Here is a 54,720-nt window from a genome sequence, read left to right as displayed (position 1 = left end):
CGCGAGACACCCGTCGAAGACGGCCTGAAACGGACGGTCACGTCGTTCAGGTGATCAGGCGCTGCGCAAGAAACCCATCACCGTGCACGGCGACACCACGCACACGGGCCCCATCAACATCGGCAGCCCCGTCGAGCACACCGTCCTGGAGCTCGCGCAGCTGATCAAGAAGGTCTCCGGCTCACCTGTCGAGCACCCCGAGACACCCGTCGAAGACGGCCTGAAACGGACGGTCACGTCGTTCAGGTGATCAGGCGCTGCGCAAGAAACCCATCACCGTGCACGGCGACACCACGCACACGGGCCCCATCAACATCGGCAGCCCAGTCGAGCACACCGTCCTGGAACTCGCCCAACTGATCAAGAATGTCTCCGGCTCACCTGTCGAGCACCCCGAGACGCCGGTCGAAGACGGCCTGAAGCGGACGGTCACGTCGTTCAGGTGATATCGTGTACACCAATGATTGGTGCACAAAGTATTGAGGACCCCCTGGCGCTGGAGCGCCAGGTCTGCTTCGCGCTGTCCGTCGCCTCCCGCAGCGTGGTGGCCGTGTACCGGCCGTTGCTGGAACCGATGGGCCTCACGCACCCGCAGTACCTGGTGATGCTGGCGCTGTGGCAGCAGTCCCCGCTGTCGATCAAGGACCTGAGCGGCCTCCTGCAGCTCGACCCCGGCACGTTGTCGCCGTTGGTCAAACGGCTGGAGACGGTCGGCTACGTCCGGCGAGAGCGCGACCGGCGCGACGAGCGCGCTCTCGCGCTCCAGCTGACGGAGACCGGCCGGGCGCTGCGCACGGAGGCGTTGAAGATCCCGTTCAAAGTCGTCGACCGGCTGGGTATGACGTTCGAGGAGCTGATGGTGCTGAACAAGGTGCTGCACCGCGTCATCGAGGCGGCCAGATGAACCCGAACCTCGCGCTGCGCGTGTGGTACTTCGCGGGCGGGCGGTTGCCCCGGAGGTACCGCGAGTGGGTTTACGACGACGTGACTCGACCTACCTGGTTGGCACGCTTCACGATCCGCTCGCTGATCCAGGTACTGCCGCTCACCGCGGCGATCGCGCTGACCTTGGTTCTCGCCCTCGACTCACCGTGGCCGTTGGCGCTAGCCTGCGGCGCGCTCGGACTGATCGTGGGACTGTACTTCGCACTGTCCTATGCGCCCGAAAGCGTGGATTACCGGCTCACCAAGTACGGGTACCCCAGGGGATCCGCCACCGACGGCCGCCGGACCCGCAACGCCGAGCGGGACAGCGCGAGAAGAGCCAGATACGAAATGGCATGGCGCAGTAAGGGGTAGTCAGCATGGCCTGGTTGGACACCGACGCCGAGTTCACCAGGCCGCAGATCATCACTCTCGCGGCCGGGCTGGTGCAGCTCGCCTTCGGCTGGTCCGACCTGTTCGGGCTCAGCCCCGAGTACCACGTGATCCAACTCGGCGTCGGCGCGCTCGGCGTGGTGATGTCCGTGCGGCACGATCTCGCGCGCATGTACGGCCTGGCGTTGCTGATCTTCTTCGGCTGGTTGTCGTTGGGGCTCAACGAGATCAACGCCGAGGGCTTCCTCGAGGTGCGCACCGCCGTGGTCGGCGCCGTGATCACCTTGGCCAGGCCGGCGAGGGACGCTCGATCGTAGGATCACCGGACACGGACAGCAGCGGCGTCAGCGTCGCGCGTCCCTCGCCCAGCAGGTCCGCGTCGGACCCCGGATCCGGATCCTCCGACGCGTAGACCGTGACGAGCTCGATCACGCCTTCGCTCACCTCGTCCACCTTGCTCTGCACAGCACCGAACGTCGCGAGTTCCGCCCACACCAAGGACTTCACCTCGGCCACCGGCCGGTTGGGCACGTTGAGGTTCAGCACCGACGCGGCGGGCAGCGACGTCAGCATCGGCAGCACGGCGGCGACGAGCTCGACCGCCGTGTCCCAGCGGAACTCCTGCGGCTCCAGGCCGACGTCCAGCGACACGGCGAGTCCGGACACGCCGTTCACCTGAGCCGTGAGGGCCGCGCCGACCGTGCCGGAGTGCAGGATCGCGCGCCCGACGTTGGCGCCGCGGTTCACGCCGGACAGCACGAAGTCGAACGTGCCGCCGAACCCGCCGCGGCACGCGACGAACGAGATCAGGCCCGGATGTGCCTCCACCGCAAGGGCTTCCACGCCGTCGAGGCCGGGCACGACCCGTCGCTGGGAGATGATCCGGCGGGTGTCCTCGGCCGCCGTGAGCCCGGCACTGGTACCGCTGGACTCCACCGCGGGCGCCGCGATCATCACGTCGAGCCCGAACTCGAGCGCCGCCTGGGCGAGCGCCGCGAGACCGGGCGAGTCGATGCCGTCGTCGTTCGTCACCAAAGCACGCATCAGCCGTCCTCGATCGGTTTGAGCACAACACGTTCCGCCATCGCGCGGACCGCCTCACCGCGACCGGACCCCAGCCCGTGCCGCGTCACGTTCACCGCACCGGCCGCGGCACCGAGCCGCACCGCCTCCTCGGCCGGGCATCCCTCCGCGAGCGCGGCCGCCATTCCCGCGGTCATCGAGTCGCCCGCGCCACGCGTGTCCACCGGTTCCAGCGACGGCAGCTCGACGAAGTGCAGTTCGCCCTCGATCAACGCCAGCGCGGGCTCCTCCGCCCGCGACACCACGACGATCCGCGCGCCGCCCGAGGCGAGTTCCCGCACGGCCTCGACCAGCTCGGGCACCTTGGACAGTCCGAGCTCCTCGTGGCTGACCTTGATCACCGCCGGACCGCCCTCCAGCGCCGCCGAGAGCCGCTCGCCCGCGAGATCGACGACGACCTGGCAGCCGTTGCTCGACAGGTCGGCGGTCAGCCGCCGGTACGTGTCCGCCGGCAAGACCCGGTCGTTCGTTGGCCCGCTGAGCACCGCGGTCCCCGCGCGCAGGCCCTCTACCAGCGTCAACTCGTGCAGGTCGTCCAGCTCGTGCCGGGACAACGCGGCCGCGGGCATCTCGACGACCGGGGTCCGGCCGTCCTCCTCCCGCAGATGGATGTAGGCGCTGTTCTGCGCGGCCACCTCACGGGCCCGCACCACGATGCCCTCTTCGAGCACGAGGGTGCGCAGCACGCGGCCGGTCTCCCCGCCGAACCCCGCGCAGAGCACCGCCTCCACGCCCAGCGCGGCGATCATGCGCGCCTGCCAGAAGCCCTGACCACCGGCGTGCAGGTGCACGTCCGGTTCCCCGTCGAGGTCCTCGACGGTGATCGTGAGCTGCGGCGATGGCGCGAACACGACAACTCTGTCCGCCATGTCACTCGGCTACCCGCGAGGCCTGCTTGACAACCTCCTCGCCCCGAACGCAGCCATAGTTGTTCCACTAAGGAGTGGTGTGGTGGCTACGATCCCGCCTGGTGGCGGCCTGACCACGGGATCTGCTTCGACCGATAGAAGTTGATCCCCATGATCTCCCAGCGCGGCCCGTGCGAGCCGAGCCGCACGCGGAACGAGTCCCAGCTGTGCGTGGCGAACGGCGACCAGCCCAGCTCGGCGATCGCGGGCAGCCGCGGGAACATCATGTACTCGATGTCGTCCGGCGTCACCACGGTCTCGGTCCACAGTGGAGCCTCGACGCCGCGGATCGACACCTCCCCCACGTTCACCAGGAAGGTGCCGGGGTTCCAGTCGTAGGAGTCCCGCACGTCGACGTACCCGCCCCAGTTGAGGCCGAGTTCGGTGCCGCGGTTGTACTTCATGTCGAGGTACGCGTGGTTGGGCGGCGACAGGATCACCTCGTGGCCGAGCACGGAGTCGTCCCCGCGGTCGGCGCTCCAGTACTGCGGGATCGCCGACGGGTCCTCGGTGGTGCGGATGAACTCGTGCCAGCCGATGGGCGTCTTGCCGTACTTGGCGAGGATCGGCAGCGCGCGGTCCATGAACGCCTGGTAGTCCGCGGGCGAGGTCGCGTTCGCCTCGTCGCCGCCGATGTGGAAGTACGGGCCGGGCGTCATCTCCGCGATCTCGCGGACCACGTCGTCGACGAACGCGTAGGTGGTCTCCGAGCCCGCGCACAGGCTGCTGAAGCCGACGTCCACACCGGTGTAGAGCTGCTTGGCCTGACCGTTGCAGTTGAGCTCCGGGTACGACGCGAGCGCCGCGTTGGTGTGGCCGGGCATGTCGATCTCGGGAACGACGGTGATGTTGCGCGCGGCGGCGTACGCGACGATCTCGCGGTACTGCGCCTTGGTGTAGTAGCCACCCCGGTCGCCGCCGACCTGCTTGCTGCCACCGACCGTCGCGAGCTTCGGCCAGCTCTCGATCTCGACGCGCCAGCCCTGGTCGTTGGTCAGGTGCCAGTGGAAGTAGTTCAGCTTGTACAACGCCATCCGGTCGATGAAGTCCTTCACCACGTTGACCGGCTGGAAGTGCCGCACCACGTCCAGCATGGCGCCGCGGTGCTCGAACCGGGGCCGGTCGGTGATCGTCACGCCCGGCACGGTCCACGACGCGTCGCGCACCTCCTTGCTCTCCACGTCCGGCGGCAGCAACTGCCGCAGCGTCTGCACGCCGTTGAACAGGCCCGCGGGCTTGTTCGCACGCACCACGATCTCGGTGTCGGACACGTCGAGCCGATACCCCTCGTCGCCCGCGTCCGCCGGTGCGCCGGACAGCAGCAGCGAGATGCCGTGCTCGCCTTCTTCGAGCGGGTAGCCGGTCGAACGGCGCAACAGCTGGGCGAGGAAATCGCCGACACCCGCGTCGTCCGAGTGGATCTGGGTCGACGGCGTCAGCATGAACGTGACACCGGACCTCACCTGCAACGACGCCGGTGCGGGCACGAGCACGGGGGTGAAGCCGCGCGTGGGCGCGGAGTTCGGAGCCTGGCTCGCGGCAGCCGTCACCGCGAGCAGTATCGCGACTACGAACAGGTAGCGCGCTCTCACGCCGTCACCTCCAACAGGATCGGCGCGGTGCGCCCCACATCGATCAGGTCGATATGGAGGACGTCCGTGTTACCGACTGGTTCATCCAGTCGGCCGCGACGTCGGCGAGCCGATGGACGAGGTATTGCTCTCCGCACGTGGGCTGCCACGGACGGTCGAGTGCGTGTTGAGCATCCCGACCAGCCGGCCGTCCGAAGTGATCAACGGAGTCGACTGCACCGACAACGCCCCGGCGTCGACCATGATCTGCTTCGCCGCGCGGTCGAACAGCGGGCTCCTGCGCACGTCGTCCACGACGACCACGTCACCGCGCCGCATCGCGGCCGCACAGGCCGAACCGTCATCGCGCACGAGCTTGAAGAAGTCGAGGAACGGGTTCTCGAACCCGGTGTGCGTGACGATCCGCAACCCGCCGAGCCACCGGTCGAACAGCTGGACGTTGCCCCGGTCCGCTCCGTTGACCTTGCACGCCACCTGGAGCACGTCGGCCAACTCGTCGAGTTGCGGTCCCATGCGTCGCCGTCCCTCCGCGATGGCCACCCGCGGCAGGGCGCAGGGTGTGAACCTTCCCAGCCTAAGCGCCTTGCGGCGGAATTACGACATCGGCGAGTAGTCCTTGAGCACCAAGGAGTTCACGGTCTCGGTGAAGGTCTCCATGGTCGGCATGTCGCCGACCTCCTCCCCCTGCGACTCCAACACCTGCGCCTCGACGCGCGCCTTGTTGTCCAGCGCCAGCTGCTGGTTGGCCCGCACGTAGTCACGGATCTCGGCCTCGTACCGGGCGAACGCGGTGACGTGGTCCCCGCGCGCCGCCGCCAGCTCGCCGGCCAGCACGTAGGCGCCGACGAGCGCCATGCTGGTGCCCTGACCGGACATCGGCGAACCGCAGTACCCGGCGTCGCCGAGCAGCACGACGCGGCCGCGCGACCAGGTGTCCAGGTGGATCTGGCTCATCGAGTCGAAGTGGAAGTCGTCGGCGTTCCACATGTGCTCGACGGCGTTGGGGAACTCCCAGCCCGACGACGCGAACGCGTCGGCGATCAGCTGCTTCTGCGCGTTGACGTCGCGGTAGTCGTACTTGATCGGCTCGGGCGACTCGAAGCCCAGGTAGAAGCGGGCCTCGGTGTTCTTGCGCGCGCTCATCACGCCGCCGCCGAGCACGCCGGCCTGGCAGAACACCTGCCAGTGGTCGAGGTCGAGGAAGTTCGGCGTGGTGAACACCGACAGGTACGTGCCGAGGTGCGAGATGAACTGCTCCTCCGGCCCGAACACCAGCCTGCGCACGTTGGAGTGCAGGCCGTCCGCGCCGACCACGATGTCGAACGTGCGGGGCGCGTTGTTCTCGAACGTGACGTGCACGCCGTCCGAACGGTCATCGAGGGTGACGATCGTGTCGCCGAACAGGTACTCGACGCATTCGGTGCGGTCGAAGAGCAGGTCGGCGAGGTCGTCACGCATGATCTCGATGTCCGGGCTGTCCAGCTCACCGCCCGTCAGCGTGCGCTCGGTGCTGCTGAACAGCTCGTTGCCCTCGGGGTCGACCACGGTCATGCCGCGCATGCCGGTGCACAGCTCGCGGACCTCGTCGAGCAGGCCCATCCTGTCGATCACGTCGAGCGCGGGGCCGCGCACGTCCACGGCCTGGCCACCGGCGCGCGGGGCGGGCGCCCGCTCCACCACGGTGACGTCGAAGCCGTACTGCCGCAGCCAGTACGCGAGTGCGGGGCCGCCGATGCTGGCGCCGGAGATCAGGATGTTCGTCATGGCCAGAACTCTGCCGACCGGTGCTGTCAGCGAGCTGACCGATCACTGACCGAAGGCCGTCAGCGGTGACGGGTGCCGCGGCTCGTACAGCCCGATGTCGCCCCCACCAGGGATTTTGAGCCTCGTGACGAGTCCCCAGCCCTGATCCGCGACGGGTTGCGTGAACTCCACGCCCTTGGCCTTCAGTTCCTCGACCGTCGCGTTGATGTCGCGGCACATCAGGTACAGCTCGTGCATCGCCTGGCCGTCCGTCGGATGAACCGCGACCTCCGCCGGTGGCAACGCGAAGATCAGCCAGCCGCCGCCCGCGTCCACGCCGCCGAGGCCGAGCGTGTCCCGGAAGAAGGCCCTGGCCGCCTCGGCGTCCGGGCCGAACACGATGGCGTGTACTCCCTCGATCACGACTTCACCCCCACACCGCACCACGGCACGGCGTTGATCTCGGCGGTCGGCGAGAAGTCCCCGCATCCCTCGGGCCGCCAGGCCGGACATCCGACCAGTCCCGGCTCGACCAGCTCGTAGCCGTCGAAGAAACGCAGCACCTCGTCCCGGTTGCGCAGGTAGGCCTGGTTCTGCGCGCTCTTCGCGTTGTACGTCTGCACGGCCTCGTCCATGCCCGCGGGCTTGGCCTCGGCCGCGACGTGCGACAGAGCGAGGAAACTGCCCCGCGGCAGCCGGTCGCGGTATTCGCCGAGAACGGAAACGGGTTTCCAGTCGTCCGGCACGAAATGCAGCAGCAGCAACATGAACAGGCCGACGGGCTGATCGAGGTCGATCAACCGGGAGACCTGCTCGGACTCGAAGATGCTGTCGACGTCACGGAGATCGGCGCGCAGCACGGTGGTTCGCTCGTTGCCCAACAGCAGCAGCTCGCTGTGCGCGACGGCGACCGGATCCTTGTCCACGTACACGACCCGGCATTCCGGGTCGGCTTCCTGGACGATCTCGTGCAGGTTTCCCACGGTCGGGATGCCGGATCCGACGTCGAGGAACTGACGCACGCCGGACTCGACCATGAACAACGCGGCGCGACGCAGGAACGACCTGTTCAGCCGGGCCGCGTCGCGGATACCGGGCATGAGCTGGATGATCTTCTCGGCCAGCGCGCGGTCGGACTGGAAGTTGTGCCCTCCGCCGAGCCAGTAGTCGTACACGCGGGCCGGGCTGGGCACGGTGGTGTCGACCTCGACCGGCACCCAGCTCTGGTCTTTGCTCACACAACCGAAGCTTAGGCCTGATGGCTGACATCGGCCATGGCACATCCGATCGAGTGGTTCTCCTCGCTTCGGAGCAGCGGTCCTCAATATGGTTGCGCGCGTGGATGTTCCTGGCCGATGGCCGTTGGTGGGACACACCGTCCGATTACTGCGAAACCCGGTCGAGTTCCTCTCGTCCCTGCCCGCGAGCGGTGACGTGGTGCGGATCTTCCTGGGCCCGCTGCCGGTGTTCCTGGTGATCACTCCCGAACTGGCCTGGCAGGTGTTGTCGACCGACGCGGCGAAGTTCGACAAGGGCGTGGTGTTCGACAAGATGCGCCCGCTCTTCGGCGACGGGCTCGCCACGTCGAACGGCGCGTTCAACCAGCGGCAGCGGCGGATGGTGCTGCCCGCGTTCAGCCGTGCCCGCATCGAGGGCTACGCCGAGCACACCATGCGCACCTACGCGGAGAACCTCGCGGACCAGTGGAAGCCGGGCGAGATCGTCCAGGTGGACAAGCGGATGCAGGACGTCGTGCTGTCCATCGCCGCGCGCACGCTGTTCTCCGCGGAGCTCGGGCCGCGGGTGCTCGACGAGATCAGGCGCTCGATCCCGATCATGCTGAAGTACGTGCTCGTCCGGGCGTTCTCGCCGCCGTTCGTGGAGAAGCTGCCGATTCCGGCGAACCGCCGGTTCGACGAGGCCGCCGCACGGCTGCGCGAGGTCATCCCGGAAGTCGTTGTCACGGCCCGCGAACAGGGCGTGGACCACGGCGACCTGCTGTCGACGTTCCTCGCCGCGCGCGACGAGGAGACCGGCGAGCCGATGAGCGACGAGCAGATCCGCGACGAGGTCGTCACGATCCTCACCACGGGCGCCGAGACCACGGCCGTCGCGCTCTCCTGGTTCTTCCACGAGATCGGCAGGCGACCGGACGTGCGGCGCCGGTTCCACGAGGAGATCGACTCCGTCGTCGGCGACCGGCCGGTGGAGTTCGCGGACCTGCCGAAGCTGGAGTACACGCACCGCATCATCAACGAGATCGTGCGCCGCACACCGCCGATCATCCTGATGCGCCGCGCCCGTGAGGACCTCGTGCTCGGCGGAGTGCGCATCAAGAAGGGCACCGAGGTCGCGGTCAGCCAGCACACGCTGCACCGCAACCCGCGCTACTTCCCGCAGCCCGACCGGTTCGACCCGGACCGCTGGGCGCCGGACCGCGCGGCCGAACTGCCCAAGGGCGCGTTCATCCCGTTCGGCGCGGGCGCCCGCTTCTGTCCCGGCCACTTCTTCGCGCAGACCGAGATCGCCATGGTCGCCGCCACGATCGCCCGTCGCTGGCAGCTCGACCCGGTGCCCGGACTGCGTGTCTACGCCCAGGTGAAAGCGACGATGCAGCCCAACCAGCTGCCCATGACCGCGGTACTCCGGAGGAACGACCCGTGAACCTGCTGATCACCGCGCTGCTGGCGGCCTCGCTCCTGGTCTCGCCGCAGACCGGTGCGATGTGCTCCGAACTGGACCTGCCGGTGACCGGGCCGACCGGCGGCGCGGCGACCGTGCACGGCCAGTTGTGCAAGCCCGCCAACGCTAATCCGACGAGCGTGCAGCTGCTGGTGCACGGCGGCACGTACAACCGCGCGTACTGGGACATCGGCATCGAGCAGTACTCGTACCAGCGGGACATGGCGCGCAACGGGTTCACGACGTTCGCCGTCGACCGGCTGGGCGCGGGACAGAGCACGCACCCGGCGTCGCTGCCGATGCTGATCAACGTCGAGGCGCGCTCGATGCACGAGGTCGTCTCGCACCTGCGGGCCGGTCACGTCGGCGGCACGGCGTTCCAGAAGGTCGTGATCGTCGGGCACTCCGTCGGTTCCGGGATCGTCGCCGCGGAAGCCGCCACGTACCACGACGTCGACGGCGTGGTGTTGTCCGGTATGACGCACATGCCCGCGGTGCCCGCGCTCGCCGTCGGAGCCGCTTTGGGCCTCACGCCCGTGTTCCTGGACAACCAGCTCGCGCATCTCGGCACCGATCCGCTGTGGTTCACCACGCGTCCCGGCGCGCGCAGGGGGTTGTTCTACTCGGCCAACGCCGACGAGGCGGTGATCGCGGCCGACGAGGCGACCAAGGACGAGGTCTCCGTGCCGGGCATGGGCACGGTCGCCGTGTTCGGCATCGTCCTGCCGACGACGTATGGCATCGACGTCCCCGTCTTCCAGGCCGTCGGGTCGCAGGACGTGCTGTTCTGCGGGCTGCTGGCACTGCGCGACTGCTCGTCCGCGGCGTCGTTGCGGGCGGGCGAGGCGCCGTACTACCGGCCGGAGGCGCAGCTGGAGACCTACGTGCTGCCCGGTGCCGGGCATTCGCTCGGGTTGCACCGCAACGCGGCCGAGTACTACGACGCCACGCGGAACTGGTTGCGGGCTAAGGGTTTGTAGGCTGCCAGACGAGCAGCAGCGGCCGTTCGGTGGTGACCCAGAAGTACTCCAGGGCGTTCAAAGCGATCAGCACGAGCGCACAGAGGACGGCGGTCACCACCTGCGGCAGCAGCGGCGCGACGAGCGCGATGACCACGCACGCCGCGGTCGCCGCACTGCGGAAGAGCGTTGGGGCGCCGAACATCCGCCACCGGCTGTAGGCGAACCCGCCGATGAAGATCGCGACTCCGGGCGCCAGCAACAGTTCCGGCATGGAGTGCGGTGCGTCGAGCGGGTGCAGCACGAGCTTCTTGAGCCCCACCGCGACGCACAGGATGCCGACGACGTACGCGAGGTGCGCGTACGCGAAGACCTGCCGCACGATCCGGCCCTGCAGCTTCGTGGTGCGCAACGAGTGGTGCATCGCCGACGCGCCGAAGTGGAAGTACGTCCACCACAACGCGCAGATGAACACGAACGCCAGCGCCATCAGGCCGAGCGCGCCGGCCGTCACATCTGTGTTCGACAGCTGACTGCCCAGTGCCACAACGGTTTCGCCGATCGCGATGATGATGAACAACCCGAACCGCTCCGGCAGGTGCGCGGTCTCGAACGTCGCCGTCGACTTGCGCAGCAACACCGGGCTCGCGATCTCGACTATCGAGGCGAGCACCCACAGGGTGATTCTCGGTATCAGCGGCAGGAAACCGCCGATGAGGAACAGTGGTGCCGCGACGAAGAGCCCGACCGTGAACGGGTCCGCCTTCGAGTCGTAGAACCTGAGCGGCCGCATCGCCAACCAGAGCACGAGCCGCAGCGCGAGATATGCGCTTGTAAACAGCACGCCATGGTTGGCGAAGGCCTGCGGAATCGCCACCGCCATGCCGAGACCGCACGCGGCGACGGCGAACAGCACCAGCCGTCCCGCGACGATGTCGAGCTGCTGCCCGGCGGCGTTGCTGTACACGGTGATGCTCACCCAGCCCCACCACACCGGGACGAGCAGCAGCAACGCCAGCGCGTTGCCGGTCGCGAGCAGGCTCGCGAGCTGGGCGATCGCGAACACCCAGATGAGGTCGATGAACAGCTCCGACCAGACGACTCTCTGCTCGGTTCCTGCGTCGGACATGGCGGTCCCCCGGTAGGTGGAGCACACTGCGAGATGCGCAACGATGCCACGGAGGCAGCCGATGAGCACACCGCACGGCGACGAGCACGTCCGCACCGACGGGGAGATCAGCGTCGACGACGCCATCGGGACGACGGACGACCCGGAATCCGACTAGAGTCCGGGGGCATGATCTTCCAGCGCACCATCGCCGCACTGGTCCTGGCCCTGGGCGCGCTGGCGGTGGCCGTCGCGCCCGCGTCGGCCCACACCGAGCTGAAGAGCAGTGATCCGGCCCCGAACACCTCGGTGTCGGCCGAGACGTTCCAGGCGATCACGCTCACGTTCAGCGAGCCGGTCACCCAGCCCGAGGTGATGGTGGCCGGCCAGGACGGCGTCTGGACGCTGGGCACGCCGTCCATCGCGGGCGCGGTCGTGACCATCCCGGTGACGACGTCCGGCCCGACCGGCGCCTACACGGTCACGTGGAAGGTCACCTCGGCCGACGGTGACCCGGTGAAGGGCACCATCCCGTTCACCTTCGTCGCTCCCGTTGCCTCGACTACTTCGGAGCCGCCTGCCACGTCCGCGTCGGGCAACGTGTCGGTGCCCGCACCCGCGCCCTCCGGCGGCATCCCGGGCTGGGTGTGGATCGCGCTCGGTGGGCTCGTGGCCGTCGCCGTCGCGGGCTTCGTGGTGTCCCGTCGTGGGCGGGCCTAGGGCTTTGCCTTCTGGCATGCCTCCGCGCGCACCTCGGTGAAGAACAGCTTCGCGGCGTCGCCGTAGTACCTCCACGGCATCCCGCTCGCGTTCGTCCCCAGCGCCCGGAACTGCTCCACCGCCTCGGCGTACCGCTTGGTGCGGACGAGCGCGAGCGCCAGCCACCCGCGGTCGGCGGCTGACATCTCGTCGAGCGTCAACAGCACGTCGATCGCGGGCCGGACGGACTTCCAGTCGGCGGCGTCGTCCAGCTCCAGCTCGAACGCCGCCCGCAACGGCAGCCCGGCCAACGTCGGCGACTTGGCAGCGGCGCGGGTTGCGAAGTCGATCATCAACTCGTGCGAGCCGCTCCACTTGCCGCACCAGTACTGCAGCGCCTGCTCGTGCCCGGCCCGGTGGTGCGGGTCGCGCTTGACCAGCTCGTCCCACAGCCGCTCGAACGCGTCGTGGTCGTATGACAGGCCGCGCGCGAGCGTGAGCAGTGTGCCCCACGGCGTCGGGTCGTCCGGCAGCACGCGGGTCGCGTGCCGGGCCGCCTCTTCGGCCTGCACCAGCACCCGGTGAAACCCGTCGAACTGCTCGGCCGTGGTCCGCGACGCGCGGGCCGACCCGCGCACCAGCCAGGCCAGCTGCACGAGCGCGTCGGCGTGCACGACGGCGAGGTCGCGGTCGTCCGGACGGGCCGCGCGCCACTTCTCCAGCCACGTGTCGTCGTGTGCCGCGATGCCCGCGAGGGCGTGCACGACGACGGCCCGGCGGTCCCAGTCCAGCCAGGTGCCCGCCACGAGCGCGGCGGCCTGCTCCCAGTCGCCCGCGCGGGCCGCGGCCTCGGCGGCACGCAGCTCGCGGTCGTCGCGGGGCGGGCTTGTGGAGACCTCCACGTCGGGCACGAGCCCGTGCCGCGCCGGGTCGGCCTTCTTCGGGCGCATCAGGGAGGCCGCGACGTAGTCCGGCAGCTGGTCGATCTCGACGCCCCGCCGGTTCGCCTCGCGCATCAGCCTGGCGACCTGGATGAGTTTCTTGGGTTGGAACAGCAGCGACAGGACCATGGGATTTCCTAGACGGGGTGGTAGTCGAGCTCGACGCCGGCGGCGGCGAGCTGGGCGGGGAGGGTGGTGGCCGGACCGGTGACGCCTTCGGGAACTGCAGCGGCGGCGAGCTGGGCGCGGGGTGCGGCGACCTCATGAAAAGCGGCGGCGCAAGCCAGCTCGCCCTTCCCAAGCCGAGCGGCGGTCAAGCCGATGCCGGCAGCACATTCGAGACCAGTTGCGGCACCAGCCATCTCACCCCTCCTGAACCGGGTGGTAGTCCAGCCCGACACCCGCGGCGGCGAGCTGGGCGCGCAGTTCGGCGGTGTCACCGTCCATAGCGAGCGTGATTGCGTCCTCAATGGACAGTTGCGTGACGAGCTGCGCGTTGCCCGTCCACGACAGGTGCCAGCTGGCCAGCCCGGCGTCCGACAACGCCAGCGCCACCAGCCCCGTCACGTCGTTGCACACGTAGGGCCGCGCGAACTCCCGCCGCGCGCGAGGCCCGGCGTCGGCGGCACCCGGTCGCGCGTCGGACGGGCCGAGCTCAGCGATCCGCCCGGCGTCGAGCGCGTCGAGCACGTGCCCGAGCGTGCCGCCCGCCTTGCGCAGCAACGAAGCCGTCTCACGGACCGCCGCGCCGCGCGCGCCGATGTGGCCGAGCGTCACCCAGTCGACGCGCGTCTTCTGGCCCGCCTCGGCGACCATGCTGTCGAGCAGCGACTGGTCCAGCACGTCGCCGTGCAGCAACGCCGTCGCGGGCCGGTCACCGCCGGGCTTGCCGGGGCTCGCCAAAGCGTGGATCGCCTCGATCCGGTCGGGCAGCGGCGGATGCGAGTCGTACGGCATCCGTCCGGTCTGGACCGGGTTGCGCCGGATCTCGTCCAGCTCGACCCGCAGTTCGGGGGCCGCCAGCAACGAAGCGAACCCGTCGAAGAACGTGTCCGGCAGGTACCCGGCGGCCCACGCCGCGGTGAGGTGCCGCTCGACGAACAGCGTCCAGGCGGCGCCGATCACCGGGACCTCACGCAGCGCCGAGGCGGCCGCGTCGGAACCGGCGATGCGCGCCGACGTGACGTCCGCGGCGAACTCCTGGCGGCGGCAGATCGCGCCGGAGACCCGGAAGTAGAGCTTCGCGTAGAGCTTGAACAGCCGGGCGAGGAGCTTCTGGAACCAGTCGTCGGCGCGGAATCCGGACACCACGCGCAGCAACGCGTTGCGGCCCGTCATGACCACGCCGGACGGTCGGCCGTAGTGGCCCAGCTCGTGCGCGAGCACGGCGGTCAGCTGTGCCTCGGTCAGGCACGCCAGCAGCGGGGCGCCGATGAACATCTCCCGCCGCACGACCCTGAGACCGAGCAGGCGCGTCCGTTCACTCACGCCCGCGTTGACGTCCGCGACGATGGTGAGCGAGTCCGGCGCCCGCGTGCCGGTCTTGTCGGCGAGCATTCGGACCAGGCCCCACAGTTCGGGCTGGTCCGAAACCGTCACGCGGACGCCCGAGACGTCCTCTTCCTCCTGCAGTTTCTCCACCGTGATGAGCGCCCGGACCAGGGCGTACCCGAGGGCAACGATCAGGAACGCGAGCTTCGCGCCGAGGGCGACCGAGTGGTTGAACGCGTACACCTCGAGCGCGACCAGTCCCCCGACAAGGCCGAGCGCCAGGACGTAGAACCCGGCGAGCATCGCGACTGCCACGGCAGCGCGCAGCGATACGAGCATGGACGTGCGACCTTCCCCCAAAGCCGCGTCGAGCAGCGGCTTTGGGGAGTGTGCCTCATCCGGGGCCTATCCACCAAGGGCGGGTGCCACGAGGCGGGCCGCCGACGTGCCCAGGCCCGTCGGCCTGCGGAAGTCGCGGTGGGCGCCGAAGTGGCGTTCGAGGTCGGCGTCGCCGTAGCGGCGGCACTTCTCGTGCCAGTTCATGATCCCGGCCATCCAGTCCTTCAGCTCGTCCGCGTACCGGATCAACGTCCGGCGCGCGTCCACCCCGAGGTCGTGGTCGTCGAACAGCTGCGGCAGTCCTTTGTCGACGGTGTGCTCGAACTGCTTCATCCGCGCGGTCATCAGCTTGTTGACGATGTCGATCGCCTCCTGGGCGCCGACGCCGAGGAAGTTCCGCACGACGAGCACGGCGTTGTGGATCTCACCCTCGTACTGGATCTCCTTGCGGTACGAGTAGATGTCGTTCATCAGCGCCGCGTAGTCGATCGCGGAGTTCTCCATGTTCTGGATCGTCCGCGTCTGATAGATCTCCGGCGGCACACCGGTGCCGTGCGAGAGGCGGCTCAACGAGATCGTCATCTCGGAGCCGAACGTCCTGCGACGCATTTCCACGTAGTCGACCGGGTCCGGGATGCGGTTCTCGTGCTGGTTCTTCAGCTCCCAGAGCCAGCTGTCGAGCATCACCGACACGGCCTTGCGGAACGCCTCCCGATTCTGCCGGGACATCGGACCGGCGGTACGGCGCCACAGGTCCGCGAGGCCGCGTTCGAGCGCGCACGACGGGACGATCGGCGACACGCCGTCGATCGCCATGAGTTCCTTCATCCGCTGGGTGACGGCCTTGGCGGCGGCCATGTTTCCGGTACGCCCGAAGACGACCGGGTAGTAGTCGTCGCCGTACGTGCCCCAGGTGAGCCAGTTCGCCGAGAGGTCGAGCTCCTGTCGCGTCGCGTCGGGGTCGAGACCCGCCGAGCAGAGGGCCAGGTCGTAGTCGTCCAGTTTGGACTCGGTCCAGATGCCCTCGGCGCACACGCCCATCGCGCGGCCCCACTCGATGTTCTGCTTGCGCGAGGCGTCGAGGTGCGGGCTGAGCGACAGCTTGAACGGCATGTACATCTGCGGCTTCTGGATCGGGCCGACGTCCTGGAACGGCGTGGTGACGTGCTGCCGCACCCGTTGCGGCATCGTCGCGACGACCGACTTGAAGATCCGCATCGCGGACGTGCCCATCTGGGCCTTGGCCCCTTTGTTCATGTAGCGGCTGGACACCATGTGCCACTCGTGGCCGCCGGCCTGCCAGTCCTGCAGTCCCTTGACGTACGCGAGGACCGCGAGCCGTCCGGCCGGGTCGATGGCGTTCTCCTCCAGCAGCGGCGGCACCTCGGTGAGCGCGGTGTGCTCGAACTGGTGCAGCCGCGAGGTGAGCAGCTCGTTGACCTTCTCCGCCGCCAGCTGCGTCGGGATGTCGAGGAACTTCTCGAACACCAGCACGCCGTTGGAGAGCTCGCCCTCGTCGAGCACCTCGCGCTCGTAGGAGAACAGGTCGTTGCGCAGGTGCACCGCGTCGGAGAACGTGTCGCGCAGCACCTCGAGCGGCCGGCTGGCGGCGATCCGCGCGGGCACCTCGATGTTGTTCGCGTGCTCGACGAGGTTCGCCGACCACGGCGCGCCGCCCACCTTCCGGCGCATCTCGATGTACTCGATCGGGTTGGACAGGCGGCCTTCGCTGATGTTGCCGAGCTCCCACATGGACTCGTCCAGCAGGTGCTTGGTGTTGTAGGCGAAGCGCTCCTTCCAGTCCCTGCTGTGGGAGCCGACCGTGCGCGTCCAGAGGTCCGCGAGGCCCTTCTCGACCGGGTTCTGCGGCCGCTCGGTGATCGGTCCGTCGACCGGCATGAACAACGGCAGCCGGTCGAGGTACTCCTTGGCGCTCTTGATGTCGCGCGTGCGCTTGTACAGCTCGACGAAGTGGTCGTCGAAGTAGAAGACCCACACGTACCAGTCCGTGATCAGGTCGAGCATCTCGCCGTCGCAGTCCGGATGCGTGTACGCGCACAGCAACGCGTAGTCGTGCGAGTCGAGGTCGTGCTCGCCCCAGATGACCGTGCCGTGCTGCGGCACGTCGATCATGTCCATCTCGTACGCCCACGCCTTGGTGTGGCTGCGGGCGCGCTCGAGGTTCGGGTTCAGCCGAGCCGGGTAGGGCTCGTAGAACTCGGGCAGCGTGAAGGGCTGCATCCCTGGCCTTCCTGGAAGTGATCACGACTGAGCGCATGCGATCAGGTAGGCGCCCGTCCGCACCAGCTATTCCACTCGACCAGACGAACCGCCCGTATCAGTACGACGCTGTGTGATGGTTGACATCGACTAGTCAGAGCTGGATAGTCAATCCTGACTAAAGGAGCTTGGATGCGTCGCAAGGTGTCGAACCCGCTGGCACTGGCCGTGCTGGCCTTCCTCGTGATGGGGCCGATGCACCCGTACGAGCTGGGCAAGCAGTTGAAAGAGACCAGCAAGGACCGCAACATCAAGTTCAACCGCGGTTCGCTCTACATGGTCGTGGAGCAGCTGCGGAAAGCCGGGTTCATCGCCGAGCACGAAACCGTCAAGGACACGCAACGCCCGGAGCGCACGGTCTACGCGCTCACCGACGCGGGCCGGGCCGAGCTGTACGACTGGATGCGCGAGCTGGTCAGCGATCCCGTGCACGAGTACCCGCAGTTCGGCGTGGCGCTGTCGCTGATCTCGGTGCTGGAACCGACCGAGGCGATCGAGCTGCTGCGCACGCGTTCGGCCGCGCTCGCCGCGGAGATCGCCTCGACCCGGTCGATCATCGAGCAGGCAGGCGACGTGGAGTGGATCTTCCTCGTCGAGGAGGAGTACCGGATCTCGTTGCTGGAGGCGGAGTCGCGGTTCGTCACCAAGCTCATCGAGTCGATGGAACAGAACGAATACCAACGGTTGTGGCATCAGCACTTCGGTTCGGTTTCGGGAGGGAACCCATGAAGGCGTTGATCATCGGGGGCGGGATCGCAGGACCGGTCACCGCACTCGCGTTACGAAAGGCCGGCATCGACTCCGTCATCTTCGAGGCCTACGACGGGACCGCCGACGGGGTGGGCGGCGTGCTCAACCTGGCGCCCAACGGCCTGGCCGCGCTGCGGATCGTCGGACTGTCCGGGGACTTCGGCGAGCCCATCCGGCGCATGGTGATGGCCGACAGCAAGGGCCGCGTCCTGGGCAGCGCCGAGGGCGAGCCGAGCCGCGTGGTGTGGCGGTCCGAGCTCTACCGCCGGTTGCAGGACCTGGCGGTGTCACAGCAGATCAAGGTCTCCCACGGCAAGCGCCTCGTGGCCGCGACGTCCTCGGCGGACGGCGTCACCGCGACGTTCGCGGACGGCAGCACCGAGACGGGCGACATCCTGGTCGGCGCGGACGGCATCCGCTCGACGGTCCGCACGATCATCGATCCGGCCGCGCCCGGCCCGTCGTACGTCGGACTGCAGGGTTTCGGCTCGTACGCCACGGGCAGCGGCGTGACCGGGGCTCCGGAGACGATGTACTTCGTGTTCGGCAACTCGTTCCTCGGCTACTGGCCGATGGACGACGACAACGTCGCCTGGTTCAACAACCTCGCGGTCGAGGAGCCGATGACCGTCGCCGAGGCGCAGGCCATCCCGACCAGCGAGTGGCTCGCGCGCCTGCGGGACGCGTACGGCGACGACGTGCCGGCCAAGCAGCTGCTGGCGCACAGCGACGACCTGTTCGTCGCCGGCCCGCTGGAGATCATGCCGAGCGTGCCGCACTGGCACCGCGACCGCATGGTCCTGGTCGGCGACTCGGCGCACGCCCCCAGCGCGAGCTCGGGTCAGGGCGCCTCGCTGGCCGCCGAGTCGGCCGTGCAGCTGGCTCGGTGCCTGCGCGACATTCCGGACATCCCAACGGCTTTCGTTACGTATGAACGACTGCGGCGGCCGCGCGTGGAGAAGATCGCGGCGCGGGCGGCACGCACGAACAGCAACAAGCGCTCGCTGGGACCGGTCACGCGGCTGCTCATGCCGCTGGTGATGAAGACGGTCGGGCGGCGGGCGTTCGCGCGGGACCAGAACTACCGCATCGACTGGGACGCGAAGGTCCGCTGACGCGGGGCACGGACGGCGAACTCGCGGGGGCTGGCTGGCTCGAAAATAAGAACTCGACCCCGGCCTCCGCGGAATGAAATCCCTGGTCACTGAACAGGTCCGCAGTCGAAGCCTCCGCCCGCTGTTCATCAACATGGCCCCAGGGGCGAGTGACGTGCGGCCATTTTCGTCCCGGCCAGGGACGGCGCACCAGCGCCAGCAGACCTGAAGGGGCAACACGCGGGGGTTGGGTGGGCGACACGCGCGTGTTGCCATCCAGCCCCGCGTGTTGCCCACTCGGCCCCGCCGAGTTGGCCGTTCGTGCCGCTAATCCCATGGAGTGTTTCGGGCCCGCCGCTCGCCGACCAGGGCACTACCCAGCGTGGAGGACCACTGACATCGGCCTCTTATGAGAGATGCTCACCTCGCCCGTGCGATGGCTTTTGGCCGGGCCCGATCACCCTCCGAACCTGATACACGACTGACCGTTACACCGACAAGCCCACCCCCTAGCCCGAAAGGATGACGCCTAGCGTGGGACTTGGCACCGGCCCCCTTCGCTGAGTCATGATTCGCCCATGACTGCGCACCAAGGTGACGGACAGTCACATCATGCGCCGGTCATGAACGGCCGTGGCAACCTACCGGCCGAAACGACGACATTCGTCGGCCGGGAAACACTGCTGGCCGAGACCGGGGCACGGCTCCGGCAGGCGCGCCTGGTGACGTTGACCGGCACCGGCGGCGTCGGTAAGACGCGCGCGGCGGTCCAGCTGGGACGGCAGGCCCGCGACAACAACACGTACCGGCACGGCGTGTGGATCGTGCAGCTCGCCGGGCTCAAGGATCCCGGGCTGCTGGCGCGCACGGTCGCCGAGTCGCTCGGCATCGTCGACAACACGCGCGAGGCCGGCGTCGCGCACCTGATCGACTCGTTGCGGGACAAGCATCTGCTGCTGATCCTGGACAACTGCGAACACCTGCTGGCCGCCGTGCAGCACCTGGTGCACGACCTGCTGAAGGCATGCGACGGGCTGACCGTCCTGACGACCAGCCGGGAGCGCGTCGGCACCTACGGCGAGCACATCGTCCGCGTGCCGCCGCTCGGGGTCACCGAGGGCGAGGCGGTCCAGCTGTTCCTGGACCGCGCGACCGCCGCCGGTTCTCACATCGAGCAGCGCCAGCTCAACGAGGTCACCGAGCTGTGCCACCTGCTGGACGGGTTGCCGCTGGCGATCGAGCTCGCCGCCGCGCGGCTGGGTGAGCTGTCGCTGACCGACATCCTCGACCAGCTGGTCGACCGGCGGTTCGCGCTGCTGGTCGGCGGGGACGACACGGGGTTGCCGCACCACCAGACGTTGCAGCGGGCGTTCGAGTGGTCGGTGGCGCACTGCAGTCCGGGCGAGAAGCTGTTGTGGGCCAGGCTTTCCGTCTTCCCGGCGAACTTCAGCCGGGCCGCCGCCGAGGCGGTGTGCGCGGGTGACGGCATCGACCGCGAGGAGATGCTCGACCTGCTGACCGGGCTGGTCCGCAAGTCGATCCTGCTCGCCGAGCCGAGCCCGGTGTCGCGCCGGACGCGGTACCGGATGCTGGAGACGGTCGCGCAGTTCGGCGCGCGGATCATGCCGGGCGACCGGCAGCAGTTCCGCCAGGCGCACGCGGACCACTACCGCGCGCTGCTCGACGAGGCCGCGCACGACTGGTTCTCGCCGCACGAGGTGCGGTGGATGGGCACGATCCGCGAGGAGTGGCCGAACATCCGGGTCGCGATCGCGTTCTATCTGTCGCAGCCGGACCAGGTCGAGCACGGCGCGCAGCTCGCGATCGACGTGGGACGCACGCGGTTCGCCACGTTCGCCGGCATGCTCGGCCAGACGCAGGACCTGCTGGAGAACGCGTACCGCGCCCGGCCGTCCGCGACCGTGCTCGCGCACCGCGCGTGGATCGCGCTGGTGCAGGGCGAGGCGAACGCCGCGCTGCCGCACCTGCGCCAGGCGCGCAAGCTCGACCCGGCGAACCCGCAGCTGCTCTACACCGAGGCCGCGCACCTGTTCCTCGCCACGGACGACCCCGTTCGCGCGCGCCCGTGCGTCGACACGTTCGACGCGATCCTGCGCCAGCTCATCGCCGACGGTGACACGCCGGGTGACGCGCACATGGTCGAGCTGTTCCACGCCATGTCCGCGTGCTTCCTCGCCGACCGCGACACCGCCGACCGCGCGACCCGCGCGCTGCTCGCCTCCGTCGAGGAGCACCACGCCGAGTGGTCCGGCTCGTGGGCGCTGTGGACGCGCGGCCTGTTCGAGCTGCTACACGGCGACGCGCACCAGGGTTATCTGCTGGCGCAGCAGGCACTGGCGACCCAGCACGACATCGGCGACACGTGGGGCCCGGCGTTCTCCCTGTGGCTGCTGGCGCTCTGCGCGGCCGAGCTCGGTGCCGCCGCGCGGGCGGCCCGGCTGTTCGGCGGTCAGCTCTCCGAGGCGCGGGCCTGCCGCATCCGGTTCGACGGGCTGCGGCCGTTCGCCCGCGTGTACGACCGGCTCGAGCGGCGCACCCAACAGGCGCTCGGCGACGACGAGTTCACCACCGCGGTCGCGGCCGGTGCGCGGCTGGGTCCGGACCAGGTGCTCGAGCTGGCACTGGAGGCGGTGCCCGCCTCGGAACGCCGGCCGTCCGGCAAGGTCGTGCTGCCCGGCGGGCTGACCAAGCAGGAGTTCACCATCGCCGGCCTGGTCGCGGACGGGTTGACCAGCAAGCAGATCGGCGAGCGGCTGTTCATTTCGCCGCGCACCGCGGACCGGCACGTGGTCAACATCCGGGCGAAGCTCGGCCTGCCCAACCGGCTGGCGCTGGCGGCGTGGCACCACGAGCAGGTCCGGCGCATCGATTCGAGGTCCGTAGATCCGGGCCCGGTCGAACGAGCCATGGACGCGGCCCTAGAAGGTGGCGACATGCTGGCGCCCGCCCTCTACGACGAGTTCGTCCGAGCCGAACGCCACCGCCGCTGAACTGCGAACTCGCGCCCGCACCGCGAGTCTTACGTTCCGACCCCCTGTGTCTTACGTTCCCGCCCCGGCTGGAGTGCGCGAACGTAAAACCCAAGGGGTCGGAGGGTAAGACTCGGGGGGCCGGACGGTAAGACTCGCGCGGCTTTACGTGATGCGGACTGATTTGCGGGCGGCGGTGATGCAGAACGGGTAGCCCGCCGGGTCGATCAGGACTCGCCACGGGTCGCCCGGTTGGAAGTCCGGCTTCGTGGCACCGAGCTTCACGCAGCGCTCCTCGGCCTCGTCGAGGTCGTCGGCCTGCAGGTTGAGGGTGAACTGCTTGGGCGAGTCCGGGTCCGGCCAGCGCGGCGGCCTGCCGTCGACCCGCCAGAACACGATGGGGACGCCGTCGCCCTTGATCGTCGCGTGGTCGTCCTCGCTGTCCATGATCCGCCAGCCGAGGACCTGGTGGTAGAAGTCAGCCAGCGCGCGCGGATCGGCACAACCGATACCGATCATCGCCAGGTTCGTCGAACCGGACACGAGCGTCACACCGCCTTAGTGACAAACAGCGACAAAGGAGCCAGGCGGGCTCACCGTGGCGGCGGACCACGGTGAACCCGCCTGTTTGCACTTCCAGCACACGGACGCCACGGTCGAGGCGGTGACTGGCATTCCGCGGCCACTCCCCCGTGACCGCGGCATCACCTCGGCCGGACACCTGGGCCATCGGCTCGGCCGGCTGACGGTCCAACCTGCCGATGACGCGAACCTCTCTCGTGGTGTCCGCTCGACACGGGTTGCGTGTCGGCCCACAGGTTCGTCCACAAGGACGCAGGGCCGCATCGGCAAATTGACCCATTCCAACACTATGTAGCGACCGCTCGGATGTTTGACCCGAAAGTGACAGCAAACCGCCGGATGAGGGGTAGTTACATCCGATGTCTGTCACTAGGCTGGCGCGCACCGTCGCCGCGGACCACCCACAGGAGGGTCTGTGCGCACTTCAATAGTGGCGGCTCTGCTTCTCATAGCGACCTTGGCACCCGCGGCACAGGCCGCGCCGGGCACGAACTACGCGACCGACGACCCGTTGACCTCCTCCCGCACCGAGTGGTGGCGGGACGCGAAGTTCGGCATGTTCATCCACTTCGGCACCTACGCGTACTGGGGCGGCGAGTACACCCGCAAGGACGGCACCGTCTGCCAGGACGCCGAGTGGATCAAGCTGCGCTGTGAGATCCCGTGGAACGAGTACGAGGCCGGGGCGAAGAAGTTCAACCCCGCGAAGTTCGACGCGAACGCCATCACGGACCTCGCCAAGGAGTCCGGTCAGCGCTACATCGTCTTCACCGCCAAGCACCACGACGGGTACGCGATGTGGCCGACCAAGACCAACAAGTGGAACCTGCGCGACCACTCGGCGTTCGACAAGAACCGTGACATCCTCGCCGAGATGAAGAAGGCGTCCGACGCCAAGGGCATCAAGTTCGGTCTCTACTACTCGATCACCGACTGGCACGATCCCGGAACGGCGGGCGACGCCGCCGCGTACAAGAAGACCATGCGGGAGCAACTGACCGAACTGGTCCGCGACTACCATCCCGCGACGCTGTGGTTCGACGGCCACGGCCGCGACTGGTGGACCCTCAAGGACAGCGAGGACCTGCAGGCGTACCTGCACCAGCTCGACCCGAAGCTGATCCTCAACGACCGCGTCGGCAAGAGCCGGATCGTCGACGGCGACCACGACACGCCCGAACGGCACCAGAACATCCCCACCAAGCCGATCGAGGGCACGCTGTGGGAGTCCTGTGTGACCACCAGCAACCGCTGGGGCTGGGCGCGCTACGACACCGCGTTCAAGCCGGCGAGCCAGATCACCCGGTTCCTGCTCGACATCGCCGGCCGCGACGGCAACCTGCTGCAGAACATCGGCCCGGACAACAACGGCGTCATCCCCGAGGGCGCGCAGAACAGCCTGCGCGGCGTCGGCAAGTGGCTCGCGGCGAACGGCCAGAGCCAGGCCGTCTACGGCACGACGCTCACCGGCCTCGTCGGTGATCCCGAGTGGGGCGCGGTGACGCGCAACGCGGGCAAGCTGTACCTCAACGTCTATGACTGGAGCCAGAAACTGCACCTCACCGCCCTGGACAAGTTCGGCATCACCGGCGCCAGGGTGCTCGGCAGCGACCAGAAGGTGACGTGGCAGGCGGCGGGCGACGGGTACGACATCTCGCCACAGGGGCAAGCGACCAACACGACCGCGACGGTCATCGAGCTGACCATCACGACGCCCGAGGCGAAGCTCGGCAACGGCACCGGCCTCACCGCCGAGTACTGGGACAACGCGGACTTCAGCGGCAAGCCGAAGGTCCGCAAGACCGAGCGGACGCTCAACTTCGCCTGGCGCCAGGGCGGTTCGCCGGCCTCCGGCATTCCGGTGGACAACTTCTCCGCGCGCTGGACCGGGTTCGTGCAGCCGCAGTTCAGCGGACCGCACACGTTCCTGACCGTGTCCGACGAGACGGTGAAGGTGTGGGTGGACGGCAAGGTCGTGATCGACAACAGCACACCGCACGGACCGAAGCTCGACAAGGGCACGGTCACGCTGGAGGCCGGCAAGAAGTACTCGATCCGCGTCGACTACACGGAGAAGACCGGCGAGGCCTTCCTGAAGCTGTTGTGGTCCAACCCGAACCGCAAGCAGCGGGTCGTCCCGGTCACCCAGCTGTACCCGCAGGGATGACGGCCGGATCACCCGTGTAGCGGGCGATGATCTCTCCCGCCTCGTCCGCCCGGCCGAGTTGGAACAACGCCTCGGCCTGACCGAGCACGTGCCCGGTCTCGCGCTGGATGTCGTACGCCTCCTGCGCGAGACCGGGCACGCCCAGCTTCGCCAACGTCGTCAACGCGCGGCCCTCGTACACCCGGAAACCTCTGGCGCGGCACAGTTCCAGGGTCTGCTCGGCGTGCAGAATCGCGGCCTCATGATCGCCCGCGGAGTGCAACGCCCGCGCGAGGTCGACGCCCAGCCACACCTGGTGGTACGCCCGGTGCTGCTCCCGCGCCAGGCGCAGGCCCCGCGACAACGCCGAAACGGCCTCGCGGTGGTGGCCGAGCCGGTCGTGGATCACCCCGATCGTCGAGAGCACCGCCAGCACGATGTGGTGCGACGCGGACTCCTCCGCGGCGGACAGGACCTGCCGCGTCAGCTCCAGCGCCTCGGCATTGCGGCCGGCGAGGCGGTCGAGCTCGGCGACGATCAGCGACGCGTGCAGCTCCCACGTGTGCGCGCCCAGCGCGCGGCCGAGCCGCACCGCCCGTTCCCCGGACTCCCGTGCGCGATCCATGTGCCCGAGGTCGATGAGCAGGTTCGTCATCACCACGCTGATCGACGCCTCGTTGACACCCCCGTGGGCGCCGCGGAGGCAGTCGAAGGCGCGTTCGGTGTGCTCGAGCGCCTCGGTCAGCCTCCCCCGCTGGTGCTTCGCGACGGCCAGGTTGTTGAGCACCATCGCCCGCCGGAACTGGTCGTCGCTGGTCAGCGGAAGGGCCTGTTCGAGCGACTCCTGCATGCGCGCGGGCAGGCCGAGCAACATGGTGATCATGCCGATGTTGTTGAGGCACAGGTACTGCCCGACCGGGTCACCGGCCTCGCGGTAGAGCTCCAGCGCCGTTTCGAAGCGGCTGTAGTCCGGCTTGCTGTCCAGTTCGAGGTGGGCGGTGCCGAGCGCGGCGTGCATCGCGGCCTGGCCGAGCACGTCACCCTCGGCCTCGGCGGCGCGCAGCCCGGCGTTCGCCGTGGTCAGCCAGTCGTCGAAGTGCTTGCGCAGCCAGAAGAACCGGCGCAACGCGTCCGCCAGGTGCCAGCCGAACTCGCGCGGCCCCTCCGTCGCGCAGTGCAGGGCCGCCGTCACGAGACTCTCGCGCTCACCGTCCAACCAGGACAGTGCCTCGGCACGGTCCGCGAACGGCGACGCCTCGACCGGGCGTTGCAGGCGGGCCATGCCGGGCGTGAGCAGGTCGAGGGCGGCGTCGGTGGTGTGCAGGTAGTACAGCAACAGCCGGTAGTGCGCGGCGTCGCGTTCGTCGTCGTCGCGCACGAGTCCGCGGGCGTAGAACCACAGCAGGTCGTGCAACCGGAACCGGCCGCGCGTGTGCGGCTCGACGAGGCTCGCCCCCTCCAGCACGCCGATCAGCTCGGCGCACGGCTCGCCGCAGAGCGCGGCGGCGGCCTGTGGCGTGAAGTCGGTGCGCGGCAACAACCCCAGCAACCGGAAGAGCCTGCGGGCGTCCGGCGGCAGGGCGTCGTAGGAGAGGTCGAACGCGGCGGTCACCATCGCCTTGCGGTCGCCGGTCATCGAGAGCTTCGCGAGCCGGTCGTCGCCCTCGAGCTCCGCGACCGCGTCGGCGATCCGGTCGTGCGGGCGGCTGGCCAGGTTGCCCGCGGCGATGCGCAACGCGAGCGGCAGGTACCCGCACAGCTCGGTGAGCCGTGCGACGGCGTCGGGTTCGGCCTCGGCCCGGGCCTGCCCGACGACCCGCGCGACCAGCGAGCGGGCCTCCTGCGGCGACAACAGGTCGAGCGCCACGTGGTGCGCGTCCTCCAGCGCGGTGAGCCCGAGCAGGTCGTTGCGGCTGGTGATCACGACGGCGCTGCCGGGCGTGCCGGGCAGCAGCGGACGCACCTGGTCCGGGGTGGCCGCGTTGTCCAGCAGCACCAGCACGCGCCGACCGGCGAGCAGCGAGCGGTACAGCGCCTCCCGCTCGGCGTCGTCGCGCGGGATCTGGTCGGAAGGGATGTTGAGCGCGCGCAGGAACTGGGCCAGCGCGTCGGACGGAGTGGTCGGCGGCACCTCGTCGTAGCCGCGCAGGTTCAGGTAGAGCTGCCCGTCCGGGAACCGGTCGCGCACGCTGTGCGCCCAGTGCACCGCGAGCGCGGTCTTGCCAACGCCCGCCGTGCCGGCGATGGCGGTGATCACGACGGCGGAGGCCTCCTGCGCGAGCAACGAGTCGAGCTCGGCGAGGTGCTCCAGCCGTCCGGTGAACCGCGCCAGGTCTGCGGGCAGCTGCGCCGGTGCGCGCGACGGCGGTGGCTTCTGCACGACCGGCGGCGCTTCGGCGTCCTGGTTGAGGATCGCGTGGTAGGTCTCGCGCAGGCTGCGGCCGGGGTCGACGCCGAGCTCGTCGAACAGCAGCTTGCGCGTGCGCGTGTAGACCTCCAGCGCGTCGGCCTGCCGGTCCGACCGGTACAGCGCGAGCATCAGCTGCTCGGCGAGCAGCTCGCGGAACGGGTTGAGCGCGAGCAACGAGCTCAGCTCGCCGACGAGCTCGCGGTGGCGCCCCAGTTCGAGCTCGTAGGCGAAGCACTGCTCGGCGACGGCGACGCGGCGTTCGTCCAGCCGGTCGGTGTCTGCCCGCAGCGCGCGGCTGTGCAACCCGGCGAGCGCGTTGCCGCGCCACAACCCGAGCGCGGCGCGCAGGTGTGCGACGGCCTGCTCGGGCGGTGCGCCCTGGGCTCGTTGCACATGGTCCTCGAACACCCGGACGTCGACCGTGCCGGCGTCGGGCGGGATCCGGTAGCCGGGCCCGTCGGTGATGACCACATCGGACTCACCGGCGCGCTCGAACGCGGCGCGCAGCTCCCCAATGGACTTGTGGATCTGGTGCTTCGCGGTCGACGGCGGCTCGTCGTCCCACACGACGTCGACCAGCTGCGACGCGGGCACGACCTGGCCGTTGGACAACAGGAGCGCCGCCAGTACCTTGTGGTTTCGGGCGCCGCCCAGCTCCACCCGGACGCGGCCGGACACGGCCTCGAGCGGTCCCAGTATCCCGAACTCCACACCCGTCAACTTAGCGGCACGCCTGCGGGAGCGAGACGGTAGCGAGACGGGACCACCCGTCAGCAGTGTCCGCGTGGTGACCCAGATCCTGCTTCGAGCGGACTCGCACCCGTACCTGGCCGACCACGAGATCGCCGGAACACCCGTGGTGCCGATGGCCCTCGTGCTGGAGTGGTTCGCAAGGTCGGCCGCGGCCTGGTCGGACTGCCCGGAACCGCTGGTGCTGCGCCGGATCTCGGTGCTGCGCAAGCTCACGCTGAACGGGTTCCACACGGACGGCGACCGCTTCACCGTGCACCGCCAGGTCACCGGCCCGGACCTGGCGATCACGCTGGTCGACGGCGAGGGCATCCCGCACTACCGCACCACGGTCACCACCGACAACACGCCGGAACCGGACGAGATCTGGGCCGTTCCGATCGGCCTGCGCCCACCGTCCAGATCGGACACCTACGACGGCCGGGTGCTGTTCCACGGCCCGGCGTTCCGCGCCATCAAACGCGTGCACGGCATCTCCCCGAGCGGCGCGGTCGGCGTGGTGACCGGCACCGCGGAGCTCGGCTGGCCGGGCTGTGACTGGCGCACCGACCCACCGGCCGTCGACGGCGGCCTGCAGCTGGCCGTCCTGTGGGCCGAGCAGGTCATCGGCGCGGCCACCCTGCCCATGTCGATCAGGGAGTTCCGCGTGCACCAGCCGGGCCCGCTTCCCGGTCCCCTGCGCTGCTTCGTGCGCAGGCGCCGAGCCGAGTCCCTCTACGCCGAATGCGACATCGGCTTCGTCGGCGTCGATGGCCGGCCGCGCCTGGAGCTCACCGGCGTCTCCCTGATCGTGCGTCCCGACCTCGGCGGAGCGACAACATGATGATCACCAAGGGCGCGGACGACCCGCGCCTGCGCGACGTGGACAACGAGTTCCGCGAGGTCCTGACCGCGCTACTCCCCATGGTCCGCGCAAGTGTCGTGTCCCGCCGCCGCTTCTTCCACCCCACCGCCACGACGCTGCGCGGCACCGTGCGCATGCTCGACTCGCTCGAGATCCCGGACCACACGTTCTTCCGGCCGGGCCGCCAGTTCAGCGTGCTGGCCCGGTACTCCAACGGTTTCGGCACCGACGACATCGCCCCCGCGGTCCGCGGCCTGACCCTGCGCTTCACCGAGCGCGTCAGGTCGACCGACGGCGTGCTCGACCTGTTGCTCAACACCGGCGAATGCTTCTACGTCCCCACCGCCGACGCCTTCCGCCGCGTGTCGGTTGAAGGGCCGCTGCGGGACGAGCTGCTGCGCCGCAACCCGCACTACCGCGACGTGATCTGGCGCAGCGTCCGCCGTCCCGCCTCGTTCGCCACATACCACTACTACTCACAGGCGCCTTCGTGTTTCGTCGCTTCCGATTCGTCTTTGTGGTTCGCGCGGTATCGCGTGGTGCCCACCTCTGGGTCGGATCGCAGCGCCGTGAACCCTTCGGGAATGTGGATGCCGCCGCATCCGCCGAACACGTTGTCGCGCGATCCGGACGATCGGCGGCCCCGGTCGTATCTGCACGATGACCTGCGGTATCGGGTCACTTCCGCGCCCGTCACCGCGGTGCTGCAGATTCAGTTGCATCCTGGGGATGATCCCGAATCCACTTTGGACTGCACCCGGCCTTGGGCTCAGCCCTGGCATGACCTTGGGGAGGTTTCGCTCGATCGGTTGGTGGACAACGAGGTTGTCGAGGGGTTGCGGTTCAGTCCGGCTACCGCGCCGCCCGAGTTGGGGATCGCGCTGGCTCGGACGCCGCACGAGAACGCTTCGCTCAACCACCTGCGGGCGCTCGTTTATCACATGGCGGCTTCGGCGCGGCTCACCTGAATTGCTATGGGGGGAGCTTTCCAAGCGCCCAGCGCTTGGAAAGCTCCCCCCATAGCAACTGTCCGTCAGAGCCGCTTCAGGCCCGTGAGCACCCGCTCCAGCAGCCCCATGTCCGGCCGATCCTGCCCGTTGGACGAAGCGGTCAGGTGCACGTCGAGCAGACCACGCCCCGCCATGTCACCCAGCAGAACCTTCGCCACCCCAAGGGGAAGCCCGCGCAACGCAGCCACCTCGGCCACCGACCGGGGCTGGTGGCACAGCTCGAGCACCTCGTGGTGCTCGGGCCGCAGCTGGGCGTGCTGCGCGCGTTCGTTGACCGAGACCAGGGTCTCGATCTCCAGGTGGTAGTCGGACTTGGTGCGGCCGCCGGTCCACGCGTAGGCGCGCACGATCGACGCCGAGCGGTCGGCCGGGGCCGCCGGGAACAGGTCGAAGCGCTGCGTGTCGAACAGGTCGTCCGGCAGGTCCTCCTCCGGAACGGACGGCTCCGGGGCCGGCGGGTCGTCCGCTCGGCGCCGGATGCGCGCGCTGTCCAGGCTGAACCCGTTGAGCAGGTCAGCGAAGGAGACGGGCTCCTCGTCAGTCTCGTCGTCGAATCTCACGCTGCATCACGCCCTATGGAGCTCTGCACGCATCTCGGGCGTGAGGAGCTCGCCTACCTGTCGGACGATCACGGTCATCTCGTAGGCGACCTGGCTGACGTCACTGTCAGCCGACGCCAGCACGGCGAGGCAGGCACCGTCTCGAATGGACATAAGCAGCATCACTCCGCGTTCCATCTGGACGACCGTGCGCACGACCGCGTCACCGGCGAAACAACGAGAGGCGGTGTCCGCCAAGCTGGAGACTCCCGCGGCGATCGCGGCGAACTGCTGCGCGCGATCGTCGGACAGGCAGCCGGACTTGAGCAGCAGCAGGCCGTCCGTCGAGATCACCACGGCGTGGGAGACGCCGGGAACGCGCTCGGTGAAGCTGGTGACCAGCCAGCCGAACTGCTCCACCTGCGTGCTCATCTGCTCTCCTGAAAGCCTTGCCGCACACCGCGTTGATAGTTGACGAGGAAACCTCTTGCCTGCTCCGGTGTCTGCCGGGCAACGGGTTTCGGCGCGCTGTCGAACCAGGAGTGTCCTCGCACACCGACATCATCCACGGCCTGTCCACGGAACGACGACCAGGTGTCCTCTTCCACAACGGGTCCCTGGCGGGGAGGTACCAGGTCAGCGGGCACGACGACCACCGCGCGCACCCCGAGGCCGTGCGGCGCGTGCTCCAGCTGTACTCCGATGCGGTGACGCCAAGCGAGACGCCCGACGACGAAGAGGCCCATCTCGCGGAACACCTGGACCTCGGCACCGTCTTGCGCGGCAAGGCGTTCGTTGGCCTTGACCAGGTCGTCCGGGCTCATGCCGATGCCGGAGTCGATGATCTCGATGGCCACCGCGCCGTCCGGCGCGGCCTGCGCGCCGATCACCACCTGGGTGTGCGGCGGGGAGAAGGCGGCGGCGTTGTCCAGCAGCTCCGCGATCAACCGGACCAGGTCACCGGCCACGTAGCCCAGGACGTCCACGGCGGGCGTCTTCTGCACCACGACCCGTTGGTACTGCTCGATCTCCTGGGCGCCGGCGCGCAACACGTCCGGAAGAGGGACCGATCGAGTGAACCTGCGGGTCGCATCACTACCCGAAAGGACCATCAAGTTCTCGTTGTTGCGCCGCATGCGGGTCGCGAGGTGGTCGAGTTTGAACAGGTTCGCGAGCTGCTCCGGGTCCTCCTCGAACTTCTCCAGCTCCTCCATGAGCTTCAGCTGCCGCTCGACGAGGCTCTGGCTGCGCCGGGAGAGGTTCACGAAGATGTTGCGCATGTTGGCGCGCATGTCGGCCTGTTCGACGGCCGCGCGCACGGCCTGCTGGTGTACCGCGTCGAACGCGCGCGCCAGCTCGCCGAACTCCTCGGTGGTGTGCACCGGCACGGGGTCGATGCTCGCGTCCGCGCGGCCGGTCGAGACGACCTTGGGCAGCTGGTCCCACGCCACGTCGAGGGCCGCGCGGCGCAGCGTGTTCAACGACCGCAGCAGGTAGCGGCCGATCACGAAGCCGACCGTGCCGGCGATGATCAGGCTGGCGAACAGGATGACCGACGCGCCGCCCGCCTGGTCGCTGGTCTCGGCGCGCAGCTTGTCCGCCGCGCCGCGCAGCTCGCCGAGCAGGCCCTTCGCCACCTCGTCGAGCGATCCGGCGGTGCTGGCGCACACGCGCTTCCACTCGCCGGCGGCGATCGGCAGCGGCTCGGGCTTGGGCGCCTTGGCACCGGCGGGCTTGTCGTCCAGTGCCGGGTGCGTGAGGGCGGTGTTCAGCATCCGCTTGTGGGACTCGATGTCCGGCCCGTTGAACTTCTGCCAGTACGTCTCGAGCTGCTTGGGCGTCACGAGCGCGGCGAACTCGCCGGTCGTGTACTTGAGGCGGACGTTGGACTCCTCCAGCGTCCGGATCTCCTCGCCCAGCAGCTGGCTGCGCGCGAGGCCGGCGAGCACGATCGCCTGCTGGTGGCGGACCTGTTCCTGGACGTTCGCGACCTCGTGCAGCGCGACCGCGGTGCGCGAGAGGCCCGCGTCGCCGAACTCGCTGCTGAGCGCCTCGTCGACGTCGAGCAGGACGTCGACGACCTCGGTGTAGTCCGCGACGGCCTTGGTCGACTCGAGCTCCTTGGCGCGCACCCGTTCCCGCAACGACGCGAGCCCGTCCAGCCGCCGCCCGGCGTCCGCGAGCCGGGTCTGGACGACCTCGCCCAGGGCCTCGGTGCGGTCGACCGACTGCCGCAGCGCGCCGCGCGCGGCGTCGGTGGCCACGGTCTGTTCGAGGTAGGCGGACGACGTGCCGTCCTCCGCCGCCTGCCAGCGTTCCGCCTGCAGCCCGCTGAGCACCGGCAGCAACGCCGTGCGCAGTTTCACCAGGCGCTGCATGGCGGCGTACGAATCGGCGCGGGCCACATATCCGTGGATCTGCAGTACGCCCGCGCCGATCGCGATGGCGACCGGGACGACCAGCACCGCCGCCAATTTCACGGGCAGGCGCCAGTTGCGCCAGTCGACGATCTTGTTGAACATTTTATGAGAACAGCTTGGCCGCGTTCAGGGTCAGGCGGTAGAGGCCGTACAGCAGTGGCACGGTCACCCACGTCCAGGCAGCTAGCAGCAACACCCTTTGCGACTTCACTTGCGCACCACGCCTTCTTGGGAATCCACATCGGACTGCACGGCTTCTGCCTCCGCTTCCGCTTCCGCGGCGTTCCACTTGGCGGCCGTCTCCTCGTCCGTCCCGACCGGCTTCTTCACGGTCGATGCGGCGGGTTCGGCGGCCGGCTCGTGGAACCGCGCGTTCACCGGGCGGATCAGCTCGTTGGCGATGAAGCCGACGACGAGCAGCGTGATCATGATGTAGAACGACGTGGTGTACAAGTCGGGGCCGGTGTGTCCCGCCGACTTGCCGATGTCGGCGATCCTGTTCACGATCAGCGGGCCCAGCACGCCGGCGACGGACCACGCCGTGAGCAGCCGGCCGTGGATGGCGCCGACCTGGAACGTGCCGAACAGATCCTTGAGGTACGCCGGGACGGTCGCGAAGCCGCCGCCGTAGAACGAGAGGATCACCATCGCGGAGATCACGAACAACGGCTTGGACGACGAACCCGCGAGCGCGATCGTCAGGTACACCAGCGCGCCGACGCCGAGGTACAGCCGGTAGATGTTCTTACGGCCGACGAGGTCCGAAGTGGACGACCAGACGATGCGGCCGGCCATGTTCGCCGCGGAGAGCAGCGCGACGAAGCCCGCCGCCGCGGTCGTGGCGACCGGGGTGGGAGTGTTCTTGAAGAAGTCGACCAGCATCGGCGCCGCCTTCTCCAGGATGCCGATGCCCGCGGTGACGTTGAAGCAGAGCACGATCCACAAGCACCAGAACTGCGGCGTCTTGATCGCGTTCTTCGCGGACACGTTGAACGCGCTCGCGACCGTCTTCTGCTCGACTTCCTTCGCGGGCAGGCGGATCAGTGCGACGCCAACGCTCATGAAGATCGCGTAGACGAGACCGTGCACGAGGAACGTCTGGCCGATGCCGCCCGCGTCCTTACCGAACGCCTCCAGCATCGAGGTGGACCACGGGGACGCGATCAGCGCGCCGCCGCCGAAGCCCATGATCGCGATACCGGTGGCCATGCCCGGCCGGTCCGGGAACCACTTGATCAGGGTGGAAACCGGTGAGATGTAACCGATTCCCAGGCCGATGCCGCCCACGATGCCGTAGCCGAAGACGATCAGCCAGTACTGCTGCGTGAACGCGCCCACGGCCGAGATCAGCAGGCCGGAGCAGAAGCACACGAGCGAGACGAACATCGCCCAGCGCGGCCCCTTGCGTTCGACGACCGTGCCGCCGACCGCCGCCGAGAGGCCCAGCATCACGATGGCGAGCTGGAACGGCAGGGCGCTCGCCGTTCCGGTGATGCCGAGAGATTTCTCCAAGGGGGTCTTGAACACGCTCCAGGCGTACGCCTGGCCAATTGACAGGTGAATCGCGAGCGCCGCGGGCGGAACTAACCAGCGGTTCCATCCCGGCGGTGCGACGGTACGCGAGCGGTCCAGCAGGCCCACTTTTTTCCACACTCCCCAATAGGCGGACCGGGCGATCGTAGGACAGTCGGACACGTGTGCCAATGCCCGCGATTTTGTTGACGGCGCACACAGATTCGTTGACTCTTCACTGACCTACTCATGAGTCACCCTCAACTGTCACCATTTGAGACGAATGCAAGGCGCAAAACGGACAGATCAGGCCCCCTGAAGTGCACATGTGTCATTGACTGGACACGTGTTACCGCTACCCTGGTTGCCGCCAACGAGGGGTGGGGGTCGATGACCAAGGCGCTGTGGTCGCCTGCAGAATCGCGTCGCACACATCACGAAAACTCGGGATTCGCCACGTTCGCCGATCCCGATACTCCGTCATATGTCGACGTCGATGGAAAGCCCGACTTCGAACTCATTCAGAGCAGTGCGGAATTCAGTCTTCTGCGCCGGCGGCTCGTCTACTTCATCTTTCCGATGAGCGCGCTGTTCCTCTGCTCGTACATGACGTTCGTGCTGCTGTCGGCTTATGCCTATGACATCGTGAGCAAGCGCGTGTTCGGCGTGGTCAACCTCGGCATCCTGCTCGGCCTCGCCCAGTTCGTGTCCACGATCATCATCACCCTGTCCTACGCCCGGTACGCCAGGCGCAAGCTCGACCCGCAGACGCAGGTCATCCGCTCGATGGCGGGTATCGAGGAGAAGTAGCCGTGCAGACCGGCAACCCGGCGCTGAACCTCAGCGTCTTCGCGGTGTTCGTCCTGATCACGCTGTACATCGTCTACCGGGCGAGCAGCCGCAACGTCACCGCTTCGGACTACTACGCCGCGGGCAGCAGCTTCAACGGCGTGCAGAACGGCGTCGCGCTGTCCGGCGACTTCCTGTCCGCCGCGTCGTTCCTGGGCATCTCGGGCGGCATCGCGGCCCACGGCTACGACGGCTTCCTCTACTCCGTCGGCTGGGTCGTGGCGTGGCTGGTCGGCCTGCTGCTGATCGCCGAACGCCTGCGCAACACCGGCCGCTTCACCGTCGGCGACGTGCTGGCGTACCGGATGAAGCAGCGCCCGGTCCGCGCCGCCGCCGCGAACGCGACGCTGGTGATCTCATTCTTTTACATGATCGCCCAGATGGCGGGAGCCGGCGGCCTGATCGCGCTGCTGCTCAACGTCGAGTCCAAGGTCGGCCAGGCACTGCTGATCGCCGTCGTCGGCGCGGTCATGGTCTTCTACGTGCTCGTCGGCGGCATGAAGGGCACGACCTGGGTGCAGATCATCAAGGCCGTGCTGCTCCTGCTGTGCGTGACCCTGATGAGCGTCTTCCTGCTCGGCAAGTTCGGCTTCAGCCTGTCCGCGATCATGGAGAACGCGGCCGAGCACAACAAGCTCGGCGAGGCCGTGCTCAACCCCGGCGCCCAGTACGGCAAGTCGTTCGTGTCCAAGCTGGACTTCGTGTCGCTGGCCCTGTCGCTGGTGCTGGGCATCGCGTCGCTGCCGCACGTGCTGATGCGCTTCTACACCGTGCCGAACGCCTCCGAGGCGCGCCGTTCCGTCGTGTGGGCGACCTGGACGATGGTCACCTTCTACCTGTGCACGCTGGTGATCGGCTTCGGCGCGATGGCGCTAGTCGGTTCCGATGTCATCGCCAAGGCGCCCGGCGGTGAGAATTCGGCGGCGCCGCTGCTCGCGTTCCACGTCGGCGGCGCGGTCCTGCTCGGTGTCGTGTCCGCGGTCGCGTTCGCCACGATCCTCGCGGTCGTCGCGGGCCTGACGCTCGCCGCCTCGGCGTCGTTCGCGCACGACGTGTACGCCAGCGTTCTGAAGCGCGGCAACGCCGACCCGCGCAAGGAGGTCCGGGTCGCGCGCATCACCGCGATCGTGGTCGGATTCCTGTCGATCATCGGCGGCATCGCGGCCAACGGCCAGAACGTCGCGTTCCTCGTGTCACTCGCCCTGGCCCTGGCGGCCTCGGCGAACCTGTCGACGATCCTGTACTCGATCTTCTGGCGCCGGTTCAACACGGTCGGGACGCTGTGGTCGATCTACGGCGGCCTGGTGTCGTGCCTGGTGCTGATCATCTTCTCGCCGGTCGTGTCCGGGACGCCCAAGTCGCTGATCCCGACCGCGGACTTCGACTGGTTCCCGCTCGGCAACCCCGGCCTGATCTCCATCCCGTTCTCGTTCCTGTGCGGGTTCCTCGGCACGATCTTCAGCAAGCCCGAGGGGAACAACCGCAAGGCGGCCGAGATGGAGGTCCGCGCGTTCACGGCCATCGGGTCGGGTCTCTAGGTTGTGTCCTGAAGGGCACCCTCAGGGCGTCTGGTGTCCTGAGGGTGCCCTTCACGGCACTTCATTCACGACATGAGGACGACCGGAGGGCGTGGAGTGGCTGATGCGGCGCGGTGGGCGCTCAGCAACTCCCGAATGACAGCGGCACGATCGGTGCGCAGGCGCGACGGTAGGGTCTGCAGGACTAGCACACCGGCCGCCGCGTATCTCGCGTTCCGATCAAGCGTGCGTTCGTAGCCTTCCCGGTCGTAGTGAAAGCTCGTCGAGTCGATCTCCCACGCCAGTCCGACGTCGTCCCACCACGCGTCTGGTGTTCCCACGTACTGGCCGTCCAGCGTGAACAGCCGCTTGTTCCAGTGATCGGTGGGCACGCCCGCCTGCCGCGTGATGTCCAACGCGTCCTTCTCGGCCACCGAGCGCACGAGGACGGCGTCCGTCAGCAGGCGCCTCGGCAACGCCGTTCCTCGGGTGCTTCCGCGTTCCAACTCAGTGGACAGGAGTTCCGGAGTGCAGTTCTTCCACTGGATGGCCTGAACGAGCAGTCGCAGGATCAGATCCTCGTCCTTTGTGGTGCGACAGCTGTCTAGGACCGCTCTGGCCACGGGTGCGAGCGGGACTCCGTCTCGAAGGACCGGCAGCGGGAGTCGTCTGGTGCGCTCGACTACGAGAAACCCCTCACTGCGAAGTCGCTGTTCGTGTGGCACCAGCACGTGGATCTTCTGGTCGTCGGTGACATCCCGCATCCCGTGGCGGCGGCACGCCTCACGTCCGGTGATGATGGCACGCCGTCCCCCGTACACGAGTGCGGCTTGGACGAGTTGCTCCGCAGTGGGCGGTGCGTTCTGCAGGAGCACCACGCCCGGAAGCAGCCGTCGCCAGGGCCCACCAGGCAAGCACCGCCGGTACGACGTCCGGCTCGGAACGCCCATGTCTTCGAGCGTTGCCACCCTGATGACACCTCGACAGCTGCGCTTCCGGAGGAGTTCGTCCTGACCAGCCCATTTGCTTCGTCTCATAGCTCCGATCGTGGAGCGTGTCCCCAGCGCGGCGTGGCCTGTTCCGGCAGCCTGTGGATAACTCCCTGGTGTCGTGAGGGGCACCCTCAGGACACCAGACGTCGTGAGGGGCACCCTCAGGACACCAGACGTCGTGAGGGTGCCCTTCAGGGCGTGATCTGGGTCTGTTGGGGAGGGGAGGTGAACTCGACGGTGAGGGCGACTATCTGGTCGTCCTCATCAACGGTGTAGTGGGCGCGCATCGGTACCGTGACGGCATCCCCGGCCTCCCCGCGTTCCGGGATCGGAAGGTAGTCGGTGGGGCCGAGCGCGACGAAGTGCACGGTGAGATCCACGGTGATGGTGTGGCCGTCGATCGCGATCCGTTGCGGGACAATGGTTTCGAACAACGCCTCGTGCGCGGCGACGAACCAGGCCAGCGCCTCGTCCCGTCCGGACAGCGTGACGATCGGGAAGACGATCTCGACGTCCGGCGCGTAGTACTGGCCGGTCAACCGCTTCCAGTCCTGGGCGTTGAAGGCGGCGATGTAGTCCAGATAGGACTCAAGGTTCACGTGATCTCCGTGTTCTCAGGCCGAGAGTTCCGGCGAGGCGTCACCCACGCCCGCAGCTCCCGGCGGGCGAGCTTGCCTGCCGGGGTCACCGGCAGTGAGTCGACGAACTCGGCCGAGCGGATGCGCTTGTACGGCGCCACCTCGGCCGCCACCCAGTTCAGCAGCTCCTCGGCGGTGACGTCCCCACGCCGCACCACGAAGGCATGGGGCAGCTCGCCCGCGACCGGGTCGGCCACCCCGACCACACCCGCGTTCACGACCGCGGGATGCCTGCGCAGCAACGACTCCAGCTCCCCCGGCACGACCTGGTAACCCTTGTACTTGATGAGGTCCTTGAGCCGGTCGACGACCCAGTAGCAGCCGTCGGCGTCCACGCGCACCAGGTCCCCGGTGCGCAGCCACTCACCGACGGGCTCCTCACCGACATAGCCGCGCATCACCTGCGGACCGGACACCCACAGCTCCCCCGGCGTGCCCGGCGGCACGTCGGAGCCGGACACCGGATCCACGACCCGGCAGCGCGTGCCGGGCACGGGCCGCCCGATCGAACCCGGCGGGGTGGCTTCGTCAGCGAGATGCGTACCGGGGCTCGCCTCCGTCATGCCGTAGCCCTGCCGGATCGGGCAGCCCAGCCGCTGTTCCGCCGCCGCCAGCAGCGCGAGATCCGCCGGAGCCCCGCCGCACAACACCCCGCGCAACGCGGGCAGCGGCCCAGCGGTGGCCAGCGTGGCCAGCACCGGTGGGGCGATGTGCAACCGGGTGACCCGATAGCGGTGCAGCAGGTCGAGATAGGCCTCCGGGTCGAAGCGCGGCATCGTGACCACGGTGGCGCCGGCCGCCAGTGCGGCACCCAGCACCAAGGTCTGGCCGTACATGTGGCAGAACGGGATCGCCGCGCAGAACACGTCCTGCTCGGTCACCGGGCTGATCTGCTGGTGCTGGGCGATGTTCGCCACGATGTTGCGGTGCGTCAGCAGCGCGACCTTCGCGCAGCCGGTCGTGCCGCTGGTGGTGGGCATGACCGCCACGGCGTCCGGGTCGACAGAAGGAAGCGTGCCGACGTCCGAGCCGGGCAGATCGCCCAGCGAAGCAGCCGTCACGACCACGCTTGCGTTCGTGGCGCGCACCTGAGCGGACACCTCGGCCGCGGTCAGCATCGGGTTCACCGGCGTGACCGCGAGGCCCGCACGGAGTGCGCCGTGGAAGGCGACGGCCCACGCGGGCTCGTTGCGGGCGGCCAGCGCCAGCACGTCACCGGGTCGCGTGGTCCGCAGCAACGCCAGCGCGTACCGGCGGCTGCGCGCCTCCAGTTCGCGATGGGTGAGCACCTCACCGGTGAGCCCGTCGATCAGCGCCGGCCGGTCCGAGGACCGGAGCACCGACGAGCTGAGATCTGCGACCACGCGGGCTGTTCCTTTCGCATCCAGCAAAGTGGGGATGCTGACGATTTCAGGTCGCGCCCTGGCCGAAAGTTCACACGTGACCTGGGCCACAGCGGTCAACAGGGGAAGATGCGGTGAGGGTTTCCCCCTCCGACACCCGGAGAAAGGGGAAGTCGTGCCGGAAGGGTACGAGCAGTTCGTCGCCGATCGGCTCGATCGGCTGCTGCGGTACGCCACCGCGATGACCTGCGACAAACACCTGGCGCAGGACATCGTGCAGAACGTGCTGATCAAGGCGCAGCGCAGGTGGGACCGCATCAACGCCATGACCGCGCCGTACCTGTACGTCAAGCGCATGGTCACCAACGAGTACCTCTCGTGGCGCCACCGCAAGGCCGCCAGGGACCTCGCCACCGAGCACGCGAAGCTCGCCGAGATCGGGCCGGCCATCCAGGACCACGCCACGCAGCACGCGGAACGCGACGCGATGCGGAAAAGGATCGCCATGCTGCCCCGGCAGCAACGGGCGGCGCTCGTGTTGCGGTTCTACGAGGACAGCACGGACGCCGAGATCGCCGAGATCCTCGGCTGCACGGAGGGGACCGTGCGCAGTCACATCTCCCGCGCGTTGAGCACGCTCCGCGCCACCCAGCCGTTCGCAGAGGAGGCACTGCGATGACCGACCTGATCCGCGAAGCCATCGCCGCCGAGGCCGACGAGCGCGTCGACCCGCGCACGGTCATGGCCGAGTTGCAGAAGAAGAGGCGCCGCAAGCCGTTCGGGCTCATCGCGGGCGCCGGACTCACCGCCGCGGCCGTCGCCGTCGCGGTCACGGTTCTCGTGCCGCGCACGGAGCCGTCGATCAACGTCGCCACGGCGCCCCCGGCACAGCCGCAGACGGTGTTGCTGATGGGGCTCGACGACTACTTCCACACCGACGCCATCGTGCTCGTGCACGTCGACGCCAACGGCGCGCTCGGCTCGGTGTCGATCCCGCGCGACAGCGTCGTGGACATCCCCGGCTTCCGGCGCGAGCGCATCAACGAGGCCTACACCGAGGCCTACCTCGACCCGAAGGGCGAGGATCCCGACGTCGCCGGCGCGAAGAGCCTCGTGAAGACGGTCGAGCAGCTCACCGGCACGAAGATCGACCACTGGGCGTCGGTGAAGATGTCGGCGTTCGGCAAGGTCGCGGACGTGCTGGGCGGCGTCGACGTCTGCCTCAAGGCGGCGGCCAAGGACACGTTCTCCGGGGCGGACTTCCCCGCCGGGCGCGTCAGGTTGGCGGGCGACCAGGCGCTCGCGTTCCTGCGCCAGCGGCACGGCCTCGAGAACGGCGACCTCGACCGCGTCGCACGGCAGCAGGCGTTCCTCGGGTCCGTCGTCGCGAAGCTGGCGCAGCAGCCGGACAAGCTCGGCGACATCGTCAAGGCGATCAACCCGAGCGTCAAGGTCGACGACGGCTGGGACGTCCTCGCGTTCGCCAAGCAGATCAAGCAACAGGTCGCGTCGGGCGTCATCCCCGTCGGCGTCGGGGACCCGATGACCCCCGGCCTGGCGGTCGATCCCGCGGCCGTGCGGGAGTACGTCAAGACACCGCCCACAAAGGACCCTGACACCTGCGTGCGATAGGTGGAAGCCTTCCACCACAACGCCTTTTCGGGTTGACTTCGGCCCAAACGATAGCGCGCACGGCGAACTGGGATCTACTTTCCCAACCATGCCAAAGCGAGTTTCCACAGTGCGGGGGCGAGAGTTCGGCGACGGTGTGCGCGCCGCTCTCGCCTCCGCCGGGCTCAGCGGCCGCGGCGCGGCGGAGCTCATTGGATGGGACCACGCCAAACTTTCCGATCTGATCAACGGAAAGGGCGGCTCCACCGAGGTCGAGCTCGGCGTGCTGTTGGGCATGCTGCGCGTGCCGCCGGCCGAGCGCGACCACCTACTGACGCTCTTCCGCGAGACCAACCGCAAGGACTGGTACCAGCCACACGGCCAGTCCCATCCGATCAGGCCTCGCACGCTGGTCGAGCACGAGCGCAAAGCGATCCAGCTGATCAGCTGGCAGCTCTGTCTGGTGCATGGCCTGTTGCAGATCCCGGACTACATGCGGGCCGTCATCGCCTCCTCCGCCACCGCGCCGTCGAGGCAGATGGAGGAGCGGGTCGCCGCACGACTCGCGCGTCAGGAGGTGTTCCGGAAGGGCGACCTGCAAGCGACCTTCTACATGCACGAACAGGTGCTCCATGTGCCGATCGGCGGCAAGGCGGTGCTGTCCGAACAGCTGTACCACTTGCTCCGGATGTCGGCGTGGTCGTACATCTCGCTGCGCATCGTGCCGACATCGGTCGGTGCGCACGCGGGTCTCGCGGGGCCGTTCAACATGATGAAGTTCGAGAAATACGAGCCGGTCGTGTTCCTGGAGAGCGAGAACTCGAGCCTCGCCATCGAGGCAGCCGACTCGGTCAAGGGCTACGAGATGGTCGTGAAGTCACTCGAACGGACAGCGTTGGATGAGGAACAATCAAGGGGGTTGATCACCCAACTCGTGACTTGAGGTAGGCATGGGCATCTGGCGCAAGAGCAGCTACAGCGCAAACGCTAGCGACTGCGTCGAGGTCGGTGTCGGTGTAGGTATCCGGGACAGCAAGCACACCGCCGCCGGCCACATCCCCGTCACCGCGCCCGCCTGGGCCGCATTCCTGAAGGCGATCAAGACGCGCGTCGGATGACCTGCGCGATTTACCACCACCCACACCCTCTGCGGCCGTATCGGCTGGCGTGACGCTATTGACCCTTCTGGCTGCCGTCGCTTCGGCGATGGTGGCCAGGAGGGTCTTCGGCAGGTAGAGTCCCTTCTCCGCCGCCGGAAAGCGCTTTCCCGATATGAGCCCACGAGGTGGTGGGGATGTCCAGACGCCTGCTCTCAGGTGCCTTAGCAATAGTTGTGACAGCCGCCGTGCTCACTCCCGGAGCCAGGGCGGACGACCCGGTCGCCGACCCGATGCCCACTCCGACCGCATCCGGTCTGGGACTGGTGATCGAGGAAGTGGCGCAGATCCCGCAGTCCACGCCGGTGCCGCCGCCGACGGACTCGCGGTTGAAACAGTGGAACCGGATCAACTTCCTCGGCGAGATCCCGGACGGATCCGGCCGGCTGTTCGTCCCGGACATGAACGGCAAGCTCTACGTCGTCGAGCACGGCGTTCCGAGCGTGTACCTGGACCTGGGCGCCGTCGTCGGGCCGGACTTCCACAACCACAAGGGGTTGGGCAGCGGGTTCGGGTTCGTCGCGTTCGACCCGCAGTTCAGGCGCAACGGCAAGTTCTACACGGTCCACACGGAGACCGGCAGCGCCCTCACGACGAAGAAACCCGACCTGCCCTCACCCGCCGACGCGCAGGTGCACGGCGTGATCACCGAGTGGACGGCTTCCGACCCGCACGCGACGACGTTCAGCGGCACGCATCGTGAGCTGCTGCGGGTCGGGTTCGTGATGTTCCTGCACGGGTTCCAGCAGATCGGGTTCAACCCGAACGCCCGCTTCTGGGACGACGACTACGGCCTGTTGTACATCGCGACCGGCGACGGCGGCATCGGGTACGTGTCGAACGTGCCGCAGGACCTCGCCGTGCCGCAGGGCAAGATCCTGCGAATCGATCCCCGCGGAGTTAATGGCTCTAACGGTCGTTACGGCATCCCTCGCGACAACCCGTTCGTCGGGAAACCCGGTGTGCTGGGCGAGATCTACGCGGTCGGCATGCGCGACCCGTATCGGTTCAGCTGGGACACCGGCGGCCGGCACAAGTTGTTCCTGGGGCACATCGGCGAGAAGGCCATCGAGTCAATCTACGAGGTGAAGCCCGGCGCGAACTTCGGGTGGAGCGAACGGGAAGGGCAGTTCGCGTTCCACCGCGGCGACCCGTCGTGCCGCGTGTACCCGCTGCCTCCTGATGACGCGAAGAACGGCTACACCTACCCCGTCGCGGGGTTCGACCACAACCGGCTGCCAACGTCCAAGCCGTGCAGCGACAGCGGAAACGCGCTGATGGGCGGGTTCGTGTACCGCGGGTGGAAGATCCCGGCGCTACACGGGAAGTACGTCTACGGCGAGGGCGTCAAGGGCCTGGTCATGTACGCCAACGAACGCGAAATGCGCGCGGGCGCCCCGATGGCCACGACGCATTCGTTGATGTTGTACGACAAGAGCGGCAAGCGCGTCACGATGCAGCAGCTCGTCGGCAAGGACCGCGTGGACATGCGGTTCGGGCAGGACGCGCGCGGTGAGCTGTACATCCTGGCCAAGGCCAACGGCAAGATCTGGAAGGTCGTCGGCACGCGGACGTTCGCTTCCTGCTCCACCTGGCACACGCGGGTCGGTGGCGCCACCCGTGCCGCGGACTGGCAGCCGGTGACGCCGTCGCTGTGGGAGTTCCCCGGCCGTGAGGTCGTGCTTGCTCGTGAGGGTGCGGAACGTCCTGGACCGCGGCGGCCCTACGAGTACGCGGTGCTGCAGAAGGGACCGGCGTTCGGTTCCGTCCGGATCGACGCCTCCGTGCGCCTGGACACGCCCGTCGAGATCAGCAACCGGGACGTGATCATCGTGTTCGGGTACCGGTCGGACACGGAGTTCTACTACGTGCATCTGTCGTCCGACAACAAGATCTACCCGCACAACGGGATCTTCGTGGTCAACAACGCGGATCGAAAACGCCTGGACGATCAGTGGGACGAGCCGCGTTCCGTTGGTGCGCTGCCCGCCGTGACGGACGCGGCGTGGCACGACGTGCGGGTCAAGCATTGTGCCGCCACAGGTGAGATCGCGGTCTACATGGACGGTTCGTCCGCTCCTCTGATGACTGCGGTGGACACCACTTTCAGCTCCGGGCGGGTCGGCTTCGGCTCGTTCGACAACATCGGCAGGCTGCGCGACCTGCGGGTCGTCGGGGAGGGCCAATGAGATCGCTTTTCGTTGGTGTCGTTGCGGTTCTGGGCGTCTCGCTGGCACCGCCGGCGTCCGCTTCGGGCGTGCCGGTGGTGCTGCCGTCGCTGGCGCGCAACCTGGTGTCGTACTACGACTTCGAGCACCCGGTCGCCGGGGATGCTTCTTTGGAACGTGATCGCGGGCGTTCGGGAACGTCCTTGAAGTTGATCAATGGCGGTGCCGACATGCGGGTGCGCGACGGCGCGTTCCGGTCGTCGCACCGAGCGTTGCAGCTCAAGCAGGTCAACCCGACCGTCGCCGGCAACGACGACTGGAAGGCCGGTGTCTGGGCGCCGGTGCCCGGTGTGCCGACGCTGCACGCGTTCAACGGCGCGCGCGAGATGTCGGTCATGGGCTGGTTCAAGATGACGGGCCAGAACCCGGCGCCGAACTCCAACTCCGCCAACCCGGACGACTTCTACAGCGCCATCGGGCTGGCCGGGGTGCTGTCCGGTGATTCCAACGGGCACGCGGTGCGCGGGTTGCTGGAACTCATGCAGGTCAACGGAAAGATGTCCCTGGTCGCGCTGGGACGCCGGGTCGATGGCGCCCCCTCGCAGTACTTCACGGCAAACGCGGACTGGCAGACGTTGTTGCCTGCTAATGAATGGGTGTTCCTTTCGGCGACGTTCAACTTCGACACCGGCGAGATCGGCTTGTACCGCAACGGGAAACCCGTCGAGGGGTACTACGCGGTGCCCGGTGACCCGTGGGCGCTCGCGGGCGATCCCGAGCCGGATCTGGCGTCGGCGACGGACCCGTTGGGCATCAAGATCGGTGGTTCGTACCCGCAGAACACGCGGGAGACCAACGCGTGCAACTGCCGGATGGACAGCCTGATGTTCCTGGACCGCGCGGTTTCGAAGTGGGAGGTGGCACTCCAGTACGCCTGGATGCGGCATATTTGACGGATGAGGTTCGAGGAGATCGTCGTCAGGACCGATCGGCTCGACTTTCCCGCGCTCGCCGCGGGTGAGGGTCCACCGGTCGTGTGCTGGCACGGTTTCCCGGACCACCCGGCCACCTTCGGCCCGCTCGCCACCCACCTGGTGGCGGCGGGCCGACGCGTTGTAGCGCCTTTCCTTCGTGGGCATCATCCTGCGACGGCCGACGAAATGGCCTACGCCGACGGCCTCACGCTCGCTGCCGACGCCGCCGCGGTCGCTGCGGCGTTGTCACCGGACGGTGTGGACATGATCGGGCACGACATCGGCGCCGGGATGGTGGCGCGCGTCGCGGCGGCGTGGCCAGAACGCCTGCGGCACGGCGTCACGATGGCGGTGCCGCCTCCCGCGGCGCTGTCGTTGGTGTTTCAGGATCCGGTGCAGCTGCAACGGTTCTTCTACGTGTGGCTCTTTCAGGTGCCCGATGTGGCGGAGGCCGTGCTGGACGCGGACCGCGGTCTGATCGACCTCCTGTGGGCTACCTGGTCGCCCGGCTTCGATCCTGGGGTGCACCGGGAGCTCGTGCACTCGATCTATGGCGATCCTCGGCTGCTGCGCAACGCGTTGCGGCTCTATCGGGCCAACTTCGACCGGTCGTTGCACGATCCTTCGCTCGCTTATCTGGCTCCGCGGTCTGAGGCGCCGGCTTCTGTTCCGCTGCTTCTGCTGGCTGGGGCGGACGACGGGTGCATCGGTGCGTCGCACTTCACGGAGGCCGGTCTGGCGCCGGGTTCCGTGGTGCGGATCCTGTCGGGTGCCGGTCACTTCCTGCATTTGGAACGGCCGGCCGCGGTCGCCGGGCTCGTCCTGGACTGGTTCACCCGCTGAGGTACCGGACGACGGCCGCGACGCGCCTGCTGACGCCGGTCGAGCCGGCGAGTCCGAGCTTGTCGAAGATCGCGTTGATGTGCTTCTCGGCGCCGCTCTGCGAGACGTGCAGCTCTTCTGAGATGCGTGCGTTCGTCAGGCCCTGCGCCATCAACGCCAGCACCTCCCGCTCGCGTGGCGTGAGGCGGTCCAGTGGGCTGGCCTTGAGCAGTCGGCGCACCACCTCGGGGTCGAACGCCGCGCCGCCGCGGGCCACCCGCTCGAGCGCGTCGAGGAACTCGTCGACCTGCGCGACGCGGTCCTTGAGCAGGTACCCGACACCGCCCTCGTGCGCCATCAGGTCCTGGGCGTAGCGGTTCTCGACGTACTGCGACAGCACGAGGACCGGGATGCCCCGCTGCCGGATCTCGAGCGCGGCCCGCAAGCCGTCGTCGGTGTTGCCCGGCGGCATGCGAACGTCGGTGACGACGATGTCTGTTTCGTTGTGGATGGCTTTCAGGAGTTCAGGCGCCGTGCCGACGGCGGCGACGATCTCGTGGCCCTCCTCGGCGAGCAGGCGGACCAGGCCTTCGCGCAGCAGAGCCGAGTCCTCGGCGAGAATCACGCGCACGGCAACGTCGCCTCCACCACGGTTCCTCCTGTGTCGCGTACGACGAGCTCTCCCCCGACGGTCGCCACCCGCTTCTTCAGCCCCTTGAGCCCGCTGCCGCCGGGGTCGGCGCCGCCCTTACCGTCGTCCTTTACCCGGACAACAAGGTGGTGGTCCTGCCTTCTGGTGACGGTTACGTCGACTTTCGTGGGCTCGGCGTGCTTCACCGCGTTGGTCACGGCCTCCGACACCACGAAGTAGATCACGGTCTCCAGCGTGCGGCCCGGCCGTTCGGTCAGGTCGTAGGCGAGCGTGATCGGGACGTCGGCGCGTTCGGCGAGCAACTCGAGGGCCGCTTCGAGGCCTTGGTCGTCGAGCGCTGTCGGGTACACGCGGACGGCCACCTCACGCAGGTCCGCGATGGCCTCTTGCGCCGCTCGGTGGGCTTGTTCGAGGAGTTCTCGCGGTTGCTCGGTGCGCCGGGCACGGCCGATCAGCATGCCGACGGTGACGAGCCGCTGCTGCACGCCGTCGTGCAGGTCGCGTTCGATGCGCCTGCGTTCGTCGTTGATCGCCTCCACGACCTCGTCGACCTTGCGGCGCATCAGCACTTCCTCGCTGGGCCCCAGGATCCTTCGTGCGAGCCAGTGGTCCAATGCGGATACTGCCGGGATGGCCGAGACGGTGCCGAAGAACAACGGCAGTCCGGGCACGGCGGCGATCAGCAGCAACGTGAGATCCACGCCGTCGTCGTTCTCGATCATTCCCCAGTCGCCGTTGAACAGCCACGCGGTCACCATCGAGATCGCCACGGCGAGGCTGAGCGCGAGCATCACCACGACGCCGGCTCCCAACGCGCCGACCATCCAGCGGACGGACGCGTAACGCAGGCATCGTTGTGGTGTCAGCGGTTCGATCTCCACGCGCTCGCCGAAGCGGGCGATCCGGCGAAGCTCGATCTCGGTCAGGGTTCTCGCGCCGCGCACGATGCAGAACGGCGTCACCGTCCCGAGCAGAACCCCCAGCAGGGACTTGAACCACACGCCTTCACGGTAGCTGGCGGCGCTACTGCGGTTTACCCCACCACGACCGGGTGGTCGTCCTCATGGTTTGTGGTGGCGAGGGTTCATAGCGTCGGGGCATGTCTGAACTTCTGGCCGACTGGGCCGTGTCCGCGATGGACTCCCTTGGGGGCGTCGGTGCCGCGCTCGTGGTGGGGCTGGACAACCTGTTCCCGCCGATCCCCAGCGAGCTCGTCCTGCCGCTGGCCGGCTTCTCCGCGAGCCGCGGGGTTTTCACCCTGCCCGAAGCGTTGTTCTGGACCACGCTGGGGTCCGTGGTCGGCGCGATCATCGTGTACCTCGCCGGGTTGCTCTTGGGGCACGACCGCACGCGCGCGCTCGTCGCGCGGATCCCGCTTGTGAAGGCGTCCGACTTCGACCGCTCCGCCTCGTGGTTCGCGCGGCACGGCACGAAAGCCGTGTTCTTCGGGCGGATGATCCCGTTGTTCCGCAGCTTCATCTCGCTGCCCGCGGGGGTGGAGCGGATGAACTTCATGGTGTTCCTGGCGTTGACGACGTTCGGCAGCCTGATCTGGAACACCGTGTTCGTCGGCGCGGGCTACGTGCTCGGTGACAACTGGCATCTGGTCGAGCGGTACGCGGGTGTGTTCCAGACCGTCGTGCTGGCTGGGGTCGGGGTGGCCGTCGTCCTGTTCGTGGTGTCGCGAGTTCGGACCAGGGTCTGATCTCTTCGCGCTTCGGGAGGGGCAGCCTGGGGCCATGACGCAACGACTCACCGCGGTCGCCATGATCCTAGGCTCGCTCCTGCTGCTGACGGGAACACTCCTGCGGTCGCAGTTCAACTTCTTCTTCCCCGACCAGCTCGCCGCGATGACCACGCACCCCGGCCTGACCACCGCCGCCTACACGTGCTTCCTGGCGGGCAACGTGCTCATGTGGCCGGCGGTGCTGGCGTTGAGCTCACGGATCAGGTCGTACTGGGGTGGCGCGCTGGTGATGTTCGGCCTCTTCGAACGCACCTTCCACGCCGGCATCGACCAGTTCGCACTGAACCTCGCCTACAGGCACGGCGCGTCCTTCGCAACCGATCTGGTCGCACAGTCCTATCAGGACATCCACCTGTTCAGCTTCCTGTCGTTCACGATCATGTTCGGCTGGTTCGTCCTCGCCTTCGAGGCGTACCGCGCGAAGGCGCTGGGCGTAGTCCGCTCGATCGGCCTGGCGAGCATGGGCCTGCTGCCGCTGGGCGTCCTGAAGGGCACCGAGCTGCTGTCGATCGTGGGCACGATCGGGCTGTGCGTGGCGTTCCTGCCCGAAGGTGTCCGGCTCATGCGCGGCGCACCACGCCCGAGCCGTCGCTCCCTTGTGCTGACCGCCATCGCCGTCCCCGTATTAGGTGCATTGGCGTTCGCCAGCACGTTCGGCTGAAATTTGAAATAAGACGCGGCACTTCGTCCCATACTTTGGTCACCAATTGACTGCACTGCGTGACCCCGAGACCCTTCCCAGCATGTGCAGAACTGTCGCCCTGGTAGGGCGTCTACACGTGGACCTGCGGCTGCAGGCCAGCGCACTCTGTCACGCCTGAGGCGTTCTCACATTTCCCTCCAACCCGTTTACCGGGTTATTCGCCCTGCCCGAAAACAGGAGTGTGTTGTTCATGTGGTCGAACTCGCCGCCCTGGCGAATAGCATTGATAGCGGCGCTCACTTTTGGCGCGTTGACGTACACGAGTGGCGGCAGCGCCTACGCCGATGTGCGGGAGGTGGTCAGCAGCACGACGGCGAGCGACGGCAAGCAGTACTGGGTGAAGAACCACCTGACGCCGCAGGCTCAGGCCCAAGGCCGTAAGAAGTGGCTGCTCGTGTGGGCCGGTGACGAGAACATCGCCGACACGATCGTCAAGGACGTCAAGGGGCTGCCCGGTTCCCTGCTGGGCAAACCACTGGGCCTCGATCCGTTGCCCGGTCCGGACTTCCTGGCCGTCATCGACGCGACCGAAGGTTCACCGAGCTACGGCAAGGTGGTCAACACCGCGACCGTCGGGCCGCTGGTCGAGAACGAGCCGCACCACATGCAGTACGTGTGGCACAAGGGAGACACGGTCTACGCGGGCGCGTTGTTCGCGGCGGCGACGTACGCGTTCGACGTGAGTGCGTTGCCGGAGTTGAAGCTCAAGGGCATCAGTCTGCCCACGAACACGCTCGGCGGCAGCGTGCCGGACGCGTACTGGACGTTGAAGGACGGCACCGCGTACGGCACGTACATGGGCGGGCCGGTCGTGCCCGGTCCGTACACCTACGCCAACGGGCAGACCGTGGTGGGCAACGGGTTCGCCGGTAGTCCCGGTGCGCTGCTGCGGTTCGACCAGAACGGCAAGGTGTTGTCGCAGACCAGTGCGGCGACCCCGCAGGGCGACAACGAGAAGCTGTGCCTCAACCTGCCGCGGCTCGGCGCGCCGAGTTGTGCCAACCCGCACGGCATTCAGGCCCGTGAAGACCTGAACACGTTGCTCACCAGCGACTACGCCGAGCCGCGCAACATCATTCTCGATCCGGTCAAGGCGCCCTCTCCCTACCTCCGCCGGCCGACCGTCCGGACGTGGGACATCAGCGACCGGAACAACCCGAAGCTGCGCGCGGTGTCGTACCTGCAGAACGGGCCGCGGTCCGATCCCGCCGACCCGCTGCACCAGGAGAGCCGCGCGGTCATGGAGACGACCGTGACGAACCTGCCCGGTCACAAGGGCGCGTTCGCCCAGACCATGCAGGGTGGCGCGGTGCACTACACGCCGGACATCACGGCGGCCGAACCGCACTGGTACGAGGTGTTCGACGACGGCGCGGCGTCGAAGGCGATCTACGCGGGCAACGATTCGAACGGCGGCGGTTCGAATGGTGGCTGGATCCAGACCTCGCCCGACGACCGGTTCCTGTACCGGGCGATCTCCGGGCGTGGCAAGGGTGCGCTCGGGCCGGACGACCCCGGCGCGACCGGCGGTGTGTACATCTTGGACATTCAGAAGCTGGTCGCTGCGGGCACCGGGTTCCAGTGCCGCATCGACACGCTGGCCGAGGCGCAGAACGGTGGCGCCGAGGCGGACTGCCCGACCGTCGCGGGTGCGGTGCCGATCAACCCCGGCAAGGCCGCGTCGGGTCCGCACTGGGGTGCGTACGACAACTTCGACCTCGGTGCCGACGGGTTCTACCACGAGACGTTGTCGCCCAGGCGGCTCGCGGTGTCGAACTACTTCGTCGCGCGGACCGGCCTGGACGGTGACCACAAGGTCAACATCCTGAAGGTCGGACCGGACGGAAAGGCCACTTTGGACTCTGCCTTTAGGGACGAGTTCACCGGCCAAACCGGGATCAACTTCAACCGCAAGGACTGGCCGCACGGGTCGTGGGGCAATGCCAAGCCGCACTCCGAGCTGTTCGTCGTCGCCGATGCGGATGTGAAGTAGATGAACCACCCCCACGGAGGTCTCGACGCCGCGGGCACGTCGACGCTCGCACTGGTACTGCGACTGGCACTGCTGCTGACCACGGCGTTCGTCGCCGGGGCCGGCCTGGTGCCCGCGCCCGCCCGGAAGGTGCCGATCTTCGCCTCGGCACTCGCCGCGCTGCTGGTGGGCGCGTCGGTGGTGACACAGGACGTGGGACTGATCGGAGCGGTGATCCACGTCGCGCTGGTCGTCGCCGTGCCGTTGCTGCAGGGAAAACCCGCCACCAGGTGGGTAGCGGCGGCGCTCGTCCTGTTGCTCGTGGTGGAGACCTCCGTGGGGGACTCCGGCATCTGGTTCGTGCTCAACACGGTGTTCGTGGCCGCGTCCGTCGCGTGGCTCGGGCTCGCCGTGTTCCGGCCGGACGACCGCAAGCTGGTGCTGTCGCTGGGGATCGTGCTCGCGGTCGCCGGCGCGGCCCGGCTGGTGACGTCCGGGATCGCGTTCGACCGGCGGATCTACGAGACGCTGCTCGGGTTGGTGTTGCTGGCGATCGTGCTGGTGCCACTGGCGACCCTGGTGGTGCGCAACCGGATCGCGGCGGCCGGTGTCGCGGTGGCGCTGGTGGCGTGGGGTGCGTTGCCCGCGATCGCCACGCCGCCCGACCTGCCCGTCGCGGGTGTCCCGGTGCTCACCGACGTGCGGCTGGACGATCGCTCGGTGCCGGTACTGGTCAGCCCGCACCGGCCGGGCCGCAACCTCGTGCACTTTCCGGCTTCGGCGGGCAAGGACCTGAGGGTGAACGACGTGCCCGCGGTGCCGATCGCGGGTGCCGAGGGCACGTGGGCCGAGGTCGACCTGCCGCCGGGGCGGAGCACGCTCGTGATCAACGACTCCGCCCGCGTCGAGGTGGATCCCGGCGATCGGTCGGGCCCGTCGGTCGATCCCGAGTGCGCTGGTGCCGCACTGGGTGCCCTGCTGGACAACCGGCGCTCGGTGCTGACCGAGTGCCCGTCCCAGCGACTGTCCACTGAGGATTCCGATGCCCTGGTCAAGCTCGTCGGGTTCCTCAAGGCCAGGGGTGTACCGGGAATCACCCTCGCGACCGATGGTTCGCCGCGATCCACGGCCGCGGAGAAGGTGATCCGTTCGTCCGGTCTGCGTGTGGACACCGAGGAACGACCGGACAACGCGCTGGTCGCGGTGTCCGGCTGGACCTCGGCGTACGAAGCGCTGACCAGGGCGGCCGCCCGGCAGTCGGAGGCCCCGGTCTACGCGCACGGCCTGTACCTGGCGCCGTGGCTGCTGCACGCGCCGATCGCCACGGCGATCACCAGCGCGTCGGTGCCGCTGCGGTTCGACCCGCGGGAGCAGCTGGCCGTCGGGTACGCGATCGCGGTCGGCAACCGGTTCGGCGGCGAGAACCCCACCCCTGCCGGGTTCCACGCGTGGCTCGGTGATCGGAAGCCCTCCGGTGCCGTGCAGATCTTCGCCGTGGCGCAGGTGAGCGTGATGCCGAACGAAACCACCCATTCGATGTCCGAAGAGCTTGCGGGGCAATGGATCCCGCAGGCGACTGTCGTCCCTGTCAGCGCAGTTCTCTGAAAGGAATCCCTGTGAAGAAGACCCTTGTCGCGACGTTCCTGACCGGGTTGGTGCTCACCGGCTTCGCCGGGCCCGCGTTCGCCGACCCCGTGATCGTCGACGAGCCGGACACCGGCGGCCTCGAGAACCCGTACACGTTCGCGCCCGGCGGCATTCCGGTGAACGGGCTCATCGAGTCGATCACCAAGGCCCCCGGCCGCATCCTGCCCATCTAGTCGAGAGAGCGGAGCGCACCGATGTCCCTCCTCAGCTTCCCCACCTCGTGCGCCGCACCGGCAGCGAAGCCGGAGGGACCGGTGCGCGCCGTTCCCCTGCTTGTCGCTTCCCTGCTGGCTGCGGTTTTGACGATCTACGTGTGGGCCTCGTTCGGCGCGAAGTCCGGTGTGCTGCTCGCCATCGGGTTCGGACTGGGCCTCGCGTTGTTCCACTCCCGCTTCGGTTTCACGTCCGCGTGGCGGCAACTGATCGCGGTCGGCAACGGCCAGGGCCTGCGGGCCCACACGGTTCTCCTTGGTACCGCGGCAACTCTGATCGCACTGATCATCTCGACCGGATCAGGGCTTTTCGGTTCCGTGCCCAAGGCGACCGGCGGACCGATCGGGCTCGCGTTGTTCGTCGGCGCGGTGCTGTTCGCGATCGGCATGCAGCTCGGCGGCGCTTGCGCGTCCGGGACCCTGTTCGCGGTCGGCTCCGGCCAGTCGACGATCGTGCTGACGCTGGGCGGGTTCATCGCCGGGTCGATCCTCTACACGTGGGCGTTCCCGCTGTTCAACGGTTGGCCGTCGCTGCCCGGCGTGCTGCTGGCCGACCACGTCGGCTGGTTCGGGTCGTGGCTGATCACGATCGCTGTTCTGGTGGGGATTGTTTTCGTGACTCGGGTTGTTCAAGCGCGCCGCAACCCGCCGCCCGCGGACGTCGTCCCGACCGCGCACGGCATCGCGCGTGTGTTCCGCGGTTCGTGGCCCGCGCTGGCGGGCGCGGTCGTGCTCGGTGTGCTGGCCGCGGCGGTGTTCCTGGTGTCCGGCGGCATCTGGGGCGTCACCTTCGCGTTCGCCCTGTGGGGCGCGAAGCTGTTGCAGCTCTTCGGTCTGCACCCGGAGGCGTGGGAGTTCTGGCAGAACCCGGCCAACGCGAAGGCTCTGGCGGCGTCGATCTGGGTGGACAAGACCAGCCTGACCAACATCGGCATCATGATCGGCGCCGCGATCGCCGCGGCCGCCGCCGGCGCGTGGAAGATCCACAGCCAGATTCCTTGGCGCACGGCCCTTGCGGCCGTGCTGGGTGGTGTTCTGATGGGTGTTGGGGCGCGGCTGGCCAACGGCTGCAACATCGGCGCCTACCTCGGCGGCATCTCCGTCGGCAGCCTGCACGGCTGGCTGTGGGGTGTGTTCGCGCTGGGTGGGACGTGGATCGGGCTGCGGCTGCGGCCGTTGTTCGGGCTGGAGAACCCGAAGCCGAGTGACAGCGTCTGCTAGTCGCGGCGCTTGTCCGAGAACGCGCTGATGAAGCGGTCGCGGAAGTCGCTCATCTTCCACACCGGCGCCTGCGGGCCCGGCTTGATGCCGTCGTTCCAGCCCCAGGACGACACGCGCTCCATCACCTTGGGGTCGCGGGCCACGATCGTGATCGGCACGTCGTGGCTCGCGCCCTCGCCGGTCACGATCGACGCCGGCTGGTGGTCGCCGAGGAAGACCAGCACGAGGTCGTCGTCGCCGTATTCCTCCACATAGGACACCAGGTTGTCGACGGAGTACTGGATGGACTTGGCGTAGTCCGCGCGC

The 54,720-nt window shown here is 68.4% G+C and carries 54 protein-coding genes (1 of these 54 cut by a window edge); 29 read left to right on the top strand and 25 right to left on the bottom strand.

Annotation, left to right across the window (positions count from 1 at the left end; all coding sequences use genetic code 11):
* Window positions 1–82: 82 nt before the first annotated feature.
* Genes QSK35_RS16075 through QSK35_RS16055 form a run of 5 tightly spaced genes read left to right on the top strand, consistent with a single transcriptional unit; the run spans window position 83 to window position 1,634 of the window.
* The gene (locus QSK35_RS16075; protein ID WP_285746787.1) at window positions 83–250 is read left to right on the top strand and encodes a hypothetical protein; all 168 of its coding nucleotides are present in this window, start codon (window positions 83–85) and stop codon (window positions 248–250) included.
* A 28-nt stretch (window positions 251–278) separates the two neighbouring features.
* Window positions 279–446 carry a hypothetical protein gene (locus QSK35_RS16070; RefSeq protein WP_285746785.1) on the top strand — a complete coding sequence of 56 codons (168 nt, stop codon included), beginning with the start codon at window positions 279–281 and terminating at the stop codon, window positions 444–446.
* A 14-nt stretch (window positions 447–460) separates the two neighbouring features.
* Entirely contained in the window at window positions 461–904 is a 444-nt protein-coding gene (locus QSK35_RS16065) for a MarR family winged helix-turn-helix transcriptional regulator (protein ID WP_285746784.1), read from the top strand.
* Window positions 901–1,299, top strand: coding sequence for a DUF5313 family protein (locus tag QSK35_RS16060; protein ID WP_285746782.1), 399 nt, complete (start codon window positions 901–903; stop codon window positions 1,297–1,299). The genes QSK35_RS16065 and QSK35_RS16060 overlap by 4 nt, the downstream gene beginning before the upstream one ends.
* Before the next feature lie 5 nt (window positions 1,300–1,304).
* On the top strand, window positions 1,305–1,634 hold the full coding sequence (locus QSK35_RS16055; protein ID WP_285746781.1) for a hypothetical protein: 330 nt from the start codon (window positions 1,305–1,307) through the stop codon (window positions 1,632–1,634).
* Here the strand turns inward: QSK35_RS16055 and surE are convergent.
* From surE to QSK35_RS16020, 7 genes are all read right to left on the bottom strand, one after another.
* Window positions 1,597–2,361: a 5'/3'-nucleotidase SurE gene (gene surE / locus QSK35_RS16050; protein ID WP_285746779.1), complete on the bottom strand. Its 765-nt coding sequence runs from the start codon at window positions 2,359–2,361 to the stop codon at window positions 1,597–1,599. The genes QSK35_RS16055 and surE overlap by 38 nt on opposite strands.
* Complete coding sequence (locus QSK35_RS16045) at window positions 2,361–3,269, bottom strand: 1-phosphofructokinase family hexose kinase (protein WP_285746777.1); 909 nt, start codon at window positions 3,267–3,269, stop codon at window positions 2,361–2,363. Before QSK35_RS16045 ends, surE begins: the two co-directional genes overlap by 1 nt.
* A gap of 86 nt (window positions 3,270–3,355) precedes the next feature.
* Window positions 3,356–4,900: a beta-N-acetylhexosaminidase gene (locus QSK35_RS16040; RefSeq protein ID WP_285746775.1), complete on the bottom strand. Its 1,545-nt coding sequence runs from the start codon at window positions 4,898–4,900 to the stop codon at window positions 3,356–3,358.
* A gap of 81 nt (window positions 4,901–4,981) precedes the next feature.
* Complete coding sequence (locus tag QSK35_RS16035; RefSeq protein ID WP_285746774.1) at window positions 4,982–5,413, bottom strand: GAF domain-containing protein; 432 nt, start codon at window positions 5,411–5,413, stop codon at window positions 4,982–4,984.
* Between the two features lie 81 nt (window positions 5,414–5,494).
* Window positions 5,495–6,664: an FAD-dependent monooxygenase gene (locus QSK35_RS16030; RefSeq protein ID WP_285746772.1), complete on the bottom strand. Its 1,170-nt coding sequence runs from the start codon at window positions 6,662–6,664 to the stop codon at window positions 5,495–5,497.
* A 42-nt stretch (window positions 6,665–6,706) separates the two neighbouring features.
* Window positions 6,707–7,066: a VOC family protein gene (locus QSK35_RS16025; protein ID WP_285746770.1), complete on the bottom strand. Its 360-nt coding sequence runs from the start codon at window positions 7,064–7,066 to the stop codon at window positions 6,707–6,709.
* Window positions 7,063–7,881, bottom strand: a complete 819-nt coding sequence (locus tag QSK35_RS16020) for an SAM-dependent methyltransferase (protein ID WP_285746768.1) — start codon at window positions 7,879–7,881, stop codon at window positions 7,063–7,065. Before QSK35_RS16020 ends, QSK35_RS16025 begins: the two co-directional genes overlap by 4 nt.
* Window positions 7,882–7,981: 100 nt before the next feature.
* On the opposite strand from QSK35_RS16020, the gene QSK35_RS16015 reads away from it, so the two are divergent.
* Window positions 7,982–9,307, top strand: coding sequence for a cytochrome P450 (locus QSK35_RS16015; RefSeq protein ID WP_285746766.1), 1,326 nt, complete (start codon window positions 7,982–7,984; stop codon window positions 9,305–9,307).
* Between the two features lie 2 nt (window positions 9,308–9,309).
* On the top strand, window positions 9,310–10,305 hold the full coding sequence (locus tag QSK35_RS16010; protein ID WP_285746966.1) for an alpha/beta hydrolase: 996 nt from the start codon (window positions 9,310–9,312) through the stop codon (window positions 10,303–10,305).
* On the opposite strand, the gene QSK35_RS16005 is transcribed toward QSK35_RS16010, so the two are convergent.
* On the bottom strand, window positions 10,292–11,413 hold the full coding sequence (locus QSK35_RS16005; RefSeq protein WP_285746765.1) for a low temperature requirement protein A: 1,122 nt from the start codon (window positions 11,411–11,413) through the stop codon (window positions 10,292–10,294). The two genes, QSK35_RS16010 and QSK35_RS16005, sit on opposite strands and share 14 nt — an antisense overlap.
* Before the next feature lie 168 nt (window positions 11,414–11,581).
* Between QSK35_RS16005 and QSK35_RS16000 the strand changes: the two genes are divergently transcribed.
* Window positions 11,582–12,112 (top strand): copper resistance CopC family protein, encoded by a 531-nt coding sequence (locus tag QSK35_RS16000; RefSeq protein ID WP_285746763.1) that lies wholly within the window; start codon window positions 11,582–11,584, stop codon window positions 12,110–12,112.
* On the opposite strand, the gene QSK35_RS15995 is transcribed toward QSK35_RS16000, so the two are convergent.
* From QSK35_RS15995 to QSK35_RS15980, 4 genes are all read right to left on the bottom strand, one after another.
* Window positions 12,109–13,161, bottom strand: coding sequence for a DUF4034 domain-containing protein (locus QSK35_RS15995; RefSeq protein ID WP_285746761.1), 1,053 nt, complete (start codon window positions 13,159–13,161; stop codon window positions 12,109–12,111). The two genes, QSK35_RS16000 and QSK35_RS15995, sit on opposite strands and share 4 nt — an antisense overlap.
* 8 nt (window positions 13,162–13,169) lie before the next feature.
* Window positions 13,170–13,394, bottom strand: a complete 225-nt coding sequence (locus tag QSK35_RS15990; protein WP_285746760.1) for a hypothetical protein — start codon at window positions 13,392–13,394, stop codon at window positions 13,170–13,172.
* 1 nt (window position 13,395) lies between these two features.
* Window positions 13,396–14,862 carry a M48 family metallopeptidase gene (locus QSK35_RS15985; RefSeq protein ID WP_285746758.1) on the bottom strand — a complete coding sequence of 489 codons (1,467 nt, stop codon included), beginning with the start codon at window positions 14,860–14,862 and terminating at the stop codon, window positions 13,396–13,398.
* Window positions 14,863–14,928: 66 nt separating this feature from the next.
* Complete coding sequence (locus QSK35_RS15980) at window positions 14,929–17,103, bottom strand: terpene synthase family protein (protein WP_285746757.1); 2,175 nt, start codon at window positions 17,101–17,103, stop codon at window positions 14,929–14,931.
* Window positions 17,104–17,274: 171 nt separating this feature from the next.
* Between QSK35_RS15980 and QSK35_RS15975 the strand changes: the two genes are divergently transcribed.
* From QSK35_RS15975 to QSK35_RS15965, 3 genes are all read left to right on the top strand, one after another.
* Entirely contained in the window at window positions 17,275–17,871 is a 597-nt protein-coding gene (locus tag QSK35_RS15975) for a PadR family transcriptional regulator (RefSeq protein WP_285746755.1), read from the top strand.
* Complete coding sequence (locus tag QSK35_RS15970; RefSeq protein WP_285746753.1) at window positions 17,868–19,007, top strand: FAD-dependent oxidoreductase; 1,140 nt, start codon at window positions 17,868–17,870, stop codon at window positions 19,005–19,007. The genes QSK35_RS15975 and QSK35_RS15970 overlap by 4 nt, the downstream gene beginning before the upstream one ends.
* Window positions 19,008–19,564: 557 nt before the next feature.
* A complete protein-coding gene (locus QSK35_RS15965) occupies window positions 19,565–21,997 on the top strand; it encodes an ATP-binding protein (RefSeq protein ID WP_285746751.1) in 2,433 nt (810 codons plus the stop codon).
* A gap of 144 nt (window positions 21,998–22,141) precedes the next feature.
* Here QSK35_RS15965 and QSK35_RS15960 read toward each other — a convergent pair whose 3' ends face one another.
* Complete coding sequence (locus tag QSK35_RS15960) at window positions 22,142–22,528, bottom strand: VOC family protein (RefSeq protein ID WP_285746749.1); 387 nt, start codon at window positions 22,526–22,528, stop codon at window positions 22,142–22,144.
* Window positions 22,529–23,015: 487 nt separating this feature from the next.
* On the opposite strand from QSK35_RS15960, the gene QSK35_RS15955 reads away from it, so the two are divergent.
* Window positions 23,016–24,725: an alpha-L-fucosidase gene (locus tag QSK35_RS15955; protein WP_285746747.1), complete on the top strand. Its 1,710-nt coding sequence runs from the start codon at window positions 23,016–23,018 to the stop codon at window positions 24,723–24,725.
* Here QSK35_RS15955 and QSK35_RS15950 read toward each other — a convergent pair.
* Window positions 24,700–27,825 (bottom strand): AfsR/SARP family transcriptional regulator, encoded by a 3,126-nt coding sequence (locus tag QSK35_RS15950; RefSeq protein WP_285746746.1) that lies wholly within the window; start codon window positions 27,823–27,825, stop codon window positions 24,700–24,702. The two genes, QSK35_RS15955 and QSK35_RS15950, sit on opposite strands and share 26 nt — an antisense overlap.
* 76 nt (window positions 27,826–27,901) lie before the next feature.
* On the opposite strand from QSK35_RS15950, the gene QSK35_RS15945 reads away from it, so the two are divergent.
* Together QSK35_RS15945 and QSK35_RS15940 are read left to right on the top strand one after the other, a co-directional pair.
* The gene (locus QSK35_RS15945) at window positions 27,902–28,687 is read left to right on the top strand and encodes a polyketide synthase dehydratase domain-containing protein (RefSeq protein WP_352243947.1); all 786 of its coding nucleotides are present in this window, start codon (window positions 27,902–27,904) and stop codon (window positions 28,685–28,687) included.
* The gene (locus QSK35_RS15940) at window positions 28,684–29,676 is read left to right on the top strand and encodes a catalase family protein (RefSeq protein ID WP_285746742.1); all 993 of its coding nucleotides are present in this window, start codon (window positions 28,684–28,686) and stop codon (window positions 29,674–29,676) included. Before QSK35_RS15945 ends, QSK35_RS15940 begins: the two co-directional genes overlap by 4 nt.
* Before the next feature lie 65 nt (window positions 29,677–29,741).
* Here the strand turns inward: QSK35_RS15940 and QSK35_RS15935 are convergent, their stop codons facing one another.
* The 5 genes from QSK35_RS15935 to QSK35_RS15920 are packed head-to-tail and all read right to left on the bottom strand — an operon-like array spanning window position 29,742 to window position 34,318.
* Window positions 29,742–30,278 (bottom strand): DUF742 domain-containing protein, encoded by a 537-nt coding sequence (locus tag QSK35_RS15935; RefSeq protein ID WP_285746740.1) that lies wholly within the window; start codon window positions 30,276–30,278, stop codon window positions 29,742–29,744.
* Window positions 30,279–30,284: 6 nt separating this feature from the next.
* Window positions 30,285–30,689: a roadblock/LC7 domain-containing protein gene (locus QSK35_RS15930; protein WP_285746738.1), complete on the bottom strand. Its 405-nt coding sequence runs from the start codon at window positions 30,687–30,689 to the stop codon at window positions 30,285–30,287.
* Window positions 30,686–32,779, bottom strand: a complete 2,094-nt coding sequence (locus tag QSK35_RS15925; protein WP_285746736.1) for a sensor histidine kinase — start codon at window positions 32,777–32,779, stop codon at window positions 30,686–30,688. Before QSK35_RS15925 ends, QSK35_RS15930 begins: the two co-directional genes overlap by 4 nt.
* Before the next feature lies 1 nt (window position 32,780).
* Window positions 32,781–32,888 carry an MFS transporter small subunit gene (locus QSK35_RS42840; protein ID WP_502881659.1) on the bottom strand — a complete coding sequence of 36 codons (108 nt, stop codon included), beginning with the start codon at window positions 32,886–32,888 and terminating at the stop codon, window positions 32,781–32,783.
* Window positions 32,885–34,318: an OFA family MFS transporter gene (locus tag QSK35_RS15920; RefSeq protein WP_285746734.1), complete on the bottom strand. Its 1,434-nt coding sequence runs from the start codon at window positions 34,316–34,318 to the stop codon at window positions 32,885–32,887. The genes QSK35_RS42840 and QSK35_RS15920 overlap by 4 nt, the downstream gene beginning before the upstream one ends.
* A gap of 261 nt (window positions 34,319–34,579) precedes the next feature.
* Between QSK35_RS15920 and QSK35_RS15915 the strand changes: the two genes are divergently transcribed.
* Window positions 34,580–34,999, top strand: a complete 420-nt coding sequence (locus QSK35_RS15915) for a DUF485 domain-containing protein (RefSeq protein WP_285746732.1) — start codon at window positions 34,580–34,582, stop codon at window positions 34,997–34,999.
* Between the two features lie 2 nt (window positions 35,000–35,001).
* Complete coding sequence (locus tag QSK35_RS15910; protein WP_285746730.1) at window positions 35,002–36,576, top strand: monocarboxylic acid transporter; 1,575 nt, start codon at window positions 35,002–35,004, stop codon at window positions 36,574–36,576.
* 65 nt (window positions 36,577–36,641) lie between these two features.
* On the opposite strand, the gene QSK35_RS15905 is transcribed toward QSK35_RS15910, so the two are convergent.
* The 3 genes from QSK35_RS15905 to QSK35_RS15895 form a co-directional block, all read right to left on the bottom strand.
* Window positions 36,642–37,523, bottom strand: coding sequence for a hypothetical protein (locus QSK35_RS15905; RefSeq protein ID WP_285746728.1), 882 nt, complete (start codon window positions 37,521–37,523; stop codon window positions 36,642–36,644).
* 215 nt (window positions 37,524–37,738) lie between these two features.
* A complete protein-coding gene (locus tag QSK35_RS15900; RefSeq protein ID WP_285746726.1) occupies window positions 37,739–38,146 on the bottom strand; it encodes a nuclear transport factor 2 family protein in 408 nt (135 codons plus the stop codon).
* Window positions 38,143–39,549: an AMP-binding protein gene (locus QSK35_RS15895; protein WP_285746724.1), complete on the bottom strand. Its 1,407-nt coding sequence runs from the start codon at window positions 39,547–39,549 to the stop codon at window positions 38,143–38,145. The genes QSK35_RS15900 and QSK35_RS15895 overlap by 4 nt, the downstream gene beginning before the upstream one ends.
* Window positions 39,550–39,703: 154 nt before the next feature.
* Between QSK35_RS15895 and QSK35_RS15890 the strand changes: the two genes are divergently transcribed.
* The 7 genes from QSK35_RS15890 to QSK35_RS15860 all read left to right on the top strand — a co-directional run bounded on the left by QSK35_RS15890 (window position 39,704) and on the right by QSK35_RS15860 (window position 46,281).
* The gene (locus QSK35_RS15890; protein WP_285746722.1) at window positions 39,704–40,207 is read left to right on the top strand and encodes a SigE family RNA polymerase sigma factor; all 504 of its coding nucleotides are present in this window, start codon (window positions 39,704–39,706) and stop codon (window positions 40,205–40,207) included.
* Window positions 40,204–41,160 (top strand): LCP family protein, encoded by a 957-nt coding sequence (locus QSK35_RS15885; RefSeq protein WP_285746720.1) that lies wholly within the window; start codon window positions 40,204–40,206, stop codon window positions 41,158–41,160. The genes QSK35_RS15890 and QSK35_RS15885 overlap by 4 nt, the downstream gene beginning before the upstream one ends.
* 88 nt (window positions 41,161–41,248) lie before the next feature.
* Window positions 41,249–42,082, top strand: a complete 834-nt coding sequence (locus tag QSK35_RS15880) for a helix-turn-helix domain-containing protein (protein WP_285746719.1) — start codon at window positions 41,249–41,251, stop codon at window positions 42,080–42,082.
* A 7-nt stretch (window positions 42,083–42,089) separates the two neighbouring features.
* On the top strand, window positions 42,090–42,257 hold the full coding sequence (locus QSK35_RS15875; RefSeq protein ID WP_285746717.1) for a DUF397 domain-containing protein: 168 nt from the start codon (window positions 42,090–42,092) through the stop codon (window positions 42,255–42,257).
* 176 nt (window positions 42,258–42,433) lie between these two features.
* A complete protein-coding gene (locus QSK35_RS15870) occupies window positions 42,434–44,485 on the top strand; it encodes a PQQ-dependent sugar dehydrogenase (RefSeq protein ID WP_285746716.1) in 2,052 nt (683 codons plus the stop codon).
* Window positions 44,482–45,417 carry a LamG-like jellyroll fold domain-containing protein gene (locus QSK35_RS15865; protein WP_285746714.1) on the top strand — a complete coding sequence of 312 codons (936 nt, stop codon included), beginning with the start codon at window positions 44,482–44,484 and terminating at the stop codon, window positions 45,415–45,417. The genes QSK35_RS15870 and QSK35_RS15865 overlap by 4 nt, the downstream gene beginning before the upstream one ends.
* 3 nt (window positions 45,418–45,420) lie before the next feature.
* On the top strand, window positions 45,421–46,281 hold the full coding sequence (locus QSK35_RS15860; RefSeq protein ID WP_285746712.1) for an alpha/beta fold hydrolase: 861 nt from the start codon (window positions 45,421–45,423) through the stop codon (window positions 46,279–46,281).
* Here QSK35_RS15860 and QSK35_RS15855 read toward each other — a convergent pair.
* A complete protein-coding gene (locus QSK35_RS15855; protein ID WP_285746710.1) occupies window positions 46,271–46,891 on the bottom strand; it encodes a response regulator transcription factor in 621 nt (206 codons plus the stop codon). The genes QSK35_RS15860 and QSK35_RS15855 overlap by 11 nt on opposite strands.
* Window positions 46,882–47,913 carry a sensor histidine kinase gene (locus QSK35_RS15850; protein ID WP_285746708.1) on the bottom strand — a complete coding sequence of 344 codons (1,032 nt, stop codon included), beginning with the start codon at window positions 47,911–47,913 and terminating at the stop codon, window positions 46,882–46,884. The genes QSK35_RS15855 and QSK35_RS15850 overlap by 10 nt, the downstream gene beginning before the upstream one ends.
* Before the next feature lie 98 nt (window positions 47,914–48,011).
* Here QSK35_RS15850 and QSK35_RS15845 point away from each other — a divergent pair, with 98 nt between their 5' ends.
* The 6 genes from QSK35_RS15845 (at window position 48,012) to QSK35_RS15820 (ending at window position 54,414) form a co-directional block, all read left to right on the top strand.
* Window positions 48,012–48,617, top strand: a complete 606-nt coding sequence (locus QSK35_RS15845) for a DedA family protein (protein ID WP_285746706.1) — start codon at window positions 48,012–48,014, stop codon at window positions 48,615–48,617.
* A gap of 34 nt (window positions 48,618–48,651) precedes the next feature.
* On the top strand, window positions 48,652–49,320 hold the full coding sequence (locus QSK35_RS15840; protein WP_285746704.1) for a hypothetical protein: 669 nt from the start codon (window positions 48,652–48,654) through the stop codon (window positions 49,318–49,320).
* A 232-nt stretch (window positions 49,321–49,552) separates the two neighbouring features.
* Window positions 49,553–51,355, top strand: coding sequence for a hypothetical protein (locus QSK35_RS15835; protein ID WP_285746702.1), 1,803 nt, complete (start codon window positions 49,553–49,555; stop codon window positions 51,353–51,355).
* Window positions 51,356–52,939: a hypothetical protein gene (locus QSK35_RS15830; RefSeq protein WP_285746700.1), complete on the top strand. Its 1,584-nt coding sequence runs from the start codon at window positions 51,356–51,358 to the stop codon at window positions 52,937–52,939.
* Window positions 52,940–52,950: 11 nt separating this feature from the next.
* Window positions 52,951–53,154 (top strand): hypothetical protein, encoded by a 204-nt coding sequence (locus QSK35_RS15825; protein WP_285746698.1) that lies wholly within the window; start codon window positions 52,951–52,953, stop codon window positions 53,152–53,154.
* A 21-nt stretch (window positions 53,155–53,175) separates the two neighbouring features.
* Window positions 53,176–54,414: a YeeE/YedE family protein gene (locus tag QSK35_RS15820; RefSeq protein ID WP_285746696.1), complete on the top strand. Its 1,239-nt coding sequence runs from the start codon at window positions 53,176–53,178 to the stop codon at window positions 54,412–54,414.
* On the opposite strand, the gene QSK35_RS15815 is transcribed toward QSK35_RS15820, so the two are convergent.
* A protein-coding gene (locus QSK35_RS15815; protein ID WP_285746694.1) for a sulfatase-like hydrolase/transferase crosses the window boundary here: on the bottom strand, window positions 54,411–54,720 show its end. 1,310 nt of this gene lie beyond the right edge of the window; only the last 310 of its 1,620 coding nucleotides appear in the window; its start codon lies off the right edge, out of view; its stop codon occupies window positions 54,411–54,413. The genes QSK35_RS15820 and QSK35_RS15815 overlap by 4 nt on opposite strands.

The sequence above is a fragment of the Lentzea sp. NBRC 105346 genome (assembly GCF_030269605.1).
GTDB lineage: Bacteria > Actinomycetota > Actinomycetes > Mycobacteriales > Pseudonocardiaceae > Lentzea.
The sequence above is the reverse complement of the archived record's forward strand: the minus strand, read 5'-3'. Positions and strand labels throughout refer to the sequence as shown.

Coding starts and splice junctions, on each gene's coding strand:
- QSK35_RS15860 (WP_285746712.1), top strand. CDS start 45,421: ATGAGGTTCGAGGAGATCGTCGTCAGGACCGATCGGCTCGACTTTCCC.
- QSK35_RS15930 (WP_285746738.1), bottom strand. CDS start 30,689: ATGAGCACGCAGGTGGAGCAGTTCGGCTGGCTGGTCACCAGCTTCACC.
- QSK35_RS16045 (WP_285746777.1), bottom strand. CDS start 3,269: ATGGCGGACAGAGTTGTCGTGTTCGCGCCATCGCCGCAGCTCACGATC.
- QSK35_RS15875 (WP_285746717.1), top strand. CDS start 42,090: ATGGGCATCTGGCGCAAGAGCAGCTACAGCGCAAACGCTAGCGACTGC.
- QSK35_RS15840 (WP_285746704.1), top strand. CDS start 48,652: ATGACGCAACGACTCACCGCGGTCGCCATGATCCTAGGCTCGCTCCTG.
- QSK35_RS15990 (WP_285746760.1), bottom strand. CDS start 13,394: ATGGCTGGTGCCGCAACTGGTCTCGAATGTGCTGCCGGCATCGGCTTG.
- QSK35_RS15865 (WP_285746714.1), top strand. CDS start 44,482: ATGAGATCGCTTTTCGTTGGTGTCGTTGCGGTTCTGGGCGTCTCGCTG.
- QSK35_RS16005 (WP_285746765.1), bottom strand. CDS start 11,413: ATGTCCGACGCAGGAACCGAGCAGAGAGTCGTCTGGTCGGAGCTGTTC.
- QSK35_RS16000 (WP_285746763.1), top strand. CDS start 11,582: ATGATCTTCCAGCGCACCATCGCCGCACTGGTCCTGGCCCTGGGCGCG.
- QSK35_RS15820 (WP_285746696.1), top strand. CDS start 53,176: ATGTCCCTCCTCAGCTTCCCCACCTCGTGCGCCGCACCGGCAGCGAAG.
- QSK35_RS15975 (WP_285746755.1), top strand. CDS start 17,275: ATGCGTCGCAAGGTGTCGAACCCGCTGGCACTGGCCGTGCTGGCCTTC.
- QSK35_RS15880 (WP_285746719.1), top strand. CDS start 41,249: ATGCCAAAGCGAGTTTCCACAGTGCGGGGGCGAGAGTTCGGCGACGGT.
- QSK35_RS15915 (WP_285746732.1), top strand. CDS start 34,580: ATGACCAAGGCGCTGTGGTCGCCTGCAGAATCGCGTCGCACACATCAC.
- QSK35_RS15870 (WP_285746716.1), top strand. CDS start 42,434: ATGTCCAGACGCCTGCTCTCAGGTGCCTTAGCAATAGTTGTGACAGCC.
- QSK35_RS15845 (WP_285746706.1), top strand. CDS start 48,012: ATGTCTGAACTTCTGGCCGACTGGGCCGTGTCCGCGATGGACTCCCTT.
- QSK35_RS15885 (WP_285746720.1), top strand. CDS start 40,204: ATGACCGACCTGATCCGCGAAGCCATCGCCGCCGAGGCCGACGAGCGC.
- QSK35_RS15995 (WP_285746761.1), bottom strand. CDS start 13,161: ATGGTCCTGTCGCTGCTGTTCCAACCCAAGAAACTCATCCAGGTCGCC.
- QSK35_RS15965 (WP_285746751.1), top strand. CDS start 19,565: ATGACTGCGCACCAAGGTGACGGACAGTCACATCATGCGCCGGTCATG.
- QSK35_RS15980 (WP_285746757.1), bottom strand. CDS start 17,103: ATGCAGCCCTTCACGCTGCCCGAGTTCTACGAGCCCTACCCGGCTCGG.
- QSK35_RS15970 (WP_285746753.1), top strand. CDS start 17,868: ATGAAGGCGTTGATCATCGGGGGCGGGATCGCAGGACCGGTCACCGCA.
- QSK35_RS16055 (WP_285746781.1), top strand. CDS start 1,305: ATGGCCTGGTTGGACACCGACGCCGAGTTCACCAGGCCGCAGATCATC.
- QSK35_RS16065 (WP_285746784.1), top strand. CDS start 461: ATGATTGGTGCACAAAGTATTGAGGACCCCCTGGCGCTGGAGCGCCAG.
- QSK35_RS15985 (WP_285746758.1), bottom strand. CDS start 14,862: ATGCTCGTATCGCTGCGCGCTGCCGTGGCAGTCGCGATGCTCGCCGGG.
- QSK35_RS15835 (WP_285746702.1), top strand. CDS start 49,553: ATGTGGTCGAACTCGCCGCCCTGGCGAATAGCATTGATAGCGGCGCTC.
- QSK35_RS15830 (WP_285746700.1), top strand. CDS start 51,356: ATGAACCACCCCCACGGAGGTCTCGACGCCGCGGGCACGTCGACGCTC.
- surE (WP_285746779.1), bottom strand. CDS start 2,361: ATGCGTGCTTTGGTGACGAACGACGACGGCATCGACTCGCCCGGTCTC.
- QSK35_RS16035 (WP_285746774.1), bottom strand. CDS start 5,413: ATGGGACCGCAACTCGACGAGTTGGCCGACGTGCTCCAGGTGGCGTGC.
- QSK35_RS15940 (WP_285746742.1), top strand. CDS start 28,684: ATGATGATCACCAAGGGCGCGGACGACCCGCGCCTGCGCGACGTGGAC.
- QSK35_RS15925 (WP_285746736.1), bottom strand. CDS start 32,779: ATGTTCAACAAGATCGTCGACTGGCGCAACTGGCGCCTGCCCGTGAAA.
- QSK35_RS16030 (WP_285746772.1), bottom strand. CDS start 6,664: ATGACGAACATCCTGATCTCCGGCGCCAGCATCGGCGGCCCCGCACTC.
- QSK35_RS16060 (WP_285746782.1), top strand. CDS start 901: ATGAACCCGAACCTCGCGCTGCGCGTGTGGTACTTCGCGGGCGGGCGG.